The organism is Skermanella stibiiresistens SB22 (assembly GCF_000576635.1).
GTDB lineage: Bacteria > Pseudomonadota > Alphaproteobacteria > Azospirillales > Azospirillaceae > Skermanella > Skermanella stibiiresistens.
This window is the reverse complement of record NZ_AVFL01000033.1, coordinates 1-57671: the sequence shown is the minus strand read 5'-3', so window position 1 is coordinate 57671 and position 57671 is coordinate 1. Positions and strand designations below refer to the sequence as shown.

Genomic DNA, 57671 nt, shown 5'->3' with positions numbered 1-57671 from the left:
GAAGGGCGGCAACGAGGGCGTGCCCCAGGCCGCCGTCGACATGCTCTGGATGCTGGGCTTCTCGATCCTGGGCTGGGCGCTGCATGGCCCGGGCCGCGTGATCGAGCGGTTCACGGCGCTGCGCATCCGCGAGCGCTTCGTCGATGTCTTGTACCGCAAGCTGATGTCGCTGCCGATGGGCTGGCATGAGAGCCACCACACCGGCGACACGATCCAGCGGATCGGCAAGGCCGACGCGGCGCTGTTCGACTTCTCGCAGAACCAGTTCCTCTATCTCCAAAGCGTCGTCGGCTTGATTGGTCCCGTGGTCGCCCTGTGCGCGATCTCGGGCGTCACCGGTGCCGTCGCCATGGTTGGCTACGCCGCGCTGGGCGTCATTCTGTATCACCTGGACCGCGCCATGGCGCGGCTGGCCGACGACGAGAACCGGGCCGGCCGCCGCTATTCGGCCGAGCTGGTGGACAGCCTCGGCAACGTCTCCACCGTCATGACGCTGCGCCTCCAGGACGCCATGCGGGTGGCGCTGACCCGGCGGCTGCGCGAGATGTTCGCCCCGATCCGGCGGAGCGTCCTGATCAACGAGGCCAAATGGTGCACGCTCGACCTCGTCGGCAACGTCTTCCGGCTGGGGCTGGTGGCGCTCTATGTCTGGCTGCTCTGGCGCGAGGGCGCCGCGATCATGGTCGGCACCGCCGTCATGGTCTACCAGTATTCCCAGCAAATCGGCGACACCGTCGGCACCATCGCCAACCACTGGCAGGGCGTCGTCCGCGCCCATGTCGACCTCGGCGGGGCCGACGAGATCCTGGACGCGCCGAGCCGTTCCGGGCTGACCGGCGCCATCGAGCCGGATTGGCGCGCGATCGCGATCGGCGGCTTGACCTTCCGCCACCCGAACCACCGCTCGCCCACGCTGGACCCCAAGCCCACCCTGGATGATATCGCGATCGGCCTTCGCCGCGGCTCCCGCATTGCCCTGGTGGGCGAGAGCGGATCAGGCAAAAGCTCGCTCATGCGGGTGCTCAGCGGCCTCTACGACGCCGACCGGATCGGCATCGCCGTCGATGGCGTGCCGCATCCCGATCTGGCGGGGCTCGGCGCCATCTCCACCCTGATCCCGCAGGATCCGGAGATCTTCGAGAACACGGTTGCGTACAACATCACCATGGGGCTCGATTACTCGGCGGCGGAAATCCAGCGCGCCTGCGATCTCGCCTGTCTGACCCCCATCGTGGATCGCATGCCCCTGGGGTTGGACACCGTCATCGTCGAGCGCGGCGGCAACCTGTCGGGCGGCCAGAAGCAGCGGCTGGCGCTGGCGCGCGGCATCCTGGCGGCCAAGCGCAGCTCCCTGATCATGCTGGACGAGCCGACCAGCAGCCTGGACCCCGCGACCGAGGCACGCGTCTACGCCAACCTGATGGCGGAGTTCCCGGAGGCCTGCCTCGTCTCCTCGATCCACCGGCTGCACCTGCTGACGCGGTTCGACACCATCGTCTTCATGCGCGACGGCCAGATCGCCGACGCCGGAACCCTGGACGAGCTGATCGCGCGCCAGCCCCGGTTCCGCGAGATGTGGCGCGAGGTCACCCGCTCGGAGCAACGCGACGCGCTGGCCGCCGGGACCTGATCGGAAGGCGCCATCCACGGCCGGAGATTGGCCTCGGCCTGTCCCGCATCCAGGATAGGCGATCCCGGTTCATCGAGGGTCGGAGAGCGAGGGGCGAAGCCCGAGATAGACCGATGTCGTCGATCTCAGGTCCAGCGCGGAGGTCAAACGCGACAGGGTGGCGTCCAACCGCGTCAATCGGGAGTGGACATCCGCCGAAAGGCGCAGATCAAGCTCCGGAATGAGGGGTTCGCCCTCATGACCCTCGCTCTTGAAACGGTCGCGTTCCCGCTGGGCCAGCAACATGTATGTCCGCGCTCGGTCGGCCAAATAGGCGATGCCGGACCTGAACCACGGAGCACCGGCATCGGGCAGCTTCAACAATTCTCTCACCGCCTCGGGGTGCCTGCCCTCCCGGGCCAAAAACTCGATCCGGATCGCCCTGACATCGGGATATGACATGAGGTGTTCCGTGCTGTTGCCGGCCATCCAGCACCTCATGAAATCGATCTCGTTGGCGCGCAGCAGGACATAGCCCCCAAGAATGCCGCCGAGGATCGATGGCCGGTTTCCGCCGAGGAACGACTCGGCCTGATCGACGGTCCGCTTCGACATGAACCGCGCTTCCGGCGCGAAGCCAAGATCGACGTAACGGAAGAAGGCGTTGACGTCCGCCCGTCCGAAATCCAGTTCGGCCGCCGGCTGGCGATCGGGATCATGGCATAGCGTGATCGTTGTCGGCCCCGCGTGATCGACAGGTATGGCGAAATGCCGGATCTGGTCGCCCTGGGTCACCCGCAAGAGGCATGGCTGATCCTCCCGGGTGATCGTCAGCGTCGACATCCCGGCCTTCGACGAAGCCCGCGATAGGGAGGATGGTCCATTTGGATTCATCCAGTAATCCAGCCAGGAACCCTGGATGAGTTCGCACTCGGGCGGCACCTCGGACTTGTCCTGCGCATCCCTGGACAAGGGAATGACCAGAGCCGGAATGGAAAGGGAAGGAGGAACGGCGACGGCGTCGAACTCCATTGGGCTTCCTTCGCTCAAGTCCTCATCGAGGACCGAGGACAGGCTCGATAGGATGACCTCCAGGGCTTCGTCACCAACATCCGCGCCGATCTCCATCGGGGAGTCGGCCGCCGCCTGTTCCCCATCGGGAAGGGTCGCAGTGACGAGATAACTGCCGGGCGACAGGCTGATCCGCTGATCGGAGAAACCCCGCGCGCGCACGACCATGCTTCGGAGGTCGCGGATCTCCACCGGAACCGCCCCACCCTCGCCCGACGCCGATCGATCGACCCTGACCACGACGGCGCCGGTCTTTTCGGTCGTCATCGTCCACCCTCCGTCGGTCCGGCTCCAGACCCCGCCGGCGCGGTCGCCACCACGGGAGGCGTCAGAACGGACGACAGGTTATGCCGCCAAGGCACCTTGAAGCGGTTGTTGATGAAAATCAGCTTGGAATAGGGACTGACGCGGAGGCGATCGGACGTCACCCTGAGGTTATACGGCCCGGCGGTGACACCGGTCGCCCTGATCCGTTCGGTTTGCCAGGGCCGCTCGTTGAAAATGTGATTCGTCTCCTGATCGGAGATCGCGATCGCGCAGTTGTTCAGCAGCGACGTGGGCAGGATCTCGACTTCGACATCGACCCTGGGCGGCTCCGCGAGGTTGACCAGCACCGGATCCTTGACGAGGCTCGACAGGACGATGTCCTGGACGGGGCCATGCAGTGTCATATGGCGCTCCATGGCGACCTTCAGGCTGGTCGCCTTGACGGGCCAGGTGGTGCCGCCCTCGCCATCATCCTCCGGATCATCGGCCCCATTCCCCAGCCCATGCAGCAGGGCTCGCGCGAACACGGTTTCCCGGCCGCGCCAGCCGGTCGCCACCGACCCGTCCACCGTCGCGAAGTAAACCGGGGCTTCCCGCCGATCCAAGGTGTTGACCGCCACGTCGAAGACGTCGGGTGGCTGGGGATTGTGGAGGTTCTTGGCGGGATCCGGCATGTATCGGCAGCAATCGACGAAGTAGAATTGCCGGTTCGCGATCTTGGCGAATTGGGCCGAGGGCGCCATCCCATTCCGCACATTACTGAAACGCGCGCAACGGTCGAGAGCCGTCCAATCCGGTTCGAAGATGTCGGCGAACATCATGATGGCCTCTTCTGGCCCAAGTTGGATGCCGTGACCTCCGAAATAGAAGAAGGTGACGTTCTCCGGATCATCCATGGCATCCTTCCGCCAAGCGCTCGCCGCGATCTGGAAGTTGCTCCGGGTCGCCAACGGGACGTCGTTGCCGGGACCGAGATTGGCGCGAGCCGTGAGAAAGGCCCGCAACGCGGGCTCGGCCGTCAATTCCGTCTCCGATGGCGAGAGCAATAGTCGGCAAGTCTTGAGCGGCGATGCCAAGGTCGCTCCCGCCTGTTCCAGCCAATCCTTCAAGCGAAAGGCGCTGAGGGCGGGAGCTCCCAGTTTCTTCAGATCCCACGTGGCGGGATCGGGGGGATCGTCGTGGTCCGGCAGATGGTCGTATTCGCTGACCCCCACGATCAGCGCGTGAAGTCCGGGACCTTTGACGGCCGCGCGATTATCGATGATCAGCGAATTGGACATGGCGCTCGCTCCCACCCCGTTCCGACACCGGCCGGTTGATCCTCAGATACGTGAGCAGATGGCCCTGACGGCCGCGATGTCGCCGACGCTCAAGCCGGATCGCTGGCCCATCTCCGGTCCGTTCCGGCGCGGCCGAATGGTCGGTTGCCCGTTCCTGGAAAACGCGTTGGACGGATAATGCATGATCGAACCGTAATCGTAGTAGTTGAGATCGATCCCATCGGTGATGTGCTGTTCGAAGTTGTGGCTGTATCGCGGATCCATGTTCGACCACAGGATTTCGACCCAGGCGTCACGGTCGATGCGGCTTTGTTCATGCCACAGCCCGACGGTATGGCCGATCTCATGGATCAGGTTGCCCGTGGTGCAACCTGGCCCAACGATGATCTCCTGCCGACCGCCCTGGCGACCGACCGCGGAGGCGCATCCCGAGCCGGGCACGAACTCGACATAGTCGGAACCGGCCGAGTGGGGCTCCAGCCTGATCGGAGTCATCTCATGCCAGTGCTTGATGGCGTCGTACACGCGATACTGATCCCTCAGGGCCGGATGGATCCGGAATGGAATCTTCCCGTTCTTCCACCTGTAACGGTCGCCTATGATGGCGCTGCCCATCACCTCGTTTGTTTCCAACTGGCTCGGATTGGCGAGCAGATGGTCGGCGGTGGCCTTCATGTCGGCATGGGTGCCCAGGATGATGCAGCCCTCGCAGACGGCCAGCGTCTTCTTGCCCGGTTGCTGGTCCTCGTCCGTGACATGCTCGTAGTCATCGACCTCGACCGCCGCATACTGGACCGCGGTCCAGGGCTTGTCGTGTTGCGGCTTGATGAACGCTCTGTGGACCTCGCCCCCAACAAGATAGCCATGCTTGTGTTGATCAGTCATTTCCACTCTCCTTTTCGCAAACCTATGTTTGGTTATTATTGTGATGACCGCTCTTTTTCTGCTTTTTTACCCAATTTTTACTGGGTCACGGCCACTGGAATTCTCCAGGCCCAGCGCGGATCGACGCCATCCCAGGGTATCGAGACCACGTTGCGAAGATCGCCCGGCTGAGGTTCCGCGGCCGCGTCCCGCCGCACCTCGGCGCTCAGGATCAGTCTGGCGCGGGGTGGCACGGCTCCGATCGCCAAGCTGAAAGGCAAGGACGAGAGCACGCCGGCGGGTGCCGGAAACCGCGTCTCCGCCAGTTGGATGGCCGGAGCGTCCACCAGGGACACGTCGAGCAGGACGACCCTGACAAGCCAGCCCTCCAGATCGAGCGGTCCGGGCAATTCGACGACACCCATGATTTCCCGCACCCCTCCAGCCCTTCCGCTGGTCAAATCGGTCTGGCCGCGAAGACGACGCGATCGCGATCCGACTTCCGCCAAGCCCAGTTCAGGGTTTTCGCCCGTTCACCGGTGCCGCCGAGCGACCCCCAATAGACGGTCGGGTATTTGCCATACGCGGCGTCGAGCGGTCCGCTCACCACGACGGCGACATGGCCGTGACCGCGGGCCGGGTCGTGATCGGAGGACTTCAGCCCCGCGATCACGAACTCTCCCTTGTCCGCCGCGTCCTTCGCGTCGACGCCCCGTCGCAGGATCCGCCACCCGGCCGAGTGGATATCGCCGACGATCCCATCCGCGTCGCCGGTCAGGGTGATGCCGAGCTGCGCGGCGACATCCTTGACGAAACCGCTGCAATCCGCCTTGTTGGCCGGCCACTCGGCCTCGCATGCCGCGATGATGCGATTGGCGTCCCCAGGCATGACCGGCGTGGCGTCGGCATCGGAGAGCAGCCGGACCTTCTCGGTGAGGACGGCTCCGACCGCCGCGATCGCTGCGGCGCTCGCCGCCGCGGCGACGGGTGCCATGTCCGGCTGTGGGGCGTCGAACGCCGGCCGTGTCGCCGCCTCGATCTCCCCTGGTATGTAGTAGTCGGCTGGGACGGTCTTGCGGCGGCCATCGAGAAACCAGTCCATGTCGAAGTTCGGCGACTTCTTGACCAGCCCGATCAGCACCGTGAAATACCCGAAGAAACCTATGAACAAGCCAACGCCATAAGCCCCGAACAGGTCGGCCTTGGGATCGAACAAGGTCGTGACCGCGGCGCCTCCGATCACGCCGACCAGGGTCGTTATGTCACTGAGCTGGACATCACCCTTGCGGTAGCGATTGACGTAGTAGATGTACCAGCCGATCAGAACTCCGAAGGAGCCGGCGCCAAGCAACTTGATGACCATGTTCGACCCTTCCTATCCGATACTCTGGCTTCCGTCGCGGGGTCTCCGTCCCGTTTGGCCGCCCTGGGCATGGGTGACGAAAGCCCAATACCCGAGAACACCAATTCCAGCACCGGCGAGAACCATCACCGCTCCCGCCATCGGTCCGACGCCGGCTCGTTGAACCGTCGCCAGCGCCGAGGAGACGAGGCCGAACGCGAACAGCAGCGACCGCCACCCACCCCGGGCCGTGTGGACGAACCAAGCGGCGATCCACCCGATCGGAACCCCGAATGCCAAAGCGCACAGCAAGGCCGTTCCCATCCTTCGTGTCGAGCGCCGCCCAGTCCAAGCTCCCCAACCCTCAGTCGCCGCTGAAAAGCGACGTCGATTCCCGCCTGATGGCCTCCTCGTTTTCCTGAACCACCTTCAGGAGTTGGGCCATGACATCCTTCGCCGCCGCCGTTTCGAACACCGTCGCCGTGATCGTGAAGTTGCCGTCACCCCGATGGGAGACCTTGCCCTGATCATCGATCAGGACCGAACGGGGAACGGATGGGAACCAAGTGCTCGCGGCGGATTCGTCGACGCCATTCAGTCGAAGCGCGGGTTTGTCGAGGCTGAGTTGACCGAAGTTGATATTGGATGTGAAAGCCGTCTCCTTCACGGCGCGAACGTCCTTGCGTTCGTCCATCCAGACCGTTTCGATCGTCAAGATCATGTTCGAGACGAACCGCCCACCAGACCCGGTGCGCGCTTTCGTGTGGGAGTAGTTGAGGTACAAGGGAATCGCATGCACGGCGGCCGCATCCGGCGACAGTTCGAATTTCCCATAAAAATCGAAGACCGGCTCCTTGATGTCCGCCACGGACCGGCTCATTCGGAAGCACAGATAGCGCAATTCGCCATCCTCCCGGTAGAACTGTCCCGCCGCCCGGGCGCTGAAACTGGCCTCGTACATTTTCACCTCTCTTTCGATGAACGACTTCGCTTCCTTGATCGCCATGTCGGTGACCAGCGAGACGCCCAAGGCGAGGAGGGCGGCGTCGTTCTCCATTCTGGGCGCGGGCTGGCATTGCGACTTCAGAAGTTCCGCGGCCTCCGCCGGGAAGGGAAAGCTTTCATTCTCAATGAGCGTCAGTCTTGAGCTCTCATCCTTGATCCTCTCGCTTGACGCGTGGGGCGGGTAGGGAGAATCGATGGCATCGAAGCTTGAGCATGCCCCCATCAACAAAGCGGGAATGAAGCCCCATATGTATTTATATCTCATGAAACTTCCTTTTCTTCTTATATTTATAATTATTAAAAGATTACCATTGCATATCTAAGCATATTCTGGAGATATCATGCGGTCGTATTGAATTTTTTTCAAGATATTTACTTGCCAAACATGGTAAATTTGGGATTTTTCAATGTCAATACAAAACACTGGGTTTTCGTTATTTTTGATAGTAGATTGACGGGTGGTGTAATTCATGGGCATGCGGCGCGCTTTGGCGGCGGTTACCGATCCATCGCCTGCCCCCCCCTGACGCGGTTCGAAAACCGTCACCCTCACGCGCGACGGCCGCGCCCCCGACATCCTGGACGAGCCGATCGGCCGATACTCCCCTGGGCAAATGGAAGGTCCCTCCCCGCCCGCCCGCACCTTCGGATTAGGTCGTTCCTTGGAATTGAAAATATTGGTAAACAATTCTTAACTATAGAACGCGAAGTCATCACGAGCAAATTCACTCCCGGAGAAGAGATTGGCGACGATCAGGGCCAAGGGCGACGCCTCGACACTGGGGACCAGCGGCGCCGACATCCTATACGGCGGCCCGGGAGCCTCCCGGCTGTATGGCGGCGACGGCGACGATATCCTCCACTACAGCCCCATCGGCACCGGCCCCACTCCGATCGCAGCGGCACTGGCGAGCAGCGAACTGAGCGGCGGCACCGGCATCGACACGCTCCACATCCACGGCAAGACGGCGCCCACCAAGATCATCGTCACTGGCAAGGGCGAGGGCGGCATCCATTTCGAAGACACCAGCGGCGTCTCCCAGGGCGCGGGCCATTTCTCCGGCATCGAGAAACTCACCGTGACGGGCTCCGGGCCGCTCGAATTCCACGGCAGCTGGGAATTCACCGGCGGCATCGACGTGACGGGAACGGCTGGCGCCGACATCTTCCAGAGCGACAGCGCCAGCGACATCATGCGGAGCGGCGGCGGTGACGATTTCTTCTTCCTGAGCGGATACGGCGGCACCGACACGATCATCAGCGGCGCCTCCGACAGCGACATGTTCTACTTCGATGTCTTCGGCGGCGCCGACGCCAGGATCCTCGGGTTCAACGGCGCCGGGGTGGATGGCGGCGACAAGCTGTTCTTTCAGGACATGAGCCACGGCCGGCCGCTTCTCACCAGCATCGCCGAGGTCGGCGGCAGGACGCAGTTCACTGTACAAGCCGCGGGCGGAGACTACGGACCAAGCAAGGTCGTGGTCGACAAGGTGGGCTTGGTCGAAGGGGTCGACTACTTCTTCGCCTGATCCGCGCCTCGCCGCGGCGTGTCACACGATGCCGCCGGCCCCGCCGAAGCCGCGGCCGCGACTGCCGGCCCAGGAGATCGGCGCCAGGTTCAGGTGATCCTCAACCTTGCGGATGCCCGGCACGGTTTCGGCGGCGACCCTCAGGGCGTCCCGCTCGGTGTCCGTTTCCACGAATCCCCAGAGTTGCGCCACCCCTTCGGACACGACGATGTTGAGCTGCGACACGCGCGCCCAATCCCGCCCTTCCAGATTGGCCATGATCCTCTCGCGAAGCTCACGGTCGTTGGCGTTCACGGAAGCCCCGGTCTCGGGGCAGGACGCGAGCACCACGCGGAGCAGGTCGGCGCGTGAGACGATGCCGACCAGCCGCCCGTCGCGCAGCACCGGCACGCGCTTGATCCGCCGTTTCTCCAGCAACCGGACGATCTCACCGGCCGGCGTGTCCTCCATGACCGTCGTGATCTCGCGGGTCATGATGTCCTTGGCGCGGATGGCGTGGGTCTTGATGAACTCGGCCGCGTCGTTTTCCGAACCGTCGAACAGCTTGGTCCACCACGAGCGGTGCCCGTCGCTGGTCGCCGCGACCCGGTGGATGATGTCCCCCTCGCTGATGATGCCCAGCACCCGCCCGTCGCCATCGATCACCGGCACGGCGCTGATGTGCTTCGACAGCAGGCATTTCGTGATCTCGTGGATCAAGCTATCGGGACCCACCGTCTTGAGATGGGTCGTCATGATATCTTTCGCGCGCATTTTCGCCTTCCTCTCGTTTCGGTGGCCGATCCCTTCGGGGGAAGGGATCGGCCAGGCGATCAGGCCAGGAACTGGTTGAAGAGGACGTAGAGCGTCAGCAGGAACAAGCTGGCCGCTCCGGCCCAGGCCCAGGCGAACTGGAACCTGCTCGGCAGGTGTTCACGCTCGAATTCGGAGGTGAAGTTGTCCTTGATGGCCTTGATGGTCAGCCAGTACAGGATCGGCGAGAAGACCAGGGCCAGCACCGAGGCGACCTGGACGACGAAGATGGGCTCGGGCAGGCCGAAGACCACGGCGACGCCGGCGATCAGCCAGAAGACCTGCATGCCGCGGTACAGCAGCTTGCGGATCCGCGGGGTGTCCCAGTCCTTCTTGAGGCGGACGGCGCATTCCTCGAAGATGCGGGCTTGGCCATCGAAATAGGTGAAGACGGTCGAGAACAGGGCGGCCACGCCGCCGGCGATGATGACCGGGAAGATCCACGGGCCGAAGGTATCGGTGTAGATGCGGGCGATCGTGACGCCCATCTCGCTGCCACTCGGAACCAGCCCCAACGGGTTCAGCACGGCGGCGCCCACGATCAGGAAGATCATGCCCGACAGCATCGAGATGATGTAGCTGATGTTCATGTCGCGCTTGAACAGGATCAGGCTGTTCTTCATGTAGTCCGTTTCCAGATGCACAGTGTGCCCCTGGGCCCGCATCTCGTTCACCTTCACCATGCCGGCCTTCTTGTCCACGGCCCAGTTCGACTGCATGGGCGCCACTTCCAGCGTCGTGGGGAAGTAGCCGAACATGGCGCCGAACAGCAGCATGGCGCCAATCGGCGGCAGGGTCGGCAGCAGGCGCGACAGATACTCGGCCGGCGGCGGCGCCTGCAGCGCGAACGCCACGAAGCAGGAAACGGCGAAGACGATGATCAGGAGCTTGCAGATGCCCTCGACCGCCTTGTAGCTGCCGAGCCAGAGGATGGCTACGGTGCCGACCAGGATGGTGACCGCCCACATCTCGAGAGGCATGAAGGGGAAGGCCGCCCACATCAGCGCGGCGCAGCCGAGCGCGCGGCCGGCGATGCCGACGGTGTTGACGAAACCCTGGAAGATCATGAACCAGAGTGGCCAGTTGCCGACCCGATGGTACGCGTTGATGATGGTCTCGCCCTTGACCATCGTGTAGCGGTGGGCGAATTCGAAGGCGAAGTACTTGATGATGTAGGCGGCCAGGATCACCCAGAGCAGATCATAGCCGAACCGGGCACCCGCCGTCGGCGCGTGCATGATGTGGCTGGCCCCGATCCCCGTCATCGCGGCCGCGATGCCCGGACCCATGGCCCGCCACGTGTCGGCGATCCCCGTTCCCGGGGCTTTCAAGGTGATGGTTTTCGATGCGTCCCTTGGCTCTTCCTTGGTCAAGGCGGTGGCCGGGGACGGATCCCTTTTTGGATCCCGTCGAATCGCGTTCGCGGTCATTGTTTCCTCCCTGGGTTTATTTTCGTTGCGTGAAGATCGCTTCCTCCGAAGGAATGTTACGTCTCCTGGTATACACAATGCCATATGCCAACCTTACCGGGGTCGGCCACGGTCTTATCCCGCATCGTGAAATCCATTGCTGGTTGAGGACATGACCGCCCGATCCGGATGTGACGAGAGCCCTTCCCGCCTGTTGGTCCCTGGGATGGGATCACACGCGGAGGACCGACCTCATGACTGACGATACGGGATGGATCTCGATGCGCGGGCTGGCCGCCGTCGCGGGCGGCGCCGCCGCGGCCCTGCTCGCCAGCCGTCTATTGCCGCCCCTGGTGGCCCAGGCGACCGGGTCGGCGCGCGCGGCGGCCGGGACCGACGCGTTCGAGGCGCTGATCCACGACCACCGGATCATCCTCTCGCTGCTGGACCGGATGGAGCACAGCCCCAACTCGGCCGTCCTGCACCGGACCCAGCTTTTCCTGCGCCTGAAGCGCCGCCTGTCGGCACACGCCATGGCCGAGGAGGACGTGATCTATCCGCTGCTCCACGACAGGGCGCACGAGAAGTCCGACGCCCTGCACCTCTACGGCGAGCACGCCGAGATGAAGATCCTGATCCACGCCTTGGAGCGAACCCCCAAGGACGATCCCGGTTGGAGCGGCATCGCCCGCGATCTCCGGATCCTGATCGAGGGCCATGTCCACCAGGAGGAGGAGGTGGAGTTCCCCAAGTTGCGCCATCTGCTCGACCGGAAGGAAATCGTCAGGATGTCCGGCGAGGTCCAGCGCGAGAAGGCGCTCATCCTGTGAGGGTCCCGGCTGTGAGGATCACGGGCGGCGCCGACCGCTCCCAATGCCGCCATCCAGGGTGTTGAGCGGTCGGTCGCCGAGTCACCCCTACCGATGTTCGAACTTGGGTTCCGACGTCGCCCCGGCGGCGGGAACCCGCTCGTTCGGAAGAGGCGTTGGCCGACCGTTCACCGGTTCTTGCTCTCCACGGCCGGTGTCGCGTTTTTCGGCGGGACTTCCCCGTAATTCCAGGGTCCCTTCACGACTTCCCGCATGGCCGGCGCCTTTGGCTTCTCCAGAAGGCGTCCCGTCTTCAGGTCCCGCCCGCTGCGATTCCGCAATTCCTGGGCGCGCGACGCCGTCTTGTCCATGGGAACCTCCGTTCAGCGCATCATGGATCAATATAGCAACGATCAACACCAGAGCGAAGCCCAAAGCCGTCATCAGCGCCGAGAACGCCCGAGCGCGCGCCTTGAGGCGAGCCAAGTTATTGGCGCGGCTCAGCTTCGCCGAAGCGGCCATCTGGCCCATCATGGTGGCGCGGAGGTCATCGACCACGGCACGCTCGATGACCTCCACTGGATCATCGTCTCCGCCGCCTGAGGCCGTCGCCTCATCCGCCAAAGCACGATAATAGGCCGTCAAGCTGGCGGCGTAATCCAGCATCTCGGATTCCGACATGGGATATTCGAATTGTCTCTCGCGAACCGCCTTGTACAAGAACAGCAGGAGAGCCAGCAAACTCACCAGCAAACCGGCCAGCGCGCCATGGACGAGTATTCCGTAGCCAAGCTCTGGCCATGACGTCCGAGAGAAGGCTGGGAGCAGACCACGGGCGAAGCCGACGAATGTGACCAGCACGCCGATCGAGGTCGCGAAGAAGGGCAGGCTGCGGATGACATTTTCTTCTTGATCCATTTCCCGCTTGAAGCTGTCGGCGATCAATTTCTCCAGATACTCCGACGCCTTTCCCGTAGGGCCGAATGACTGTGTGTTCCGTGGCTCGGTGATCCGCTCATCCGCGCTCATGCGTCATCCTTTGGCCGAAGCGTCACTTCCCGCGTCCATAGGCGCCTTCGCGATTCTAGACAAGCACCTGATTGAAAGGGGATCATGGAAGCGGCGCCCTCCCCCTCGCTGTTCCACATTCCGCGCCCGGTTGGCCAAAATCCGCGTCACCGCGGAGGCGCGCCCGGAACCCTCGATGCCATCGGGCGCTTGGCGGCGAAGTTGATCGCCTGGAGCGGTCTTCCCCTGGCGGTCCTCTTTCCAAGCATCGGGCGAAGCGTCATCATCTCTTCGGCCACGGTTAGGTCTTCTTGGAAAGAGGATGGTTGTGATGACCAGACATGCCCAGAACGAAGCCAGGCATCCGTTTCGGGGCACGAGCGCGCGCTTTCCCGCCGTGGGGATGCTTCATGGGGATGACGAGTGATCAGGCCAGCAATTCCAAGTGACGAGGCGGATATCCGGGCTTGTGCCGAAAGCGCCTATGTCGGCTATGTCGCCGTGATCGGGCGCGAACCCGCTCCCATGGTCGCCGACTTCGCGGCGCAAATCGCCGCTGGTCAGGTTCATGTGTCCATGGGTGAAGACGATGTCATGCAAGGATTCATCGTGTTCTTCCCCCAGGAAGACTCGATGCTGCTTGAGAATGTCGCGGTATGGCCTTGGGCGTCAGGCCAGGGAGTGGGAAAAGCGTTGATCGGGTTCTGTGAGGATGAGGCGCGGCGGCTGGGTTGTCGCGCCGCGCGTCTCTATACGAATGAAAAGATGACCGACAACCTCTCGATCTACCCGAAGCTCGGCTACGTCGAGGTGGACCGACGCGCGGAAGACGGCTTCAACCGCGTTTTCTTCGAGAAACGCATAGGGTGATCAGGGCACCGAGCATCGTCATATCGGCTGATCACGATGGCATCGCTCCCGGTCCCGCGCGACGCGTCATGGCGACCCCTCGCCCTGATGGGCGACAGAGGCTAACTCCAGTCACCCCCCGGTCACGGCAATCCGCCAGCTAACGGCGACCCTGTTGGCGGTGGCGGTGGCGATGGCGGGCGCGCTCCGCCACAAGGGCCTTCAAGTCGCGGGGAATGCGCGTGCGGTCGCGCCAGCGCACGGATATCCCCGCCGCGCGGCATTCGGCCGCCAACTCGCGGCCGTTCTCGTAGCGGTGCTGGTCCAGCGGCGGCCAGCCGTCCAGCCCGCGATAGTCAAACGGGCGCCCGCCCAGGTAGTCCAGGAAGCCCTCGAAGAACCGGGGATGCAGGACAACCGGCTTGGCCATGCGCCAGGACAGCGCGCCGAGGAAGCCGTTGTTCGCCTCCCGGCCCGACCAGACATCCGCCGACCCGGACACCGTCCCGCTCATTGAAGCGTTCCCGGTTTGGGAAGCGTCCCCGAGGTGGGGAGCGTTCCCGAGCCGGGCTCCTCCAGCACCGCCAGCCTCAGCTCGTCGAGCATCCCGGCCATGGCGTCCGGGCCATGCAGGACAGTCAGGTGGTTGACGGCCTCGACCATCATCGCCCAGGCGACGACTTGCCGGGGTGGGCCGCCATCGGCCTCCTCGACCCACAGCGCGCGCACCAAATCGAACGCGCTCTCAAGTTCGTCAGGATCACCGGCGGGATCCACGCTTTCGGTCATCATCGGCCCATGAAGGATTGTCAGATCTAAATGTAACGTTATAACATATCATAACGGATTTCAATTGGAGGGAAACAGCCGATGTCCGCCATCCCCGTCACCGTGCTGACCGGCTATCTCGGCGCGGGCAAGACGACCCTGCTGAACCGCATCCTGTCGGAGTCGCACGGCAAGCGCTTCGCCGTCATCGTCAACGAGTTCGGAGAGATCGGGATCGACAACGATCTCGTCGTCGGCGCCGACGAGGAGGTGTTCGAGATGAACAACGGGTGCATCTGCTACACCGTGCGCGGCGATCTCATCCGCATCATCAACGGCCTGCTCAAGCGCAAGGACGGCTTCGACGGCATCCTGATCGAGACCACGGGCTTGGCCGATCCAGCCCCGGTGGCGCAGACATTCTTCGTCGATCCCGTCGTGTCCAAGCGCACCCGGATGGACGGCATCGTCACCGTCGCGGACGCCCGCCATCTGGCCGACCGCCTCGCCGACAGCCACGAGGCGCAGGAGCAGATCGCCTTCGCCGACGTCATCCTGCTCAACAAGATCGACCTCGTGGACGAAGCCGACATGGTGGTCCTGGAACAGCGCATCCGGTCGATGAACCCCTTCGCCCGCATCCGGCGCACCCAGCGCTGCGAGGTGGCGCTGGACGAGGTGATCGGGCTCGGCGCCTTCGACCTCGATCGCATCCTGGCGATGGAGCCCGATTTCCTGGGCGAGGACGACCACGAACACGACCAGTCCGTCACCAGCGTCTCGCTGCGGCAGGATCGGGCGCTCGATCCCGTCGCCTTCGACGGCTGGCTCCACACCCTGCTGCGCGTCCAGGGCACCGACCTGCTTCGCTACAAGGGCATCCTGTCGTTCAAGGGCAGTGATCGGCGAACCGTGATCCAGGGCGTCCACATGCTGGCCGACAGCGCAAATCTCGGTGTCTGGCCGGCGGGGCAACCCCGCGAAAGCCGCTTCGTCCTGATCGGGCGGAACCTGGACGGCGACAGGCTGCGCGCCGGCTTCGCCGCCTGCGCCGCGCCATGACCGTCACGGCCAACCCCACCGTCAGACGCGACCAAACCCAGCCGCCGCCTCGATCCCTGGAGCGCCATTTCGACACCGGGGCCCATGTCGTCTCGGTCGCGGTCAACCGCGCCGGCGGCCACGCCGCCGCGGCCCTCGGCGACGGCTCGGTCTGGCTGATCGACCTGACCGATCCCCAGGAGCCCCCGGCCATCGTCCAGGCCCACGGGGGCGTCTGCCTCGCCTTGGCGCGCGACATCGACGGCCAAGCGTTCCTCAGCGGCGGCGACGACGGCCGCCTGCGGCGGATCGTGCCGGGGCACGCCATGGAAACACTGGCCGAGGCCGCGGGACGCTGGATCGACCACGTCGACGCCTGTCCGCGCTCCCGGCTGCGCGCCCATTCCGCCGGACGGAGGGTCCACCTGCTCGACGCCTCGGGCCACGAGGCCATGCCCCCGCTGGAACATCCCAGCACCGTTGGCGGCCTCGCCTTCGCGCCCAACGGCAAGCGGCTGGCCGTCGCCCACTACGGCGGAGTCAGCCTCTGGTGGACCTCACGCCCAGGTCCACCCTCGCGGCTGGAGTGGAAGGGCTCCCACCTGGGCGTGCTCTGGCATCCCGAGGGCACCCACCTGATGACCACCCTCCAGGAATCCGGACTGCACGGCTGGCGGCTGAAGGACAAGGCCGAGATGCGGATGGACGGCTACGCGACCAAGATCCGCTCGATCGCCTGGACCAACCGTGCCCGCCACCTCGCAACGGCGGGAGCCGATTCCGTGGTGTGCTGGCCCTTCTTCGGCGGCGGACCCTGGCGGAAGCAACCCTTGCAATTGGGCGGCATCGGCGATGGTTTGATCACGGCCGTGGCGCCGCATCCCCGGGAGGCGGTGATCGCCGCCGGCCACGACGACGGCCGCCTGCTGATCGTCCCGCTCGACGGCACCAACCCGGTCACGGCCGCCGCTCCGGATGGATCGCCGGTCAGCGCCGCCGCCTGGAGCGACGACGGCCGGCACCTGCTGGCCGGCACCGAGGCTGGCCGCCTGTCGTGGTTCCCGATCCGGGCGACAAAGGGGTATCCCGCCGCGCCAAGGCCGCCCCGTCAGTAAGCCAGGCACGCCGCTCCCAGCGCGATCGCCACGCAGGAGATCATCCGGCGCGCGCTCAGCTTCTCCTTGAGAAAGATCCATCCGATCAGCGCCGCGAAGACCACGCTGGTTTCGCGCAACGCGGAAACGACGCCCATCGCGTCGTGCCGCATGGCCCAGATGACGATGCCATAGGCGAGGATCGAGACGAGGCCGCCGGCCAGCGCCATCACCGTCCGCGCCGGCGTGTATCGCGGCGGTCTTCGCCCCGTCGCGAGAAAGATCACGGGCATCGTGACGCTCCACAGCAGGAACATGGTGTTGGCGTAGGCCAGGCTGTCCCCCGACAGCCGGACTCCGATCCCATCCACGACGGTATAGGCCCCGATCAGGACGCCCGTGGTCACGGCGGCGGGCAGGAAGTCGGCCCGGACGCCCCGGCCTTGGAACGCCAGCGACAGGATGCCACCGGACACCAGCGCGATGCCGAGCGAGGACGCCGCATCGAGCGTCTCACCCGCGAAGACCGCCGCACCCAAGGCGACCAGGACCGGCGACGACCCGCGCGAGATGGGATAGGTCTGCCCCAGGTCGCCGGACCGGTAGGTTCGCACCAGGGACAGGTTGTAGGCGGTGTGGATGATCGCGGAGGCGATCACATAGGGCCAGCTCGCGGCGTTGGGCCAGGGCAGGAACAGCGACGCCACCGCCGTGACGCAGGTGACCGCGATCATCATCAGGGTCATCGACCAGAGCCGGTCACCGCCACCCCGCAGCACCGCGTTCCATCCCGCGTGCAAGAGCGCCGCGCACATCACGGCGGCGAGGACGCCCGGCGTCACGCGCCCCGCCAGATGCCGCGGCGGAAATGGGCATGGAAGATGGGGATGGTGGACAAGGGCACTGGCTCCGGCTGGGTTTGAAGGTTAGAATATCTCTCGCGGAAACCCGCTACAAACCAGTAAACCTGCCAATTTCCGTCAGGAAAACTCACGCGAATGCGCCTTGCCCTGCCCCCCCTCAATGCGCTCCGCGCCTTCGAGTCCGCCGCCCGCCTCGGCAGCTTCAAGGCCGCCGCCAGCGAGCTGTGCGTGACCCATGGCGCGATCAGCCAGCACGTCCGCCTGCTGGAGGACTGGCTGCGGGCCCCCTTGTTCGAGCGGCATAACCGGCGCGTGGTGCTGACGGCGGCGGCGCGGGCCTATCTCGCCGAGATCGGCCCGGCGCTCGACCGGGTGGCGTCCGCGACGGAGAGATACGGGTACGACACCGGCGCGGTGCTGCGGGTCAACGCGCCCGCGACCTTCGCCTTGCGCTGGCTGGTGCCGCGACTGGCGCGGTTCCAGGAACATCACCCCACCGTCAAGGTCAGGCTGGAAACCTCGAACGCGCCGCTGGAATCCCTGCGCGATCCCCACGACGTCATTATCCGGGGCGGCCCGGACACCTTCTATGGCTATGAGGCGCACCCGTTCCTGTCCGAGCATCGGCTACCCGTCTGTAGCCCCGCCCTGCTCGACCGGCTGCCGCTCCGCGCGCCCGACGACCTGCGGCGCCACACGCTGCTGCATAGCCTCAGCCTGCCCCGGCTGTGGGACGACTGGCTGGCCAAAGCGGGCGCCGCCGACCTCCGGCCCGACGCGGTGCTGGTCCTCGACCACTTCTATCTCACCCTTCAGGCGGCCGTCGACGGGCTCGGCGTCGCGATGGGACCAACCGCCCTGATGGAGGACGACCTCGCCCGCGGCCGCCTCGTCGCCCCCTTCCCCGGCCCGCTCCTACCCGCCCGGAGCTACTGCGCCTATCTGCCCGAGACGCGGGAGAAGACGGAACTCGCCGCCGTTTTCCGGTCGTGGCTGGAATGGGAAGGAAACATGCGCGCCGCGGATGGCGAGAAGCCTGTCCGCCACGAATGAAGGCTCCCGCGGTGCCGAAGATTGAGCACGGCGACCGTTTCCCATATGCTTGGATCTGCCCTCTCGTGGCGGGCGGCCTTCAGGCTGTCGACCGGCAGGGCGGCGTCAGGGCGCGCGTCTCCTAATTCTTACCTTCCGAATCGAAAAAAGCATGTTATGTTATAACATAACATATTCGTGGCTGGAGAACGGTGGCGATCTCGGATCGCGGGCGGACGCCACCACCCATTCTAGAAGGAGTTTTCCAATGCGGTATTTCCCCCAGATCCCGCGTTTCATCATCCTTCTGCTCACCGGTGTCGGCTTGGCGGTACCCGCTCTGGCGGACGGTACCCACTATCCGCTCACGGTGGAAAATTGCGGCCACACCATCACCGTCGACAAGGCGCCCCAGCGCGTCGTCTCGGTCGGCCAGGCGCAGACGGAAATCCTCTACGCGCTCGGCCTCGGCGACCGCGTGGTCGGCACGGCGGTCTGGTTCGGCCCGGTGGCGAAGCCCTATCAAACGATCGACGCCAAGGTGAGGCGGCTGGCGGACAACGATCCGAGCTTCGAGGCGGTGGTGGGTCAGGAACCCGATCTGGTCACGGCCATGTACGAGTGGCACATCGGCCCCAACGGCATCGTCGGCAAGCGCGACCAGTTCGACCAAGTGGGGGTCCCCGTCTATGTCTCGCCGACCGATTGCGTCGGCAAGGACAATTCCGGCCCGGGCGACGGCGTGCGCACGCGGATGTACTCGATGGAACTCCTCTATCGGAACATCCGGGAATACGGCCAAATCTTCGACGTGTCGGATCGAGCCGAGGCCTTGGTCACCAACCTTCAGGAACGCGAGGAGCGGGCGGTCCACTCCGTCGCCGGGATGGCGACGAGGAACGTCTCCATGGCGGTCTGGTTCTCCAGCAAGGAGATCAAGGGCGACGCCTTCATGGCCGGCAAGAACGGCGTGCCGGCCTATATCCTGTCGAAGCTGGGTGCCCGCAACGTGATCACCACCACCGAGGAATGGCCGCTGGTCGGATGGGAAACCATCGCCGCCGCCGACCCCGACGTGCTCGTGGTGGTAAAGATGGACCGGCGTCGCTTTCCCGCCGACGACATCGACTTGAAGCTCGACTTCCTGCGGACCGATCCCGTAGCCAGCAGCCTCTCCGCGGTGCGCAACGGGCGCGTCGTCACCATCGATGTCGGCGCCACCCGGCCGGGTCTCGACGCGATCAACGGCGTCGAGACCATCGCCAAGGCGATCGACACGTTCGGCCTGACCCATTGAGCCACGCCGTCCTCAGACCCAACTGGGCGGCGCGGATCGCCGTCGCCGTCCTCTCCGTCGTGGCGCTGGTCCTCGCCGTGGCGCTGGCGGTGACCGTGGGCGAGATGACGATCCCGCTGGGAACGGCCCTCAAGGCGCTGGGGAATGGCCTGTTCGACCTCGGCTTTCCGACCAGCGCGATCCAGCAGGGGGTGATCTTCCATTACCGGCTCAGCCGCGCCCTGATGGCCGCGCTCTGCGGCGGAGCACTCGCCATTTCCGGCGCGATCCTCCAGGCGCTGCTGCGCAACCCACTGGCCGAGCCCTATATCCTGGGCGTTTCCGCCGGCGCCTCGACCGGCGCCGTCTGCGTGATGATCCTCGGCCTGGGTGGCACGACCCTCGGCCTGTCGGGCGGCGCGTTCGTGGGCTCGGTCGCGGCGCTGGCGCTCGTGGCGCTCCTGGCGGCGGGCGCCGGCGGCACCAGCGACCGCGTGATCCTCGCCGGCGTCGCCGGTTCGCAACTGTTCACCGCGGCGACCTCCGCGATCGTGACGACGATGGCGAGCGCCGAGCAGGCGCGGGGCGTGATGTTCTGGCTGCTGGGCAATTTCGGTGGCGTGCGCTGGCCCGACCTGTGGGTCGCGACACCGGTGGCATTGATCGGTTTCATCATCTGCATGTCGCACGCCAAGGCGCTCGACGCCTTCGCCTTCGGCACCGACGCCGCGCGGTCGCTCGGCGTGGCGGTCGGGCGCGTCCGGTTCGTCCTCTTCGCGACGACGGCCCTGTTGACGGCCACCATGGTCGCGATCGTCGGCTCGATCGGCTTCGTCGGTCTCGTCATTCCGCACGCGGCACGCTTCCTGGTCGGTCCCGGCCACGCGCGGCTCCTGCCCGCCTGCCTCGTCATCGGCGCCGTCTTCATGATCCTGACCGACATCCTCTCCCGCGTCCTGGTACCGCAGCAGATCCTGCCGATTGGCATCGTGACGGCGCTGTTCGGCGCACCCGCCTTCGCCGCGATCCTCTACGGCGCCAAGCGGCCGGCATGACGCTCGCCACCCATGACGTCCGCTGGAGCGCCGGCGGACACCTGATCGTCGACGGCATCACCTTGTCCGTCGAACCCAACCGCATGCTCGGCCTGATCGGGCCGAACGGCTCGGGGAAATCCAGCCTGCTGCGGCTGCTGTGCCGGATGCGCAAGGTGGCGAGCGGGGTCGTGACGCTCGACGCGCGCGACATCGGCGACCTGTCGCGCCGCGATCTGGCGCGGCGCCTCGCCTTCGTGGAGCAGCAGGCGACCACCGATGTCCACCTCTCCGTCTGCGATGTCGTGCGGCTGGGCCGAACGCCGCATCGCGCGGCCTTCGCCTCGTGGACGCGGGAGGACGAGGAGGCCATCGACCACGCCCTGGAGCGGGTCGGCCTGACGGACCGTCACGACCAGCCCTGGCACACGCTGTCGGGCGGCGAGCGCCAGCGCGTCCACATCGCCCGCGCCCTGGCGCAGGAACCGCGCGAGTTGATCCTCGACGAACCGACCAATCACCTCGATATCCAGCACCAGCTCTCGACCCTCGCGCTGATCCGCCGGCTTGGCCTGACCTGTATCGTGGCGCTCCACGACCTCAATCTGGCATCGCTGTTCTGCGACCGGATCTGCGTGCTGTCGGCGGGCAAGCTGGTGGCCGCCGGCATGCCGGAAGCCGTGCTGACGCCGGACCTGATCCGGCGGGTGTTCGGCGTCGAGGTTCGCATCCACGACGGTGCCGGCGGCCGCCGGCACATCGAATACATCATCGACGGCGATCAGGGAGAGACCCCATGACACCAGCCGCCACGCCCGGCCCGGACAAGGACGACGTCCAACCCGCCATCACCGCCCATTGGAGCGCCCGCGCCCCGGAATTCGACGGCGTCGCCTCCCACGCGGCATTTCCCGGCCTTTGGCGCGACGTGCTTGAAGCCGCTTTCCAGGCGGACGGCCCCAGGGACGTCATCGACCTGGGCACCGGCACCGGCGCCTGCGCCATCGTCGCCGCCTCGCTGGGCCATCGCGTCAGGGCGTTCGACGGCTCGCCGGAAATGCTCGCCGCCGCCAGCTCCGCCGCCCATAGGGCCAGGGTCGCGATCGAGTTCGAGGTGGCGCTGATCAAGGACGTTCCGGCTCAGCCCGGTTCCGCCGACATCGTGACGATGCGCAACGTTCTGTGGACGCTCGAAGACCCCCTGGAGGCGCTGCGCGTCGCCCATCGCCTGTTGAGGCCGGATGGGCTCATCGTCGTCTCCGACGGCGTCTGGTCGGTGGCGCCCCAGTATCGCGCCACCTACGCCCCCGAGGTCGCCGCCCGCCTGCCCCTCCATGACGGCATCACCGAGGACGCGATGCGGCGCATGCTGGCCGAGGCGGGCTTCGGCGAGGCCACCGCCTGGCACCACCTCTTCCCCACGCCGCCTTACCCAGGCGACGTGCCCCTATTCGTGCTGAGCGCCGGGAAAGGCGAGGCCGGGGCGGCGACCGACGAGTGGACGATGGCGCCACACGATCTGGGGTGATGGCTTGGCGCCACCCTTCGTGTGGCGCTGGGTGGCGGAATACATCATGCCTCACGCGTCTGATCCAAGTCGACGTGACGATGACAATGCCGCAGACCGATGATCACTGAGGGCGTCAGCCCGCGTTGGAGATGGCCGCTGGGGCCTCGACCTCGACATTTTTCGAGGTGTCCAGGTTCTGGCCCATCGTAACCGGCCACTCAAGGCCCAGGGACGGGTTTTTTGTAGAGGTGGATAAGGTCGCGTAGTCTCGATGCCGAAGGCGGTGAACGCCAGGACTCCCGCGCCTCCGACGCCGTGGATCCAGAGGACGCCGTCCTCGGGTTCCAGTTCCATATCGAGGCTGATCTGGTGCAGCAGATCCTCGTCCTCACCGAGCATCTCGGCGACGCGGGCGATGGTGAAGACGGAGCTGACCGCGGTCATGTCAGGCGGCTTGTGCCCGGAGCGCCTCGGTGGCGGCCCAGTTCCAAGGCAGGAGTTCGTGCAGGCGGCTGACCAGATGGTCGCCGATGCGGTCGAGCACCGCCGCCAGGTAGGCCTCGGGATCGAGACCCGAGAGCTTGCCGTCTCGATGATCGTCATCGCGTCCGCGATCACGCCGCCGTCGGCGTCCGAGCCGGCGAAGAGATAGTTCTTCCTGCGGCATTGTCACGGGAACGGTGGCGCTCCGTGGGCGATGACAATGATATGCTTTAATGCAGCCGATCTCGTACGCCCGCCACCAGTTTCCGCCCGCCGTTATCCAGCACGCGGTTTGGCTCTATCTCCGGTTCACGCTGAGCTACCGGGACGTCGAGGATCTGCTGGCGGAGCGTGGGCTGGATGTCTCCTACGAGACGATCCGTCGCTGGGTGGGCAAGTTCGGGCCAGTGATCGCGCGGAACTTGCGGCGGCTGCGCCCCAGGCCCAGTTCACACTGGCATCTCGATGAAATGGTGGTGCGGATCAACGGCAGGCGGATGTACCTGTGGCGGGCGGTTGATGATGAGGGCGAGGTGCTGGAGATCCTGATCCAGCGCCGGCGGAACAAGGCCGCGGCTCGAAAGCTCATCCGCAAGCTGCTCCGGAAGCACGGCTTTGCTCCGACCCGGATCACGACCGACAAGCTGCGCTCCTACGGGGCCGCGTTCAAGGAAATCGGCCTGAGCGCCCATCATGAACAAGGAGTTTACGAGAACAATCAGGCCGAGGTTTCCCACCAGCCACTCCGCCGACGGGAACGGAAGATGCAACGCTTCAAGTCGCCCGGTTCCGCCCAGCGCTTCGTCTCGATGCATGCCGCCACCCACAACACCTTCAACATCCAACGCCATCTGATTTCCCGCCGAACTCTAAGCACCTTCCGGGCGCGGGCCAGGACCGACTGGAACGCTGCGGCCACTGCTGCGTGAGGGCCGCCCATGACTCAGGGCCTCAGCGAGCCTGCCTAGTTCCCGTGACAATGCCAAGGTCGACCTACGGAACTTCGACATTTTCGCACGGTCTATCCAAGTTGATATGACAATACCGACGGTAATACTCGCCAGGATTGATCTGTGCCTTCGCTCAGGATCTGGCGCGAGTCCTGACGGAACCCTTGAAAGATCCCGAGCTTCTGTTGGGCCAAGCTATGTGGCCTCTGTCGACGCCTCCGATGACGTTGCTCCGCTCAGGGCCCCCCTGAGTCGGTCCTCCTGCTCGTCGGTCAGAGACGTGCGTAGCACCGTGCCCTGGTACTTGCTGAGCTCGGGCAGCACCTTGTCGGGGTTGACCTTGCGCACCAGCACGAACAGCGCGGATGTCCCCGGCTCGATCGTCCCGCCGATCTTGCGGATGTAGTCGTCGGGGATGCCGTAATCGGTCATGTGTCCGGCCAGCGCGCCGGTACCGGCGCCGATGGCGCCTCCTAGCGCCATGCCGGCGAGAGGGTTGAGAAACAGCAGGCCGACCAGCGAGCCCCAGAGCATGCCGGAAAGTCCCGATTTGGTGCTTCCCACCGATACCAGGTTTACCGCCTGCTTCAGCCGCACTTTGCCGTCCTCATCCCGGACCACGACACACGCATCCTCGAGGTCGATGAGATATTCCCGCTGCATCGCCCGCAGTTCGTTGAGCGCGCAGTCGGCGGTATCCTTGTCCTTGAACGCGACGCAGATCAGATCAGACATCTTTGTTTCCTCACTGTGTTATGAAGAGCCCGAATCACTGTCACGCCGTTTCCTCAAGCTGGCCCCAGCGGAAGGCCGGCCACATACCAGGCAATCAGGAGCAGGGTCCAGGCAATCAAAAGGATCCCGGTGTAGGGCAGCATCAGGGAGACGATGGTGCCGATGCCCGCGTCCTTTTGATACTTCGCGGCGAAGCCCACCATGACGCCGAGATAGACGTTCAGCGGAGTTATGACGTTCATCGGCGAATCCCCGACACGATAGGCCGCCAGAACGAGGTTCGGGTCCCCGCCGAGTTGCATGAAGAGCGGAATGAACACGGGAGCCAGGATCGCCCACTTCGCGACGGCCCCGGTGATCAGAATGTCGAGCAGGGCGATGATCAGCACGAAAATGATGATGTAGCCGACCCCGTTGATCGGCGCGTTCTGCAGGAAACTGGCTAGGTTGGCGGCAAGTACGGTCGCCATGTTGGTGAAGTTGAAGAACGCGATGAACTGCGCGATCACCAGCAACAGGAAGATCAGCCCCGCAAGTCCCGAGAAGGTCTTCACGATCATGCCGATCGCCTGGGTGAGGTTCGCGATCGTGCCGGCTCCCTTGCCGTAGGCGAAGCCGACCGCAAAGAACAGCGCGCTGATCTGGATGATCAGGCCGTCCATGAAGGGGGAGCCCGACAGGATCTCGCCAGTCACCGGGCTGCGTAGCACCGAGTTCGGCGGCGCGGTCAGGAGCGCCATCACCGCCACGAACACGACCAGCGCAATGCCGGCGTTGCGCAGGCCCTTCGACTGCTCGGGCGTCATGCCCTCGGCGGGCTCGATGGGCACGCCGCCGGTATAGGGTCCCAGATGCGGTTCAACGATCTTTTCGGTGATGAGCGTGCAGAGAACGGCCATCAGAAGGCTTGAAACGATCATGAAATATAGGTTTCCGACGAGAGTCACCTCGCGCGCCGGATCTACGAGGCGTATCGCGTCGTTGGTCATTGCAGCCAGCAGCGCGTCAGTGGGGGTGACGAAGACATTGACGAGGAATACCGCCGCCACCCCGGAAAAGGCGGCGGCGAGCCCTGCCAGGGGATGCCGCCCGAGGCTGTGAAAAGCCGCGGCTCCCAGCGGGACGAGCACCAGGTATCCGGCGTCCGCCGCGATCGAGGAAACGACCCCAAGCATCACGACGATGAACGTGAAGATCGAGCGAGGCGCCACGAGGACGATCTTGCGCACCAGCGTCGCGATCAGCCCTGACTCCTCGGCGACGCCCACACCGACCATCGCGATGATGATGACGCCGACCGACCCGAAGCCCAGGAAATTGGACACGGGGGATGTGATCATGAAGCGCAGGCCTTCGGCTGACAGCAAGCTGCGCACAGCCGTCACCCGCGTCTCGATCTCGCCCGAAATTGGATCGGCCACCTGATAGGTGATCGAGGTTCCCAGAAGGCCGAAAACAGCGGACAAGACGATAACGATGGCAATCAGAATGAAGAAAATGATGCCCGGATGCGGCACCTTGTTTCCAACGCGTTCGATAGTCGTGAGAAACCGGTCCATGGCGCCCGGCTTCTTATCCCCTGCTTTCTTGGCCGGTGTCGGCGTTTGGTATTTGGGTATGCTCGACATCACCCTCCCTTTCGACGGGTTTGCCTGAACTTATCAAACAAAAGGGCTGAAGCGATATCACAGGCTAGTGTTAACTCCAATTCAGCTAGTTTTCAATAATGTAAGCCTTTCAAATTTGTCCAGTTATGGAAACGATCGCAACAGTTACAAAATATTCATTCCAGATTTCATTGTGTTGACTTGATAATTAAGTTTTATGCGTTGGGATATGAAATGTTCATAATGGCGTATCCACATTGAAGATTCGCATGGTAAGGCATGATTATCTTCTAGCATCGCATACTGCACGCATGTTAAATGACGGAGACGATCGATACATACCCGATATGGCTTCGACTCATCGGCTGGCATGGCCATGCCTTAACTATCGGCATTCACAAAATATTTGGAAGGTGGAGCCGTGAGCGATATCTGGATCGTTTTCGCCATCATCGCTGCCATCATCGTGCTGTTCATTTGGGACCGGGTCCCGGTCATCGCCGTTTGCCTGGGCGCGGCACTATCGCTCTGGGCAACCGGAATTCTGACCCTGAACCAGAGTCTGGCGGGCTTTGGCGACCCGGCGGTCATCTTCATCGCGGCACTCTTCGTCGTCAGCGCCGGGCTGGAGGTGGCCGGCGTGACGGCCTGGGCGGGACAGGTTCTGATCAGGCAGGCCGGCGACAGCCGGACGCGACTGATCCTGCTGATGATGGGCTTCGTCGGGGTTCTGAGCGCCCTGATCAGCGTGAACGGCGCGGTGGCCGCACTTCTGCCGGTCGTCGTCGTCATGGCCATCCGTCTACGCCGGTCGCCTTCCCAATTGCTGATGCCGCTGGTCTTCGGAGCCCATGCGGGCTCCCTGCTGATGCTGACCGGCAGCCCCGTCAACGTGCTTGTGGTCGAAGCCTCGGCGGATGCGGGCAGCGGCGGCTTCGGCTATTTCGAATTCGCGCTGATCGGCGTGCCGATCGTGCTCGGCTGCATCGCGATCGTGGTGCTGTTCGGTGAACGTCTGCTGCCCAGCCGCACCAGCCGATCGCTGCCGCCCGACCTGAGCCAGCACGCTACAACCCTGTTCGAACAGTATCGTCTGTCCAAGGACGTGCATCAATTGCAGGTGCCTGCGGGATCGCCCGTGATCGGAAAGACGCGCGAGACCATCGGCCTCGCGAAAAGAGGCGATCTGACCTTCGTGACGTTCAGGGACGCAAGAGGGGCCGTGACGCGGGGCGATACCATAAGGGAAGGCGATCTGCTGATCGTGCGCGGACCCGCCAACCAAGCGGCGGACGTTGCCCAGGAGTTCAGCCTTGCCTTGCGCGAAGACACCCAAGAAGAAGAGATCGCCGACCAGCTCTTCAACCGTGACGACGGGATTGCGGAAGTGCTGATCCCGCCCCGGTCGGCTCTCATCGGGCAGCGCTTTTTCCCCGGCATGGTCACCGAAAGCGGCGATTTGATCGTGTTGGCGCTTCAGCGCCAGGGCGTCGACCTGACGCCGGGCGACGCCCTGGCGGCGGGCGACACGATGCTCCTGCAAGGCACCTGGAAAGCGCTCGAAACGCGGCTCGACCAGTCCGAAGTCCTGGTGGTGAATTCGCCAGATCTGGTGCGGCGTCAAGCCGTGCCGATGGGACAGGGCGCGCGGGTGGTGATCGCGGCGCTGGCGATCATGGTGTTTCTGCTGGCCACAGGGCTTGTTCCCCCGGCCGTGGCGGGGTTGCTGGCCGCCAGCATGATTCTGATCTCGGGAGTCCTGAGCGTGGAGCAGGTATATCGCTCGATCAATTGGACGACCGTGATCCTGGTCGGCGCGATGATGCCGCTCTCGACCGCGATGGAGCAGACCGGCGCGGCGCTCCTGCTGGCCGAAAGTCTCGTGAGGCTCGTCGGGGATGCCGGACCCTATGCGCTGCTTACCGGCCTTTTCGTGTTTTCGGCAGTCCTCGGCCAAGTGATTTCCAACACCGCGACGGCACTCATCATCATTCCGATTTCGGTGGTCGCCGCACAGCAGATGGGCGTCTCGACGCAGCCGGTATTGATGTGCGTGTGCGTCGCCTGCGCTGGAGCTTTCCTGACGCCGGTCGCGACGGCGACGAACCTGATGGTCATGGAACCAGGCGCCTACAAGTTCGGCGATTACTGGAAGCTCGGCCTGCCGATGCTGATCTGGTGCTTCATCCTTGGCGTCGTCCTGGTGCCGATGATCTGGCCATTCTGAACCCCGGGTCCCGCAAGCGTCGCGGCAAATCCCTGAACAACATCAAGAAACCACAAGCAAGAAACCACAGGTAAAAACCATAGGAGGAATTCCAGCAATGTCCGATCTCGATGCAGTCCTCGCTCGTGTCGACGCCGATCTCGACGCGGCGATAGACCGCCTGTTCGCCACGCTGCGGCTGAAATCGATCTCGACCGATCCGGCCTATGCCGCCGAAACGAGGGCTTGCGCCGAATGGCACGCGGCCGATCTCGCCTCGGTCGGCTTCGACGCCAGCGTGCGCGACACGGCCGGCCACCCGATGGTCGTCGCGCATAACCGTTCAGTGGCGGGGACTTCGGTGCTGTTTTACGGGCACTATGACGTGCAGCCGGTCGATCCGCTCGAACTATGGGAACACGATCCCTTCGCGCCCTCGGTCGAAACTCGACCGGACGGCTCCCGGATGATCGTCGGGCGCGGGGCGGCGGATGACAAGGGGCAGCTGATGACTTTCGTCGAGGCCTGCCGCGCCTGGAAGGCGGTGACGGGCAAGCTGCCGATCCCGGTCACAGTCCTGCTGGAAGGCGAGGAAGAATCGGGTGGGGTGAACCTGCCGCCGTTCCTGGACGCCAACACTGATGAACTTCGCGCCGATCTGGCGCTGATCTGCGACACCAACATGTGGGACCCGCAGACGCCAGCGATCACGACCAGCCTGCGTGGACTGTGCGGCGAGGAGATCACCATCCACGCCGCCGACCGCGACCTGCATTCGGGATTCTACGGCTCGGCCGCCGCGAACCCCAACCACGTGCTGGCCCGCATCATCGCCGACCTGCGCGACGAGGAGGGCCATATCACGATACCGGGCTTCTACGACGGCGTGCCCGAACTTCCCAGGGCGCTGAAGGAAAGCTGGGCAAAACTCGATTTTTCCACGCAAGCGTTTCTGGGCGAGGTCGGGCTTTCGGTGCCGGCAGGGGAGAAGGGCCGCTCGGCGCTTGAAATGGTCTGGTCGCGGCCGACCTGCGAGGTGAACGGCATGGGCGGCGGCTATCAGGGCGCCGGCTTCAAGACGGTGATCCCGGCGCAGGCCTCGGCCAAGATTTCGTTCCGGCTGGTGTTCGACCAGGACCCGCACAAGGTACGCGCGGCGTTCCGGGAATTCGTGAAGGCTCGCGTCCCTGCCGATTGCCGGGTGGAGTTCATGGAGCACGGGTCTGGAACCGCCGCGGCCTTCGATACCGGTGCTCCGGCATTTCAGAAGACACAGGGCGCCTTGACCGCCGAATGGGGACGCGAAGCCGTCTTCGTGGGGGGCGGCGGCTCGATCCCGGTGACGACGCTGATCAAGGACAAACTCGGGATCGACGTGGTGATGGTGGGCTTTGGTCTCAGCGACGACAGGATCCACAGCCCCAACGAAAAGTATGACCTGAAGAGCTTCCACAAGGGCATTCGATCCTGGGTGCGGATCCTGGCCGCCCTATAGGCGCTGCGCTGGCGGGAAGGTCGGTTCATAAACGAAGGAGGGATTTTATGAGCATACCCATTTCGGCCGAGAAACGAATGCTGACCGCCACCGAGTTCGAAGTTGTCGAGCAGACCCACTATCCGGCGATCATGGCACTACCCAAGGAGGATTTGTCGAATATCTTGAAGCTGCTGCGGGACTATCGGAACAAGGCGCGCGACCGTTCCCGCCAGCAGCGCCGTGAGATGCGCGGAAAGTCTCCGCCGCGAGCGGCTGTCGCCGTTGGTGACAATAGCGGCACCGAGCGGAAAGGGGAAATCTTCGCGAGCGCCTTGAAACGCGTCAATCGGGAGCTTTCGCGGATCAAGAAACAGGAGAGCCAAAAAATCCAAGGTGCCCATGCCCGCCGCGCGCTTGAACTAAAACGGCGGTATCGCGTCCGCCATCACCCAAGCACGACCAGAAACGCTAATGGCCCGATGACGGTGATCGAAAATCCCAACGCGACGGTCACCGTGGATCCTCGGGAGATCGGCCGCATGTCGCAATTCATCAAAGTCGCTCAAGCCCGACGAGACTCCCGCTGATCGATCGGGAGCTGATCGATCGGGAAGTGACGATGACGCGTATTCGGCCTGCCTGCAGCATCCGGCGAGAAGCCTGTGCCTGAGCAGGATTTAACAGGGTCCATGTGGAAATTGGATGATGGCGAGGTGGGACGGCGGCGCAATGAGTCGGTTCGGGTTGCTCAGGACGGTCATGGCGCCGCCGTCCCCGCCAGCTTCGATCCCATGCCCCGACAGTAAGCGGAACTCGATCAGTAACAACGAGGAGAAGAGCCTTGACTGCATGGGTTGGCTTGATCGCCGTAGCGGTTATCCTGGGGGCCCTGAGTCACGCGAGCGCGGTTTTCGCACCGGTGGTCTTTGCCCTTTTCCTAATCGCCCTGTCGTGGCCCATGCAGCGCTGGCTTCAGCGGAGATTGCCCCGGTTGATCGCCTTGGTGATCAGTATTCTCGTCCTCTTCGTCACATTCTTCGGCTTCGCTTCGATCATCGTCTGGGGTTTCAGCCGCGTCGGCCGCTGGGCCGTCGCCAATATGGGTCTTTTCCAAGCCCTCTATGACCAAATGACGGCGGGGCTGGAGGAGCATGGGATTGCCGTCGCAGGACTCTGGGCGGATCATTTCAACGTGGGATTGTTGTTCGGTGTCATGCAGAGGGTCACGGGTCAGTTGAACACGACCTTGAGCTTCTGGGTGATCGTGCTTGTTTATGTGATACTCGGCTTGCTTGAAGTTGACAGGGCGGGAGACAGGATCAGAACTCTGTCGAACCTAAACGCAGTTCGCATGCTGATCGAAGGCGGTGCGGAAACGGCAGCGAAAGTGCGGAGATACATGGCCGTACGGACTCTCATGAGCGTGCTGACCGGACTGCTTTTCTGGATTTTCGCCTCGCTCTTCGAGTTGCCGCTTGCCCGGGAATGGGGCGTCATCGCATTCGCGCTCAATTACATTCCGATCATAGGCCCCTTCACGGCCACCCTGTTTCCGACCGTTCTGGCCATGGTCAAATTTGGAAGCTGGGAAGCCATGGCGGTGGTTTTCGCATCCCTGAACGGGATCCAGTTTCTGAGCGGGAGTTACATCGAGCCGCGCGTTTCAGGAACGGCCCTCGCGATGTCACCGTTCGTAGTCCTGTTCTCGATTTTTCTCTGGACGTACTTGTGGGGACTCTCGGGCACCTTCCTCGGCGTCCCAATCGCCTTCACGACTCTCACCTTATGTGCATATCATCCATCGACCCGCTGGCTCACGATCCTTTTTGGATCGCAGGATGTGAAATCCCATCCATCACGCATCGCCGCCGACCTCCAAGATGATCCCGCCCGGTAGCCGTGAGTTTTTATGGCTGTGAGGGGTTGGGGGCATGAGGATGAAAGTCGATGTGAGGTCGTTTCCCGGTCGTCAATCCGACATCAGCTTTTCCTCGATCCGTCCTATGAGATAGGGAAAGAATGGGTTTGACGACATGCGAAGCAGGGAGTCCATGCTGACGATCAGGGCGCCGCGTTCACCCCGTGCCGCCAATGCTCCCAGGTTGATGCCGAAATCATCCGCGGGATCGGGGTGCAAACCGTAAAGGGAGTCGGTGGTCGGGAACGGAATGGCGACATGCGAAAGCGAATAGACGTCGATCGGGTAAGACAATTCCAGATCGCGCACAGACTCTGTCGCCGCACCAGCCTCCACGACGCGTTCGACGACGTCGGGACTGTCAGGGCTGGCATTGGTGATGATCGTGGTCCTGAACCGCCGTGGCGGATCCGGCAGAATACGGGTCAGCATGGTATCGGAGGCGGAGCTCAGGAGTGGACCGAACTTGGTGTTGCGATTTACGTCGAACAGCACGAGTTCGCTGCCGTTGGCGGGCAGATGGGCATACAAGGCGGTCACGATCGCGCGCGTACTGACCGTGAAGTCCATCACCGACTGGAAGGTGATGATTGGAGGCAATTCAGCCAGGCGGTTGTCCGACGCGCGGGCAGCGATCTTCTGCTGAAGCGCCGCCGTCAGCAGGTGCGATTGGCGCGCCCCGTTGATCGGGAACGAATTGTATTTGAACGGATTGAACTCTGGCAGCACGCTCAGCCATGAGGCTTTCGCAAATGCCGGAAAAATCGCGGGCAGCCCCGCCAATCCCGCGAAACGCGCGAATGCCGTGACCCCGATCATCGGTGAAATCAGCACGATACGCTCCGGCCGCGTCAGCTGCTCATCTTCCATCGCGTCGAGCACATACATCATTGCAAGCGCGCCGCCGTTGGAAAATCCGACCAAGTGAACCGGCAGTCCAGGACCTGCCCGACGCCGAGCTTCCCTGACCGCCAATCGGGTGGCCGCCATCCAATGTTCCCACTCGATATCGGTCAATCCGGCGGGGACCGTGCCATGACCGGGCAGCCTGATGGCTATGGAGACAAAACCGTGGTCACGGTACCGCCTGGCGATATGGCGCAGGCTATAGGGGGAGTCGGTCAAGCCATGGAGAAAAACGACTGCGCCTCGGACCGGGCCGTCGGGTTCGAGCTCGTACGATCGATTCCAATCCTGAGAAAATCTCCCTGGATAGATCGGGCTGCCGTCGAAATACCGATTGACTGGTATCCGGTCTTCCGGGGGCAGTTTCTGCGTGACTTCAGCCCGCACCGTCTCGAAGAGAGCCCCTTCCGCGTCAAGGTACTCGTTCCAACCGCCGTCATCGATTTCGTCGACGCTCAGTTCAGTGGGAACGTATTTGTGCCAAGGCTCAAGCGGCTGACCACGCTGGGAATCGTATATCCGGACGACAAGCAATGCTACGGCGACCATGGCTAGCAGCGCAGCAGTCCGCTTCAACATCCTTGCGGCCCAGATTCGCATGATGCTCACCTTCTTCCGTGTATCCAGGTTCTTTGTGCTCCGGTGAAAGCGTCCTGGGAGTCTGCCCGGACCATCCACCGATTCTTGAAATTTCGTTCATCCTCACGCAAAACAATAGATCCATGGTTCAAGTTTTCGCAGCGTCACTGGTTGGTTGAAAAAGCACTTATGGATATTAGAAAAAGAGTATCATACCAAGATGGCAGACTATTTGGATACTGACCGATAAACAACTCTTTTTGTAAAGGAATTCACGGAATGATTTCATTGGAAATGATATTGTTTCACTGAGCCAAAATATCGGAATGACAGATAAAAATATAAAGTATTATTTATAGAAAACGTTGTAGACATGTTTTTTAAAAATGAAATTTAGTGGAATTCGAAATAGCGAAAAATCTACCTCATTGAATGCTTATTGTTCTGATTACCAATGGCGTAATTTGTTTCAGAAATAGCTAAATCGACCCAGTTCAAGTGTCCGTCCGGAAAGCCCCACAAGCCACTGCATTTTGTTATCGAAGTTCGTGATCATTACAAAATGATGTGCTGAAGGCCAACTTCCGAAGAGACAATAAGTTACAGTGACCCAAATTCCGCAAAGATGCGGTAAAACAGAAAAAAGGGCGCAAGTATGCTTGTTGAATATGGAAAAGAACGATGGGCTCTGCGCCTGACATGGTCCAGAGTCGCCGCGATTTTACTGTATTTTGCCCTCACATTACTCTCTGTACCAATCAAATCCGCAAATGCCCAAAAGGCAGGGGACGCCGCTCCCGCAGTGGGGGAAATGGGTTACGAGCGTTTGGCGTTCGAGGCGGCCGACACCAATTCCGATGCTGTGGTCAGCGAGGGCGAACTCGCACGGGACGCGGCGGTCGGGTTCAGCTCTCTCGACAAGGACCGCAGCGGGACTTTGACACGAAGTGAGCTTGGACCACATGACCCAGCCAGATTCTCCCTTATAGACACCAATGGTGACGGCGTTCTGACCTTCTCTGAGGTGATGAGAAACAAGGCTCGGGCGTTCGCCGCCGGCGATAAGGATGGTGACGGTGGGTTGTCCCTCAAAGAAATGGTCGATGCCGCGAGTGCCGATCAAGGAGCCGTAAGATGAGAAAGCCGCATCACGCGTCCCATGTTGGACTGAGGATCACCTTGCTTGGGCTTCTCATCGGGTTGGCGCTGGCTGGCTGCGAGAACACCGGCGGCGGAACCGCGGCGGCCGGTATAGGCACCGTAGGCGGCGCCGCCGCGGGCGCCGGCGCCAGCAGGGCAATTTTTGGCAACAGCACGAGTGGCATGCTGATCGGGGCCGCTGCCGGGGGCCTCGCTGGTAACATGACCCTGGATCGACAAGCTGAAAATCGGCGGATACAGGAGGTCGAGGCCTCACGGGACGCCAGTGCTCGACGGCAACTCGACTTCGAGCGCCAACGTGCCTTGCAGGATGAAGAAGTCCGCCGAGAGATCGAGGAGCGGCGCCTTTTCGATCAATGGCAACGCGAACGCAATGGGTGAACTTAGCCCAAAGTCGCGGGAGGTTGGCAGGAGCGGATCATGGCCGACCGAGGGCATAATCCCGCCGTTTGGACTTAACACCAACTCGGGCTGAAATGTGAGATACGACAACGTTGTGCCTCATCAACGCATCACAATCAAATTCAGCCTTATGTAATAAAGACAATCATGTTTAAGTTATTTGAAGCCCTAAGGCTGCCTACGCCTTGATCTTTCCCATTATGTGTCGGTTGAGCGCAGTGCAGTTCCTGCTCTTTCGAATCTGTGTCTTTAAAAAAGGAGAAGTCATGCGCAAATCATCCAGGCGAAAGACCATAATTTTCACCAAGCTCATGGTGGTTGCCGTCGGTCTTTGTAGTTTCTCCGGTATCAGCTTGGCGGACGAAATGACTGTCGACGGTGTGAGCATGAGCCGCGGCTTACTGCTGACGAATGACGTCAACCTCAAGAACAGAGTCAAACTGTTCAAGGAGATTTGTCTGCTCAACGGTATGGACGTCAATGAGGACATCAGTCTGGTCAGCGGCTTCGCCCTTACCAGCGGTGTCACGCTCACGAAGGGCATGACTCTACCCAACGGCGCGATGATGCCGGATGGTGAGGTGGTGGCTGGAGGCACGACTTGGCCCAAGGGATCGATCTTGCCAACCGGCATGTTTCTGCCAGGAGGCACCAAACTGCCAGCGGGAATGTCTCTGCCGCCGGGTGCCTGCCTACCTGCCGGCACAACGCTGCCCGCCGGCGCATCCCTGCCAGCGGGAACCTTCATGTACATAGGCGATGTGGCTCCACCCATGCGTGCGCCGATCGATCTGACCGTAAAGAAGGTCAAGGTGCCTTACGCCACCGCGGTTTCGATGCAGTAGGCCTTACCCGGAACCCTGGGTCATGGTCGTATATGGAGTGGTCGGCATGCGGGCGGCCACTCCTTTCCAGCGGTCTTTCCTATCCGCGGACAGTAGGAAACTCATGGGCATCCGAAAAGTTGCGATTGCCTGTCAAGGCGGTGGAACGCATGCCGCGTTCACCTGGGGTGTGCTGAGAACAATTCTGGCGACGAAGAAGCGCTGGGACGCGAATCCACAGGATGGCGACACCTTCAAGATCATCGCGGTCAGCGGCACCTCGGCTGGCGCGCTATGCGCGCTCGCGGCGTGGTACGGTTTGGCTCCCAACACATCCGATGCGGACTGCGGAACCATCGACAAGGCCATCGAACGGTTGGATTTTCTCTGGACGACCTTCGCGGCGACCACCCCAGCCGAAGCCGCCCATAACAAGATGGTCGGAGCCCTCCTGCATTGGAAGTCGCAGGGGGTGCCTTTCCCAGGTTCCAACCCTTACGACACAAAGGCCAGCCTTGGTCTAACCGGCCTGTCCCTGATGGGCGTCCGCCACGAGTACCTGGGTTATCCGGCTCTTCTGAAAGCGGTATGTCCAGACTTTGACCGAATCGACTGGTCCCGGCTGTCCAGATCCGATCTGCGGATTATCGTCGGCGCGATCGAAGTTCTCAGCGGCAACTTCGAGATTTTCGACAGCGACAAGACCCTTGAACAAATGGGTCTGCTTCCGGACGGACGAGAGATCGATCAGTACGACAGTGTCCGATGGCGGATGCGTCGCTCGATCTCGCTGGAGGGCGTGGCGGCCTCGGGAACGCTTCCCGAGGTTCTGCCGGCGCAGGTCATCAGGAACGTGACGTTTCCGACGTGCGACGATGGCAGGATCATCACCCGCACCGGATATTATTGGGATGGCCTGTATTCACGCAATCCGCCCGTGCGGGACCTGCTGGATGCCCAGACACCGGACGAGAAACCGGATGAAATCTGGATCGTCCGCATCAATCCGCAGGAATTCACCGTCCCTTCGTCGAACATCAGTCTTGAGGACATCGACGATCGGGTGAACGACCTGTCCGGAAACCTGTCCCTGAACCAGGAACTGGACACCATCATGACGATCAACCAGTGGATCAGGAAGTACGGCAACGATCACCCTCCGCTGAACACCCGGAAGATCGTCGATGTCAGGACGATCAAGATGACGTCCGAAACCGCCTGGGGACTGAAGCACACCTCCAAATTCGACCGCAGTCCCGCCCATTTCGCCAGACTTCGCGAAGAAGGTCAAATGGTTGCGCAACAGTGGTTGGCGGACTGGCGGGCGTTTGGCGCGGGCTTCAACCGCTATCCGAACGACGCCCGCTATCCTGAATCCGCCTGACCCGAATACGCCCGATCTGAATCAGCCTGGACCGGGCTTGAACCGCTGGGTCTTCGCCGGGAATCGGTATCAAAGGAGAAGACCGTGAACCAAAGACGAAGCTGGATTTGCCCGTCGAGGCGGAACGTGGGGACCATGCCAGAGCCAGTGCCGGTGCCGGCGCCCGTGGTGCTGGCGCTCGCATCGCTGATGCTGCTGACGGCATGCGGGGGGGACGAAGAAACCGTGGCCGAGGCGATCCGTCCCGTGCGGGTGGTGACGGTCGAAAAGCGTGAGGCGGGCGAGACGGTCTCGCTGACGGGGCAGATCCAGGCGCAGGAGGAAGTCAGCCTGTCGTTCCGTGTCGGCGGGCGGATGCTCGAGCGCCCGGTCAACGTCGGCGACCGGGTGGAAGCCGGACAGGTGATCGCGCGGATCGATCCCGAACCGGCACGCAACGCCCTGCAAACCGCGCGGGCCAATCTTGCCGCCGCCATGGGGCAGGCGACCAGGGTGCGCAACGATTACGACCGGCAGGAAACCCTGCTCGCCCAGGGCTGGACCACCCGCGCCCGCTATGACGAGGCTCAGGAGGCGCGGAAGTCCGCCGAGGCGCAGCTCGACTCGGCCCAGGCCCAGCTCAACATAGCGGAGGACCAGCTTGGCTATACCGAACTGGTGGCGGACGGCCCCGGTATCGTCACCGCGCGGGGTGCCGAACCCGGCGAGGTCGTCGCGGCCGGCCGCATGATCGTGCAGCTGGCGCGTCAGGGTGGACGCGACGCCGTCTTCGACGTGCCGCCCCGGCTGATCCAGAGCGCGCCCGCCGATCCCGTGATATCGGTGGCGCTGACCTCGGACGTGAACGTCCGCACGACAGGCCGCGTGCGCGAGGTATCGCCCCAGGCCGATCCCGTGACCCGTACTTTCCAGATCCGGATCGGACTGAACGATCCACCTGAAGCGATGCGGCTCGGCTCCACCGTCGTCGGGTCGATGCAGCTTGGCGGCGCCGGCGCCATCGAGATCCCCGCTTCGGCCCTGACGCAATCCAACCGCCAGCCGGCGGTCTGGATCGTCGATCGGGCGACCAGCACCGTGGCGCTGCGCAACATCGACCTGGAACGGTACGATCTGGCACGGGTCGTCGTGGCGCAAGGGCTGGAGGCTTACGACGTCGTCGTCACCGCAGGCGTGCAGGCGCTTCGGCCCGGACAGCAGGTCCGCATCCTCGGCGCCGCGCAGGGGCCGACACCGTGAGCGGCTTCAACCTGTCGGAATGGTCGGTCGGAAACCGCTCCCTGGTTATCTTCTTCATGATCGGCATCGTCGTGGCCGGGGCTATGGCGTTCCTGAAGCTGGGCCGGGCGGAGGACCCCGTCTTCACCATCCGCACGATGGTCGTACAGGCGCAGTGGCCGGGCGCCACGCTGGACGAGACGCTCAAGCAAGTGACCGAGCGGCTCGAGCGGACGCTTCAGGAGATATCCAATCTCGACAGGCTGCGCAGTTACACCATCCCCGGCACCACCGTGATCTTCGTGGATCTCGTGGGCAACGCCCAGGGCCAAGCCGTGGCCGACACCTGGTACGATGTGCGCAAGAAGGTCGCCGACATGCGCCATACCCTCCCCGCTGGCATTGTCGGACCCGGCTTCAACGATGATTTCGGCGACACGTTCGGCATCATCTATGGCTTCACCGCCGACGGATTTACCCACCGCGAACTACGCGACCATGTCGAGGAGGTCCGTTCCCGCCTGCTGCTGGTGCCGGACGTTTCGAAGATCGAAATTCTGGGCGAGCAGGACGAACGCATCTTCGTCGATTTCTCGACGGAGACGCTGGCCGGGCTCGGGGTCGATCCCAGTGCGCTGATCGCGGCGCTTCAGGCGCAGAACGTGGTGCGCCCGGCCGGCGTGCTGCGCACCAGCGAGGAAGCGATATCCCTTCAGGTTTCGGGGGCCTTCAAATCCGAACAAGACATCATCGACGTCAACTTCACGGCGGACGGCCGTTTGCTGCGCCTGCGCGATCTGGCCGAAATACGCCGTGACTATGCCGACCCGCCGCAGCCGCTCTTCCGGGTGAACGGCGAGCGGGCACTTGGGCTCGCGATCGCGATGCGCGACGGCGGCGACATCCTGGCGCTCGGCGACAACATCGCGGCCGAGATGGCGAGCATCGTCGCGGACCTGCCGCTCGGCATCAATGCCGAGTTGGTGGCCGATCAGGCGAGCACGGTGGATGAGGCGATCAACGACTTCACCACCTCCCTGTGGCAGGCGATCCTCATCGTGTTGGCCGTCAGCTTCATCGCACTCGGCGTCCGCGCCGGCGCCGTCGTCGCCATCGCGATACCGCTGACGCTGGCGATCGTCTTCCTGGTGATGGACCTGATCGACATCGACCTCCAGCGGGTTTCGCTGGGCGCGCTGATCATCGCACTGGCCTTGCTCGTGGACGATGCCATGACGACCATCGACGCGATGACTCGGCGGCTGGCGGCCGGCGACCGGATGGAGGTGGCCGCGGTCTATGCCTACAAGTCGCTGGCTTTCGCCATGCTGGCCGGCACCTTCGTGACGATCGCGGGCTTCGTTCCCATTGGCTTCGCGCAGAGCTCGGCCGGGGAATACACCTTCTCCATCTTCGCAGTCGTCGGGGTGGCGCTGATCGCCTCCTGGCTCGTCGCGATGATCTTCGCGCCGCTCCTCGGCACGATGCTGCTGCGCGCGCCCAAGGCGGCCCAAAGCACCGAGCCGGGCGTCGTGCTGCGGCTGTACCGCCGCGTGCTGACCACCGCGATCCGGGCGCGCTGGCTGACGATCGCGATCACGCTCGGCCTCTTCGTCGCCTCGGTCCTGCTGCTGGGCCTCGTTCCCCGGCAGTTCTTCCCACCATCGGATCGCGTCGAGCTTCTGGTCGATTTCCGGCTGCCGCAGAACGCGTCGATCCATGCCACGCAGAGCACGATGGAACGGTTCGATGCGCTCCTTGCCGAGGAACCCGACATCGAGCGCTGGAGCAGCTATGTCGGGCGGGGCGCCATCCGCTTCTACCTGCCGCTGAACGTGCAGTTGGCCAACCCGTTCATCGGCCAATCGGTAATCGTCACCAAAAGCATCGAGGCGCGCGAGCGGCTGCAACCCAAGTTGGAGAAGCTGCTGGCCGAGGAGTTTCCGGAGGTCGTCGGGCGCGTCTATCCGCTGGAACTCGGGCCGCCCGTGGGATGGCCGCTCCAGTACCGCGTCAGCGGCCCCGATCCCGCCGAGGTGCGCGAAATCGCACTCAAGCTGGCGCAGATCATGGCGACCGCTCCGGAGACGCGGCGGATCAATTTCGACTGGATGGAAACCGCCCGTGAATTGCGCATCCGGATCGACCAGGACGAGGCGAGACGCCTGGGCCTGAGTTCGGCGGCCATCGCCACCGTGCTGAACACCGCGATATCCGGGACCACCGTCACCCAGGTTCGCGACGGGATCTACCTGATCAACGTGCTGGCCCGCGAGGCCCGTGGGCAGACCCTTTCCGTGGAGACGCTGCGCACCCTGGAAATAACGCTGCCGAACCAGCGGACCATCCCGCTGAAGCAGTTCGCCACGTTCGAATACGCCCAGGACTTTCCGCTGGTCTGGCGGCGCAACCGGGTGCCGACGCTGACATTGCAGGCCGACGTGGCGGGGGGCGCCTTGCCCGAGACCGTCATCGACGCGTTGGCGCCCGAGATTGAAAGGCTGTCCGAGACCTTGCCAAAGGGCTACAGCATCGAGATCGGCGGCATCGCGGAGGAAAGTGCCGAGAGCAGCGCTTCGGTCTTCGCGGTGGTGCCGCTGATGGTGTTCCTGGTGCTGATCGTGCTGATGCTCCAACTCCGGAGCTTCCAGCGCCTGTTCCTCGTGCTGAGCGTGGTGCCGCTCGGGCTGATCGGCGTCGTCCTGGCGTTGCTGCTGTTCGTTCAGCCGCTCGGCTTCGTCGCCATCCTGGGTATCCTGGCCCTGGTTGGCATGATCGCGAAGAACGCGGTGATCCTGATCGAGCAGATCGAGGCGGAGCGGAAGTCGGGACGGAGCGTGACGGACGCCGTGGTCGAGGCGAGCAGTTCCCGCTTCCGCCCGATCATGCTGACGGCGGCCTCCACCGTGCTCGGGCTCATCCCGATCGCCTTCACGGTGTTCTGGGGATCGATGGCCTTCGCGATCATGGGGGGACTGCTCGTCGCCTCGATGCTGACGCTCGTCTTCCTGCCGACGCTGTATGTGACGTGGTTCAGCCGCCAGGAGAAAAACCGGGAGGTACCGCAATGAGTGGAGAGACGGCAATCGGAGAGCACGCGATGCAGGCCGAAAAAGCCGGCGGCGACATCGAGATCAGGCTGCGCAGCCTGTCGCAGATCTTCAACGACCTGGACCCGTCGCCGTTCCGCGAAGGCAGCCTCACGACGGAAGCGGTCGAGTATCTCCTCCTGAAGGCAAAGGAACTGCCGGAGAAGCAGCCTGTCCGCATCGTCATCCACCTGCCGGCCGCCGAAGCGGCGGAGCGCTCGGCGGCCAGTATCGCCGCTACCATGACCAGCCATTTCGACTGGTGCGCGAAAGTCGAGTCAAAGAAGATCAGCGAGTTGTTCAGGGCCGGCCGGCGCGCGGGACTGATTGGCTTCGCGACGCTCGCCACGTGCCTGCTGCTCGCTTGGCACGTGACGGAAAACCTGCCCGCGCGCCCGATCACGCGGATCGTCCAGGAAAGTTTCGTCATTCTGGGATGGGTCTCGATCTGGAAACCGCTCGAGATGTTCCTGTACGAGTGGATGCCTCCGGACCGCCGCCGGCGCCTTTTCCTCCGCCTCGCCGCCGCCGAAGTCGTCGTCCGCCGGTGATCTCGCGAGCCGGCATCCTCTCCGTGGCACTTTGCCTGCTCCTCGCGGCCGGCTGCGCCCAGCACCCGCCAGCGGACCAAGCCGCATCGGATGCCGCGTCACACTATGACTATCCCTTTGACAATCCGTGGACCGCGACGGTGCTTGGCACGCCGTCGCAGTTTCAAGCCCAGCTCCCGGCGGACGCCAGGATCGATCGGCGGACCCTCCGGGTTTTCGAAGGCGGCGAGGCGCCCGAAGGGTTCTGGCACAACGACCGCCTTCAATATTCGACCCTCCTTCAGGATGGCGAAGCGCCGCTGGTCTTCGTGATCGCGGGCACCGGCGCCGACGACCAGTCCCGCCACATGCTGATGCTCGGGCAAGCCCTGCATGCGGCCGGCCTGCATGTCGTCCTCCTTCCGTCGCCGACGCACGCGAACTTCATCGTCAACGCCAGTGCCACGCATCTGCCGGGCTATCCGGAATCGGACGCCGCAGACTTGCTCAACGTCATGCGTCTGGTCGACAACCGGCTGAGAGAATCATCCGTCGGCATTTCCCGATATTATCTGACCGGCTACAGCCTGGGCGGGTGGAATGCCGCCTATGTCGCGAAGCTGGATGAAGAACAGGCCGGCCACCCGAGGCAAAGCGTCGAAAGATCCGGCTTCGGATTCGAACGGGTCCTCCTGATCAATCCTCCCCTCAGCGTCTACCATTCCGTGAAGGAGATCGACGCCATGCTGGAGCGTGGCCTGCCCGACGGGATCTATGGGTTGGACGCTTTCCTGAACCGGGCGCTCGCCCGTCTGGCGGCATATCCGAGCGCCGACGCGCTGAATTTCCAGGATCCGGATTTCATGGTCGCGGCTTACCAGCGGATGCGCCCCACCGAGGACCAGCTCGCCGCCGTGATCGGGCTCGCTTTCCGGCTGGCCGCCGCCAACCTTGTTCTCACCTCCGACGTGATGACGCAGGCCGGGTACATTTTCCCCCGGAACCGCCCGTTCCTGTCCAAGACGCCCATGTCGGACTATCTGGCCGTGGCGCTTCGAACGAGCTTGCTCGACTACTTCGACGACATGCTGGCGGAGAATTATTTGCCTAGGAAACCAGGACGCTCACGGCGGGATCTGCTCGACGGGACAAGCCTCGCCACCATCGGGGAGTGGCTGTCGCACCAGGACAGGATCTGGCTGATTACGAACCAGGACGACATCATCCTGGCGCCGGGCGACCTGGACGAACTTCTTCGGCTGTTCGGCCCGCGCACCCGGATTTTTCCCAACGGGGGCCATATGGGAAACCTCCAGCACCGCGCCGTGACCGCCTTCATAACCGACTATTTCACTCGATGAGGCGCCATATGCTTCCGCGCTTCGCCGGGCCAAATCCCCTGGTTCCGATTTCCCTGGTCCTTCTGCTGGCGACCGGCGGATGCTCCGGTTCATCCGGGACCGGACAGTATGAGCCCCCCCGCAGGAGCCTGGACACGGTATCAACGGATCCCGCCCAGGCTCGCGACGTCCTGCTCGTTTCCGACCCCCTGGAGGGCGCCAACCGCCGCGTTTACAAGTTCAACGCCCAACTCGACCAGTACGTCCTCGTTCCGGTTGTCGATGCCTACCAGTTCGCCGTCCCCAGCTTCCTACGCCGCAGGGTAACGTCGTTCTTCCTGAACCTGGGCGAGATCAGCATCTTCACCAATTCGGTGCTTCAGGCGAGCCCGAGCAAGGCGACCCCGACGCTGGGCCGATTCATGATCAATTCGACCTTCGGGCTCTTCGGCCTGTTCGACGTCGCCACCGAACTCGGCATCCCCCGGCAGATCGCCGATTTCGGCCAGACGCTGGCCGTCTGGGGCGCGGACACCGGACCCTACCTCGTGCTGCCCGCCCTTGGTCCTTCCAACATGCGCGACGCGGTCGGAACAGCGGTGGATTGGGCGACGCTCTCTTTCGCCATTCCCAGTTCGATCCTGGACAAGACCGTCTATGACTACGCTCCGACCGGGTTGCAGCCGACCGACGCCCGCTATCGGATCCCTTTCCGCTATCATTCGACGGGGTCGCCTTTCGAGTACGAACTGGTCCGGTATGCGGCGACGGTCGCGCGGAAAATCGAGATCAACAGCCCGTCTCCGCTTCCCGAGTTTCCCGAGTGAGCGAGGGCGTGTCGGTCCAAACGATCTGATGACGATGTCTCGGAAGAATGCAAGCTGAGGCGAAGTTTTATGAAAGGTCGGTTTCGCTGGTGGACTGCGGCACTGCTGATCGTGGGCGCATCGAGCCCCGTGGTTTTCCAGGAGAGATCCGGGGAGAGCGAGCCCGGCTGGGTCACCCGTCAGATCCAGGACTTGCTGAGCGGCCCTGGCCGCGTCGTAACGATCGGCAGTCTCGGTTCAAGCTGGAGCCTCGATGTCGCCATCCGTGACCTTGCCATCGCCGACGACAAGGGCGTCTGGCTGAACGTCGATCAGGCGAAGCTGTATTGGGAACCGAGCGCCCTGTTCCGCCGCGAGTTCCGGATCCGCGGCCTCGACCTCGACCGCATGACGCTGGAGCGCCTACCGGAAACTTCGCCCAGTGATGAACCCTTCACCCTGCCGCGATTGCCCGACATGCCGGTGGGTCTCGACCTCCAACGCTTCTCGGTCGGGAAGCTCGATCTGGGAGCCTCCGTGCTCGACGACGAAGCCGTCAGCCTGACGATCGACGGCAGCGCCAAGCTGGGACGCGCCGGGCATGGCGTCACGGCAAACTTCAGGATCGACCGGTTGGACAAGCAGGGTAGAGCCAAGCTGGAGATGGACTATGCGCCGACCACCGAACAACTCGACCTCGATGTGATCGTTGAGGAACCGGAAGGCGGCCTGATCGCCAGGGTCGCCGGCATCCCAGGGCTGCCGCCGGTCAACGTCGCCTTGCGCGGTTCCGGGCCGCTCTCCGACTGGGACGGACGACTTGACGGCCATGCCGGCGACGTTGCCCAAATAGGAGCCGACGCCAATATCCGAGGCATCGCGACCGCCGAAGGCGGCCAGGGCTGTGGATTGACGATCCGTGGCGATGCCGCCTTCTCCCGGATGCTCGATCCGCAGGCTGCCCAGATCGTCGGCGACAGCGTGGAGTTCCAGGCCGAGGCCGCGATCGACCCGAACCGCCAGATCGCCCTGACCCCCGCCCGAGTGACGATGGCTGCCGGAACCCTGAACCTTTCCGGTGCCTACCGGTTCGACCTGCGGGAACTGGATTTCGACTACGGGGTGGAAGCGGGTCCCGACTCTTCCCTGCGGGCTCTGGCGCCCGGCCTGAGCTGGGATACCATCCGCCTGTCGGGGGAAGTTGCCGGCCTGCTCGATCAGGCCGGCTCGACCATAGCCGTAGCGCTGAATGGCGGCCTGACCAACCCGGCCATGGCCGGCGACCCACGACTGGCGCAGGTGGCTGGTCCCGAGGTCAAGATCGTCGGCAATGCCGTGATCACGCCCGGTACCGGCGAAATCCGCGTTCTTGGCCTGAGAGCGGACGCCACAGCCGGAGCCGTCACGGCTACCGCCCTCATCCACGAATGGGACAGGGCGGTCAACGTGCAGGCGTCCCTCGACGTACCGGACCTTTCCCGCCTCGCCGGCGTGGCCGGCGTCCCGCTCGAAGGCGCCGCAAGGCTCAACGCCGATCTCAGCGGCGGCAACGGGGCGATGCTGGTTCGAGCCGACCTGTCCGGCGATGTGATCGATTTGCGGACCGGCACGCCGCCGGCCGACGCACTGGCCGGCGGCAAGATGGATCTCGTTGGACTGGTCACCGTCGGCACAGATGGATCAGTAGATCTGTCCAACCTGAAGATCGACGGGCAGCACATGGCACTGACGGTATCCGGCACCCTCAAGGAGAACACCCTCAATGCCAAGTGGCGCGCCAGCCTACCGCGCCTCGCCGTCCTGGCCGGGCCACTGCAAACCCCGATAGCGGGCTCGACCGTGCTGGACGGCGCCGCCTTTGGCCCGCTCGACGCGCTGGAAGTTCGGGCCGATCTCGCCGCCCGCGACCTGCTCCTGTCCAGCCGCACCGTGCCCCGCGCCGATCTGGCGGTCCGGGCAACCCATCTGCCGGGTTCGCCGCGCGGCACCCTGACGGCCCAGGCCGTCGTTGACAAACAGCCGTTCGACGCCCGGACGGCTTTCGCGCTGGAGGGAGAAAGGCTGAACCTGACCGACATCTCGCTGGGGATGGAGCAGAACCGCATCATGGGTGCTATCCGCGTGGCGCTGGACCGCATGACCGCTTCGGGGAAACTGGGCGGCGACATGCGCGACCTCGGAGTCTTCTCCGCCTTGGCCGGCCAGACCCTGGGCGGTAACGGGCGGCTTGACGTCAAGCTGGACGACCCCAGGGGACTGCAGGCCGCGACCGCCATGGTACGGGGCCGGAACATCTCCATTGCCGGGCCGCAGGGTCCCGTCCTGACCGTCAAGCGGCTGAACCTCGACGCCGACGTCAAGGACGTGCTGGGAGCGATGCGGTTCAACGCCCAGCTTGATAGCTCCGGCGTCACCGCCGGCGGCGCCGATCTGGCGACGCTTACGGCATCCGCTTCCGGCACGCCCGCCAAGGCGCGGTTCCAGGCGCAGACGAAGGGGAAAGCCGGGTTTCCGGCCCAACCGGCGCGGATGGCTCTCTCCGGGAGCTTCGGTCAGGAAGGCGCGCTCCGGAAGCTCCGGATCGACAAGCTGGACGGCGCCTATGGCGCCCAGCCGTTCCGGCTGGTCAACCCCGCCACCGCGGCCATCGGCCCGAACCGCTACGAGGTGCGCAACCTGCTTCTCGCCAGCCGCAAAGGCCGCATCGCCCTTGATGCGGGTCTCGTCCGCGATGCTCTCGAAGGCACGGTGATCCTGACGCGGGCACCGTTGTCCCTGTTGTCCCTGGCGACCCCCGACCTGGAGTTGGGTGGGCAATTGGACGGCAAAGCAACCTTCACCGGCACCATCGCCGACCCACGCGCCGACCTGGACCTGAAGATCACCGACATGTCGCTGGAAGGCGGCGAAGCCGCCGGCCTGAGCGGGATCGACATCGACACCACGGGCCGCTGGCGGAACGGCAGGCTGGCTCTGGACGGCAACGCCAGGACGCGCAAGCGCGGCGGCATCGACATGAAGCTTCAGGCCGATGTCCCGCTGGTGCTACGCCAGGAGCCGCTTACCCTGGACCTGCCACGGAACGCCCCGATCAGCGCCGCTCTTAGCGGCGATGTCGAGCTTGTGACCTTGAACGACCTGCTAGCCACATCAGGCGACCAAGCGCAGGGGCGGCTCGACGTCGATCTTACCCTCGGCGGTTCGCTGGGCGATCCGCAGCTCGGCGGCGATGCCCGGATCGCCAACGGACGGTACGAGAACCAAGCGGCGGGCATGGTGATCAGCGGGATCACCATGCGGGTGCGCGGCGATGGCACGCGCCTGACCATCAGCCGTTTCGATGGACAAACCCCGGACGGCGGTACCGTCAAGGTCTCCGGCTCGGTGAACGTCGATCCGGCCGATGCCCAAGCCTTCGACATCAGCGTCGGCGCCAGCAACGCCCAACTCGTTCGGATCGACCTCGTCACGGCGCAGATCGACACGCTGCTGAGCCTGACCGGGCCACTTGCCAGTCCCCTGCTGCAAGGGCTGGTCACTATCGTACGCGCCGACATCCGGATACCGGAGCGGATGCCGTCCAGCGTGGTCGAGATCCAGGTAAAGGAAATCAACCGGCCGGGTGGCGACCCGGCCCCGGTGGAGCCGGCTGGGGTCGGGACGTCGCCGTTCCAGCTCCGGCTCGACCTGGCCGTCAAGGCGCGGAACCAGATCTTCGTGCGCGGCCGGGGGCTGGCAGTCGAACTGTCGTCCGACGTGACGGTCGGCGGCATGGCGGCCAAGCCGGACCTCGGCGGCGGGCTGAGGCTGGTCAACGGCTCGCTCGAACTGCTGACCCTGTGGTTCGAGTTCATCCAGGCCAATATCGATTTCGCCGACGGCGTCGGCGTCGATCCGATGCTGGACATCAGCGCCCAGGCACGGGCCGCCGACGTCACGGCGAGGGTCGGCTTGACGGGCAGGGCTTCCGCTCCCCGGATCACGCTGACCTCGACGCCGGAACTGCCGGAGGACGAGATCCTTGCGCGCGTCCTGTTCAACAAGCCGCTCGGCAACCTGAACGCGGTCGAGGCCGTCCTGATCGCCCAGTCGATCAGCCGTCTTACCGGGATCGGGGGCATTGGCGGCGGCACACCCGGTATCTTCAGCCAGATGCGCAGATCGCTGAGCCTCGACCGGCTCAGGCTGGTGGCCGACAACCAGGGCGACGGCGTATCGGGTACCGCGGTCGCCGCCGGCCGCTACATAATGCGCGACGTCTATGTCGGCGCCGAACAGCGCGTCGGCGAGGCGGGCAGCCGCGCCGTGGTGGAGATCAACCTGACCCGGAACGTGAGGATCCGCACCGATGTCGGAACCAACTCGGGCGGCAATATCACGGTGCTGTACGAGTGGGAATACTAAGGGAATGCCACGCCCCCCGGCATGCCGGTCCGCCGAAGGACCGCTCGACAACCAGGAACGAAGCCGCCCGCCTCAGCCGGCTGGAGCATCATGGCACTGGGCACCTGTGACCTTCGATCGCGACGCCGAGTTCGCCGCTTGGCGCACGTCGCAAAATGCCACTTCTGCGATCCTCGCAGTCACTGGCAGAAAGGTGGTGCGGAGCATGCCAACGGACGCATCCGGCGGCACCTGCCCCTCGCGAGCGCGGCCGGGGAACGCCCATCGGCCGCGCTGGCGAAGGTTGCCGAGCGGCTCAACACAACTCCACGCCGCCGCCTCGATCACCGCAATCCGGCCGGGGTCTCCGCCTCGAATCCCGCCGGCCTGCCGGCTCTGTTGCAGCTTTTCGCGGGTCAGTGGATTGGATAGAAGGGCGTGCTTTGGGGCGAGGGAAACGACCAAGGCCTGCTGAGTCGGAATAACCCGTCAAGAGCCTGCAGTTCAAGGTGGGAGTGATCCTGTGGGCGATACGCTGGTATCCACGGTCCCCGCTCTCGTATCGCGATCTTGAACTGATGCTTCGGGACCGCTGCGTGTTGGTCGACGGCCGGACCATCGACTTCCGGCTAAGCGCTCGGCGCGACACTGCTTCCGCCAAGCTCTTATTTCGCAGGGGCGCTGACCCGGCCAAACACGGTTGACCCGCTCACCATCACGATTGACAGCAACGCCGCCTATCCGAAGGCGGTCGCCAACATGAAGAAGGACAAGCGGCTTTGGCGTTTCTACAGCCTGCGCTAAGTCAAGTATCTGAACAACATCGTGGAACAAGATCACCAGCGAATAAAATGGCTGGTCCGCACGGGCTTGGCCTTCAAGGATTTTCGGTCCGCGTGGCGCACCCTGGTTGGTTGAGAGACTCTGGTGATGATGAGAAAAGGGCAGGGAAAAGGTGTTGGTGAGCGCAACATCGTCACCCAGGCCGCCTATGGGCACTGTCACGGAAACCGTGGCGCTCCATCAGCGACGACGATAACCTACCTGGATGCAGCGGATCTCATACGCCCGTCATAAGTTCCCGCCGACCGTCATTCGGCATGCCGTATGGCTTTATCCTCGGTTCACGCTGAGCTACCGGGATGTTGAGGACTTGCTGGCCGAGCGGGGACTGGATGTTTCGTACGAAACGGTCCGACGCTGGGTCGGCAAGTTCGGCCCGGCGATCGCGCGGAACCTCCGGCGACGGCGGTGCGAGCCCAGTGCTCGCTGGCATCTCGATGAGATGGTGGTGTGCGTTGCCGGCAAGCGGATGTACCTGTGACGGGCGGTTGATGATGAGGGCGAGGTGCTGGAGGTCCTGATCCAGCGGCGACGGAACAGGGCCGTGGCCCGAAAGCTCATCCGCGAGCCGCTCAGGAAACACGGCTTCGCGCCGACCCGGATCACGACCGATAAGCCGCGCTCCCACGGGGTCGCGCTCAAGGAGATCGGCGTGAGCGCCGACCATGAACGAGGCGTCCACCAGAACAATCGGGCCGAGGTTTCCCACCAACCACTCCGCCGACGGGAACGGAAGATGCGGCGCTTCAAGTCGCCCGGTTCCGCCCAGCGCTTCGTCTCCATGCATGCCGCCACCCACGACACTTTCAACATCCAGCGCCATCTGATTTCCCGCCGAACCTCGCGCGCCTTCCGGGCGCGGGCCATGGCCGAGGGGAATGCCGCGGTCGCCGCCTGAACCAGTCGACGGGTCCCGGCCCTCCGCGCGTCGGGTCACTTCGCGTGACAAGGCCCTCCGGAGCGGTCGTGATCATGACGGTGTCGGCGGATGGCACGACGTGTTGAGCCAGTATGCCAGAGGGAATCAAGGGGTGAATTTACTTGGACAAGCCTGTAATCCGATCAAGGGGGTGTTCCTGTTATGTGCGCCTCCCACGCCGTTTTGCCCACCAGCGTCATCAAGATTGCGGAAGAGCCGGATTCCGAAGCCGATTGACACAAAGCCGATGTGCAGCTTGCGCCAGGAGCGCCGCCTGCTGGTGTCGTACTTCTCGACCAACCACTCGCCCGGGCCACCTAGTTTCAACCCGGAACTGTCCACCATCAAGTGGATCGGCCCGCCAGTCGCGTGGGGCTGCGCCGGCGCCTTCAGGCTCTGGGCTAGCCGGCTGAGGGTGGAGAAGTTTGACATCAACAGGTTGAGGCCAAGCAGCCGCGGGATCGAACCGATCAGTCCCTCGGTCTGGCGCGGCGCCGAGCGGAACCCCGCTCGCAACATCAGACCTGTCGTGGTCGCGAGATCGGAGTAGTGCGGGTGTCCGCCCGGCGTGGTACGCGGCGCGGCTTTTTAGGCAGCAAGGCGGCGTCCGTGAACCACACGGTCCGACTGCCCCGCCGAGGCGGCGCCTCATTGTATGCTGCCCAATTCGTTACCCGCCGCTTCGGCCGCGGAATGCGGTGGCGGCGGGCAGCATTCACTTTGTGCGGCATGACAACGAGATCCGAATGGCAGGAACGGTCCCCCCTACGCCATCCCGCCCAGCCGTGCATCACGCTGACTCAAGCCGGCAGCGAACTGATGGGCGACTTGCGATACGCGTGCGCCATAGAGGCGGGCGGTCTCGAGATCGCCCACCGACATTTCACTCGGAGCGGCGTCGGCGTCGGACTGAGCCATCGGCGCGATGTACGAGCCCATCCGGTTCGGATCGTCGCGCTTAGAGGCCTTCACATTGGCGGGCTTGATGGCGAGGCTGACCCACAGGCCCCCGTGCTGCCCGGCGAGGAGCACGAAGTACTGAAGCGTGTTGAGCTTATCGCCGTTGATGCTGGCGCTGTTGGTGAAGCCGCCGAAGATCTTGTCCTTCCACTTGTCGGCGAACCACGGCTTGGAGGAGGTGTCGGCGAACTTTTTGAATTGCCAGCTCGGGCCTCCCATGTAGGTCGGCGCGCCGAAGATGATCGCGTCCGCGGTATCAAGCGCTGCCCATCCTTCATCCGTAAGATCTCCGTCCGAATCGATGGCCAGCAGCGTTCCGCCAGCGCCCTCGGCGACGGCTTCGGCCATCCGACGCGTGTGGCCATAGCCGGAGTGATAGACGACGATCGTGTTGATTGCTGGCGTGTTCATATCGGCCTCCTGGGGCGTTGTTGTTTCGACCCGAGACAGGCTCACTGATCGGGCATCTTCAGCTCCGATCTAATGTTTTCTTAAGGCGGTATAAATCCTCTCAATTAGAACGGATTGTTTCTCTTGATTCGACCAATGAGTTTGGCGTCCGGCTCTACGCCATAGCTTCTGGACGTTTTGGAAGGCGACGATGGCGCTCAAGCGGGCATCTGGCGACATGTCGCCCGGCCGGTGGGAGTCCTTCCACGCCGGCGTGATTCCTTGGCGATCATATTGAGGCGCGCGGGCTTGAACTTCCATCCAGGTACGGCGCCATCGTCGTCTCGATCCAGGACATGAGGGCGCGCACCCGCCGCGACATGTTTCGACGATGTGCCACCACGAACCAAACTTGCAGCGGCTCAGGCGGAAGATCGGGCAAGATTCGCACCATCTCGCCGCTCTCGAAATAGGGCGACATTGCCGCCAATCCCGCCTGGACAAGACCCACGCCAGCGACTCCCGCCGCGTGATAAGCTTGGACGCTGTTGACACTCAGCGCGCCCGGAAGCGCCAGCGACGAGTAACCATCCCCGTCCGGATACTCCCAGCCGAACGGCTTCGACCCCAGCGTCGGCGTGTAATGAACGGTGGCGTGGCCTTGGCTCACAAGGTCTTCGAGCGTGTGAGGCGTGCCGCGCCGGGCGAGGTAGGCGGGACTGGCCGCATTGACCATTCGCAACGCGCCTATAGGACGCGCAATTAAGGTCTCATCGACAACCGGTCCGATTCGTACGACACAGTCGAAGCCTTCCTGGACCAGATCAACGCGCCGGTCCGTGCTCGATATTTCCAGTTCGAGTTCTGGATTTGCCGCCATGAATTGCGGGATGGCAGGGATGAGGGTCGAGCGCGCAAGTTCGGTGGGTAGATCGACACGCAGCCTGCCCCGTAGCGAGGTGTGCTCGCTCGCGAACATGGAACGAAGATCTTCGGCGTCCGCGAGCAGGTCTCGGGCACGGGTGTAGAACGCACGGCCATCTTCAGTCAGTTGAACCGCGCGGGTTGTCCGATGGAGCAGCGCCGCACCGACGTCCACCTCAAGCTGGCGTACCGTGGTCGAGACGCGGCCCTTGTGAATGCCAAGGCTCTTCGCGGCTTTCGTGAAGCTCGCCATCTCGGCGACCCGAGCAAAAATCTGGAGCGCATCCAAGTCGTGCATTGTCACTACTCTGAGAAACAGTCCATTCGTTATGCGCTCTTTTATAGCAGTATCGTGAAACAGCATATCCACTCCAGAGACGACTGAGCTCTGGTCTAGGCCCGGACAGGTCCGAACAATCGCCCCGCCCTGCGGATCTGGCGCCAATAGAAGGACAGTGAGTGTGAGCAAGTTTGCTGGGCGCCAAAGGCACCGTCAACTTGATTGGCGCCTGACCTCGGTGGGGCAGCGTGCGGATGTAGGCGTGCATCTGGCCAGTGATTATGCGGCCAGTGGCGCGCCGGCGACCTCGACCCAGACGGCGAAGGCTTGGGCTCGGGCGGTGCGGTAGTCGGAGGCTGTGCGGTGGTCGCGGCGGAGGTGGAAGAGGTTGTTGATCGGGTCGTGGATGGACAGGAATCGCTGGACCTGACGGGCTGATTTGAAGCGCTTCATCCGCCGCTCGCGTCGTCGGGTCGGCTGGTGCGAATTCTCGGCCCGGTTGTTGATCACCTTGTGCTGCCGGTGCTCCACCCCCGGCATGACGTCCCGCTTGGCTGCGGCGTAAGACTTCAGCTTATCGGTTACCATCACACGGGGCGCCCAGCCCTGCTTCTTCAGCAGCTTGCGCAGCAAGCGCTTGGCCGCTTTGGCGTCGCGCCGGCTCTGGACGAGCACGTCAAGCACGAAGCCGTCCCGGTCGACCGCCCGCCACAGGTAGTGCCTCTTGCCGGCAATAGTCAGGACAACCTCGTCGAGGTGCCACTTGTCGCCTCGGCGCGGGGCCCGCCAGCGCAACTGATCCGCGATGCCGCGGCCGAACTTAAGGGTCCACTGCCGCACCGCTTCGTGGCTGACGGTGATGCCGCGGGCCGCCAGCATCTCCTCCACTTTCCGCAGGCTCAAGGGGAACCGGAAGTAGAGCCACACCGCCATCGCGATGACCTCGGCGGGGAAGCGGTAGCCGGCATAGCGGCGATCACGAGGCGTCGTCATGGTGATCTATAACCTGCCACGACCGATCCCGCCAGCTCGTCCGCCGCCAACTTGACGGTGCCCCTCGACGATACGCAAGCTCAGCGGAAGACGAAGATAAAGGCGGACCGCATAGGTGATCAATTCGGCAGGGAACTGGTAGCCGACGTGGGAAGTAGCAGGGATCGTCGTCAACTCCGTCCCATGCCCGCCAGCCACCCGCCTTCGCGAGCCCCGGCGCTCAAGTTGACGGTGCCGCCGAGGGCAATTTGCCGTTCCTCCGAATCACGATTAGGAGCGCGGTGGCATGCGATCCACATCCCGGTTGGATGTCGCCTGATCCCGCGCATCGGGAGCGCGCGCGGCATCGTGCCGCTGAAGCACAGCATCGACCGCTCCGGGGTCGATCGAAAGCGCCTGCGACAAGAGCCGATCAGCTTCGGCATCATGGCCTTGAGCCTGTTCATGCAGCCCTTGTTCAGCCAATCTCCAGGCGTGCGACGATACGGCCTTGGGATCGCCGTCCCGCATATCGTCACCCTGTATGTTGTTGTTCATGTGGACCTCCTTTGTCGGGATAACAGCCGGTCGCACCAGCTGTTGCGCGATCGCCAGCGTTGATAAGCGGGACCTATCCTTCACATGGCACTGACGTGCCAGATGCGGGAGGCCGTCCGTGTCATCATGCTACCGTATGGGCGTAGTCACATTAACTCGAAATGCGAATTGATCGCACAATGATATGTCATTCCAAGAGTTTGTTACGCAAGGATAGGCGATTTTCTGGTGTAAGGTGAGAATGAAAGCCTCAGGCGCGGGTGCCGTCGGAATTTAATGTGACAACTCCAGGCCGAGGGTCGCCTGCAAAGTTATCAACATCATGATCTGCCTTGGCGTGCCGATTAGCCGCCGGATCACCTGATCCCGGCGGGGAGGGGCGAAATTTTCCCTAATGCTGATTTCTGCACCATAGTCCGTCAACGTTCTCAACCGAATGCTCGACCTCGGAAGTCCGGTTTCCGTCCGAGCCGCCTGATGATCAAGGGACCAGGGCAGCACTCCGCTCTATGGCCTCCGTGCACCAGAGCAGCAAAGGGCGCCTCAAGTCAACTTGAAGCGCCCTTTGCGTCCGTTGCAAGTCAGATCGCGGTCAGGCTCAGTCGGGAGCTTCCGGGATCATTCCAGTCCCCGCGCGAGATCGAAGCGGTCGGCATTCATCACCTTGGTCCAGGCCGAGACGAAGTCCTTCGCGAACTTCTCCTTGGAGTCGCCGCAGGCATAGACTTCGGCGAGGGCGCGGAGTTGCGAGTGCGACCCGAAGATCAGATCGACGCGGGTTGCAGTCCATTTCAGCGACTTGGTCTCGCGGTCCAGGCCCTCGTAGACCCCCTCCGCGTTGGGGGGTTGCCACTCCGTGCCCATGTCGAGCAGGTTGACGAAGAAGTCGTTCGTCAGCGCTTCGGGTCGGGTGGTGAACACGCCGTGCCTGCTGTTTCCGGCATTGGCGCCGAGAACGCGCAGGCCGCCGACGAGGACGGTCATCTCCGGTGCCGACAGGCGCAGCAGGGCCGCCCGGTCCACCAGCGCCTCCTCGGGCTTCATGAACTGCTGCTTCTTGCTGTGGAGATAGTTGCGGAAGCCGTCGGCTCGCGGTTCGAGCGGCGCGAAGGAGTCGATGTCGGTCTGCTCCTGCGACGCGTCTGTACGCCCCGGCATGAAGGGAACCTGCACGGACAGACCGGCGTCCTTCGCGGCCTTCTCGATAGCGGCGCCACCGGCGAGAACGATCAGGTCGGCGAGCGAGATCTTCCTGCCGCCGTCGGCGGACGCGTTAAAGTCGCTCCGGATCCCCTCGAGCGTCTGCAGGACCGTTCCGAGCTGCGCCGGGTGATTGACCTCCCAGTCCTTCTGCGGGGCGAGGCGGATGCGCGCGCCGTTGGCGCCGCCGCGCTTGTCGGAGGCGCGGAAGGTCGAGGCCGAGGCCCAGGCTGCCGAGACGAGCTGCGAGACCGACAGGTCGGACTCGAGGACCTTGGCCTTGAGCGCGGCAACGTCGCCTTCATCGACCAGCGGGTGGTCGACAGCCGGGACCGGGTCCTGCCAGATCAGCGTTGCCTTCGGCACGAGCGGGCCGAGGTACCGGGCGACCGGCCCCATGTCACGATGGGTGAGCTTGAACCAGGCGCGGGCGAAGGCATCCGCGAACTGGTCCGGGTTCTCGTGGAACCGGCGGGAGATCTTCTCGTAGATCGGGTCGAAGCGCATCGACAGGTCGGTCGTCAACATGGTCGGCAGGCGCTTCTTCGACCCGTCGAAGGGGTCCGGGATCGAGGGCTCGGTGTCCTTCGCCCGCCACTGCCACGCGCCGGCCGGGCTCTTGGTCAGCTCCCACTCGTACTTGAAAAGGTTCTCGAAGTAGTAATTGCTCCACTTCGTGGGCGTCTGCGTCCAGATCACTTCCGGGCCGCCGGTGATGGCGTCGGCCCCATAGCCCGTGCCGTGTTTGCTCTTCCAGCCTAGGCCCTGATCCTCCAGCGCGCCGGCTTCCGGTTCCGGACCCATGAAGGACGGGTCGCCCGCGCCGTGCGTCTTGCCGAAGGTGTGGCCGCCGGCGATCAGCGCCACGGTCTCCTCGTCGTTCATGGCCATTCGGTAGAACGTCTCGCGGATGTCCTTGGCCGCCGCGACCGGGTCGGGCTTGCCGTTGGGCCCTTCCGGGTTGACGTAGATCAGGCCCATCTGCACCGCGCCGAGCGGCTCGGAGAGCTGGCGCTCGCCGCTGTAACGCTCGTCGCCGAGCCAGGTTCCCTCGGGACCCCAGAAGAGCTCTTCGGGCTCCCACACGTCCACGCGGCCGCCGGCGAACCCGAAGGTCCTGAAGTCCATCGATTCGAGCGCGACGTTGCCGGCCAGGACCATCAGGTCCGCCCAGGAGATCTTGCGCCCGTATTTTTGCTTGATCGGCCAGAGCAGGCGGCGCGCCTTGTCAAGGTTCGCGTTGTCCGGCCAGGAATTGAGCGGCGCGAAGCGCTGCTGGCCGGAGCCGGCGCCGCCGCGGCCGTCGGTGATGCGGTAGGTGCCCGCGCTGTGCCAAGCCATGCGGATCATGAGCCCGCCATAATGCCCGAAATCCGCGGGCCACCAGTGCTTCGAATCGGTCATCAGGGCATGCAGGTCCTTGATCACCGCATCAAGGTCGAGGGACTGGAACTCCTTCGCGTAGTCAAAATCCCTGTCCATCGGGTCGGACAGGGATGAGTTCCGATGGAGCATCTCAATATCGAGGGCTTCCGGCCACCACTCGCGGTTCCTGCGAACGCGGCTTCCGCCGGTAAACGGGCACTTGTCCGCGCCTTCTTCGAGTCTCGTGTCCATCATTTCCTCCTTCTTCCCTTATGGTTTCCTTGTGGCGAAAACTCTCGTCTCGGCATGATCATGCCGGCTTCGTGCCCCGATCGGACGCGGTTCCGGAGCGCCGGCCATGATGGGCGCGCCATCAATTCCGCTCCGGCCCGCTCCCCATCTGACAAGATAGATTAGAACGATTCCAAAAACAGGGTGTCAAGAAGTTTCGGATGTCGCCGGTTGAACCGGGCCGGATGTATCGGAGGTCATTTGGCTTTGGTCACGCCACCATGGCAACGTCCTTCGTTTGTGAAACGCGCCAGGTTTGCCGAAGGTTTCTCCTCGCCATGACCCGGCGCTGGCGTGTTGCAGGGATATGCGGGATCGCGTAAGGGACGGCCTGCTTCGATGCTCCGGACCCCGTCTTCATGCCGCATAAAGCCAACGCTGCCCGTCGCCACCACATTCCGCGACCGAAGCGACGCGTGACGAACTGGGCCGATTATGACGAGGCGCCGCGGTAGCGGGGCAGTCTGGCCGTGTGGTTCACCGATGAGTCGATCGCCGCCTGGAAAGCCGCGCCGCGCA

47 protein-coding genes and 2 pseudogenes (1 of these 49 running past the window's edge) are annotated in these 57671 nt (G+C 63.7%); 27 read left to right on the top strand and 22 right to left on the bottom strand.

Translation table 11 applies throughout. The features are described 5' to 3' along the window. A protein-coding gene (locus tag N825_RS29595; protein WP_051513524.1) for an ABC transporter ATP-binding protein crosses the window boundary here: on the top strand, positions 1-1630 show its 3' portion. It extends 206 nt beyond the left edge of the window; the window shows 1630 of its 1836 coding nt (coding positions 207-1836); its start codon lies off the left edge, out of view; its stop codon occupies positions 1628-1630. A 69-nt stretch (positions 1631-1699) separates the two neighbouring features. Here N825_RS29595 and N825_RS29590 read toward each other — a convergent pair whose 3' ends face one another. The 6 genes from N825_RS29590 to N825_RS29555 form a co-directional block, all read right to left on the bottom strand. After that, entirely contained in the window at positions 1700-2947 is a 1248-nt protein-coding gene (locus tag N825_RS29590; protein WP_037459792.1) for a hypothetical protein, read from the bottom strand. Beyond that, positions 2944-4227: a caspase family protein gene (locus tag N825_RS29585; protein ID WP_157619623.1), complete on the bottom strand. Its 1284-nt coding sequence runs from the start codon at positions 4225-4227 to the stop codon at positions 2944-2946. The genes N825_RS29590 and N825_RS29585 overlap by 4 nt, the downstream gene beginning before the upstream one ends. A gap of 42 nt (positions 4228-4269) precedes the next feature. Beyond that, positions 4270-5112, bottom strand: a complete 843-nt coding sequence (locus N825_RS29580) for a M12 family metallopeptidase (protein ID WP_051513522.1) — start codon at positions 5110-5112, stop codon at positions 4270-4272. 77 nt (positions 5113-5189) lie between these two features. Further along, a complete protein-coding gene (locus N825_RS29575) occupies positions 5190-5516 on the bottom strand; it encodes a hypothetical protein (protein WP_037459788.1) in 327 nt (108 codons plus the stop codon). A 32-nt stretch (positions 5517-5548) separates the two neighbouring features. Further along, the gene (locus N825_RS39895) at positions 5549-6454 is read right to left on the bottom strand and encodes a hypothetical protein (RefSeq protein WP_051513519.1); all 906 of its coding nucleotides are present in this window, start codon (positions 6452-6454) and stop codon (positions 5549-5551) included. 343 nt (positions 6455-6797) lie between these two features. Then, positions 6798-7703 carry a hypothetical protein gene (locus tag N825_RS29555; RefSeq protein ID WP_157619622.1) on the bottom strand — a complete coding sequence of 302 codons (906 nt, stop codon included), beginning with the start codon at positions 7701-7703 and terminating at the stop codon, positions 6798-6800. 478 nt (positions 7704-8181) lie between these two features. Between N825_RS29555 and N825_RS29550 the strand changes: the two genes are divergently transcribed. Further along, complete coding sequence (locus N825_RS29550; protein WP_037459785.1) at positions 8182-8967, top strand: hypothetical protein; 786 nt, start codon at positions 8182-8184, stop codon at positions 8965-8967. A 21-nt stretch (positions 8968-8988) separates the two neighbouring features. On the opposite strand, the gene N825_RS29545 is transcribed toward N825_RS29550, so the two are convergent. Beyond that, positions 8989-9720 (bottom strand): CBS domain-containing protein, encoded by a 732-nt coding sequence (locus N825_RS29545; protein ID WP_037459783.1) that lies wholly within the window; start codon positions 9718-9720, stop codon positions 8989-8991. Between the two features lie 59 nt (positions 9721-9779). Further along, the gene (locus N825_RS29540) at positions 9780-11090 is read right to left on the bottom strand and encodes an Nramp family divalent metal transporter (RefSeq protein ID WP_198038956.1); all 1311 of its coding nucleotides are present in this window, start codon (positions 11088-11090) and stop codon (positions 9780-9782) included. Between the two features lie 332 nt (positions 11091-11422). On the opposite strand from N825_RS29540, the gene N825_RS29535 reads away from it, so the two are divergent. Continuing rightward, positions 11423-11998: a hemerythrin domain-containing protein gene (locus N825_RS29535; protein WP_037459780.1), complete on the top strand. Its 576-nt coding sequence runs from the start codon at positions 11423-11425 to the stop codon at positions 11996-11998. Positions 11999-12085: 87 nt separating this feature from the next. Here the strand turns inward: N825_RS29535 and N825_RS29530 are convergent, their stop codons facing one another. Beyond that, positions 12086-13006, bottom strand: coding sequence for a hypothetical protein (locus tag N825_RS29530; protein ID WP_037459778.1), 921 nt, complete (start codon positions 13004-13006; stop codon positions 12086-12088). Positions 13007-13408: 402 nt separating this feature from the next. On the opposite strand from N825_RS29530, the gene N825_RS29525 reads away from it, so the two are divergent. Continuing rightward, a complete protein-coding gene (locus N825_RS29525; protein WP_037459776.1) occupies positions 13409-13855 on the top strand; it encodes a GNAT family N-acetyltransferase in 447 nt (148 codons plus the stop codon). A 139-nt stretch (positions 13856-13994) separates the two neighbouring features. On the opposite strand, the gene N825_RS29520 is transcribed toward N825_RS29525, so the two are convergent. Together N825_RS29520 and N825_RS29515 are read right to left on the bottom strand one after the other, a co-directional pair. After that, positions 13995-14348 carry a hypothetical protein gene (locus N825_RS29520; RefSeq protein WP_037459775.1) on the bottom strand — a complete coding sequence of 118 codons (354 nt, stop codon included), beginning with the start codon at positions 14346-14348 and terminating at the stop codon, positions 13995-13997. Next, the gene (locus tag N825_RS29515) at positions 14345-14623 is read right to left on the bottom strand and encodes a hypothetical protein (protein ID WP_245613270.1); all 279 of its coding nucleotides are present in this window, start codon (positions 14621-14623) and stop codon (positions 14345-14347) included. Before N825_RS29515 ends, N825_RS29520 begins: the two co-directional genes overlap by 4 nt. An 81-nt stretch (positions 14624-14704) precedes the next feature. Between N825_RS29515 and N825_RS29510 the strand changes: the two genes are divergently transcribed. Beyond that, on the top strand, positions 14705-15664 hold the full coding sequence (locus tag N825_RS29510) for a CobW family GTP-binding protein (RefSeq protein ID WP_037459772.1): 960 nt from the start codon (positions 14705-14707) through the stop codon (positions 15662-15664). Next, a complete protein-coding gene (locus tag N825_RS29505) occupies positions 15661-16758 on the top strand; it encodes a WD40 repeat domain-containing protein (RefSeq protein ID WP_051513518.1) in 1098 nt (365 codons plus the stop codon). The genes N825_RS29510 and N825_RS29505 overlap by 4 nt, the downstream gene beginning before the upstream one ends. On the opposite strand, the gene N825_RS29500 is transcribed toward N825_RS29505, so the two are convergent. Continuing rightward, the gene (locus tag N825_RS29500; protein WP_157619621.1) at positions 16752-17579 is read right to left on the bottom strand and encodes an EamA family transporter; all 828 of its coding nucleotides are present in this window, start codon (positions 17577-17579) and stop codon (positions 16752-16754) included. The two genes, N825_RS29505 and N825_RS29500, sit on opposite strands and share 7 nt — an antisense overlap. Positions 17580-17735: 156 nt before the next feature. Here N825_RS29500 and gcvA point away from each other — a divergent pair, with 156 nt between their 5' ends. From gcvA to N825_RS29475, 5 genes are all read left to right on the top strand, one after another. Further along, positions 17736-18653 carry a transcriptional regulator GcvA gene (gcvA, locus tag N825_RS29495; protein WP_037459770.1) on the top strand — a complete coding sequence of 306 codons (918 nt, stop codon included), beginning with the start codon at positions 17736-17738 and terminating at the stop codon, positions 18651-18653. 247 nt (positions 18654-18900) lie between these two features. Then, a complete protein-coding gene (locus N825_RS29490) occupies positions 18901-19929 on the top strand; it encodes an ABC transporter substrate-binding protein (RefSeq protein WP_051513516.1) in 1029 nt (342 codons plus the stop codon). Then, on the top strand, positions 19926-20963 hold the full coding sequence (locus N825_RS29485; RefSeq protein WP_037459769.1) for a FecCD family ABC transporter permease: 1038 nt from the start codon (positions 19926-19928) through the stop codon (positions 20961-20963). The genes N825_RS29490 and N825_RS29485 overlap by 4 nt, the downstream gene beginning before the upstream one ends. Continuing rightward, positions 20960-21742, top strand: a complete 783-nt coding sequence (locus tag N825_RS29480; protein ID WP_037459767.1) for an ABC transporter ATP-binding protein — start codon at positions 20960-20962, stop codon at positions 21740-21742. Before N825_RS29485 ends, N825_RS29480 begins: the two co-directional genes overlap by 4 nt. Next, a complete protein-coding gene (locus tag N825_RS29475) occupies positions 21739-22470 on the top strand; it encodes a class I SAM-dependent methyltransferase (protein ID WP_051513513.1) in 732 nt (243 codons plus the stop codon). Before N825_RS29480 ends, N825_RS29475 begins: the two co-directional genes overlap by 4 nt. Positions 22471-22897: 427 nt before the next feature. On the opposite strand, the pseudogene N825_RS38210 reads toward N825_RS29475, so the two are convergent. Beyond that, a pseudogene (locus tag N825_RS38210) lies at positions 22898-23112 on the bottom strand (transposase domain-containing protein); the annotation flags it as partial. A 56-nt stretch (positions 23113-23168) separates the two neighbouring features. Here N825_RS38210 and N825_RS29465 point away from each other — a divergent pair. Then, complete coding sequence (locus N825_RS29465; RefSeq protein WP_037459765.1) at positions 23169-23864, top strand: IS6 family transposase; 696 nt, start codon at positions 23169-23171, stop codon at positions 23862-23864. Between the two features lie 216 nt (positions 23865-24080). Here the strand turns inward: N825_RS29465 and N825_RS29460 are convergent, their stop codons facing one another. Continuing rightward, positions 24081-24620 (bottom strand): DUF1269 domain-containing protein, encoded by a 540-nt coding sequence (locus tag N825_RS29460; protein ID WP_037459762.1) that lies wholly within the window; start codon positions 24618-24620, stop codon positions 24081-24083. 53 nt (positions 24621-24673) lie between these two features. Continuing rightward, positions 24674-26248 carry an AbgT family transporter gene (locus N825_RS29455; protein ID WP_084165172.1) on the bottom strand — a complete coding sequence of 525 codons (1575 nt, stop codon included), beginning with the start codon at positions 26246-26248 and terminating at the stop codon, positions 24674-24676. A gap of 400 nt (positions 26249-26648) precedes the next feature. Here N825_RS29455 and N825_RS29450 point away from each other — a divergent pair, with 400 nt between their 5' ends. The 4 genes from N825_RS29450 (at position 26649) to N825_RS29435 (ending at position 31807) form a co-directional block, all read left to right on the top strand. Further along, a complete protein-coding gene (locus N825_RS29450; protein ID WP_037459809.1) occupies positions 26649-28454 on the top strand; it encodes an SLC13 family permease in 1806 nt (601 codons plus the stop codon). Between the two features lie 97 nt (positions 28455-28551). After that, entirely contained in the window at positions 28552-29928 is a 1377-nt protein-coding gene (locus N825_RS29445) for a M20/M25/M40 family metallo-hydrolase (protein WP_037459757.1), read from the top strand. A gap of 47 nt (positions 29929-29975) precedes the next feature. Beyond that, entirely contained in the window at positions 29976-30497 is a 522-nt protein-coding gene (locus N825_RS29440; protein ID WP_037459756.1) for a hypothetical protein, read from the top strand. Positions 30498-30751: 254 nt separating this feature from the next. Continuing rightward, complete coding sequence (locus tag N825_RS29435; protein WP_051513509.1) at positions 30752-31807, top strand: AI-2E family transporter; 1056 nt, start codon at positions 30752-30754, stop codon at positions 31805-31807. Between the two features lie 72 nt (positions 31808-31879). On the opposite strand, the gene N825_RS29430 is transcribed toward N825_RS29435, so the two are convergent. After that, positions 31880-33334: an alpha/beta hydrolase gene (locus tag N825_RS29430; RefSeq protein ID WP_037459804.1), complete on the bottom strand. Its 1455-nt coding sequence runs from the start codon at positions 33332-33334 to the stop codon at positions 31880-31882. A gap of 634 nt (positions 33335-33968) precedes the next feature. Between N825_RS29430 and N825_RS29425 the strand changes: the two genes are divergently transcribed. The 11 genes and pseudogenes from N825_RS29425 (at position 33969) to N825_RS29375 (ending at position 50191) form a co-directional block, all read left to right on the top strand. Continuing rightward, the gene (locus N825_RS29425; protein WP_084165171.1) at positions 33969-34451 is read left to right on the top strand and encodes an EF-hand domain-containing protein; all 483 of its coding nucleotides are present in this window, start codon (positions 33969-33971) and stop codon (positions 34449-34451) included. Next, entirely contained in the window at positions 34448-34855 is a 408-nt protein-coding gene (locus N825_RS39290) for a glycine zipper 2TM domain-containing protein (protein ID WP_051513504.1), read from the top strand. Before N825_RS29425 ends, N825_RS39290 begins: the two co-directional genes overlap by 4 nt. 287 nt (positions 34856-35142) lie before the next feature. Then, entirely contained in the window at positions 35143-35721 is a 579-nt protein-coding gene (locus tag N825_RS37120; RefSeq protein ID WP_211098425.1) for a hypothetical protein, read from the top strand. Positions 35722-35824: 103 nt separating this feature from the next. Next, on the top strand, positions 35825-37084 hold the full coding sequence (locus tag N825_RS29410) for a patatin-like phospholipase family protein (protein WP_037459753.1): 1260 nt from the start codon (positions 35825-35827) through the stop codon (positions 37082-37084). A 135-nt stretch (positions 37085-37219) separates the two neighbouring features. Then, the gene (locus N825_RS29405; protein ID WP_051513501.1) at positions 37220-38323 is read left to right on the top strand and encodes an efflux RND transporter periplasmic adaptor subunit; all 1104 of its coding nucleotides are present in this window, start codon (positions 37220-37222) and stop codon (positions 38321-38323) included. After that, positions 38320-41373 carry an efflux RND transporter permease subunit gene (locus N825_RS29400; protein ID WP_037459751.1) on the top strand — a complete coding sequence of 1018 codons (3054 nt, stop codon included), beginning with the start codon at positions 38320-38322 and terminating at the stop codon, positions 41371-41373. The genes N825_RS29405 and N825_RS29400 overlap by 4 nt, the downstream gene beginning before the upstream one ends. A 29-nt stretch (positions 41374-41402) precedes the next feature. After that, complete coding sequence (locus N825_RS29395) at positions 41403-41942, top strand: hypothetical protein (protein WP_051513499.1); 540 nt, start codon at positions 41403-41405, stop codon at positions 41940-41942. Continuing rightward, entirely contained in the window at positions 41939-43282 is a 1344-nt protein-coding gene (locus N825_RS29390; RefSeq protein ID WP_051513497.1) for an alpha/beta fold hydrolase family protein, read from the top strand. The genes N825_RS29395 and N825_RS29390 overlap by 4 nt, the downstream gene beginning before the upstream one ends. Positions 43283-43290: 8 nt before the next feature. Further along, complete coding sequence (locus N825_RS29385; protein ID WP_037459749.1) at positions 43291-44088, top strand: MlaA family lipoprotein; 798 nt, start codon at positions 43291-43293, stop codon at positions 44086-44088. A gap of 69 nt (positions 44089-44157) precedes the next feature. Then, a complete protein-coding gene (locus N825_RS29380) occupies positions 44158-48471 on the top strand; it encodes a translocation/assembly module TamB domain-containing protein (protein WP_084165169.1) in 4314 nt (1437 codons plus the stop codon). A 1027-nt stretch (positions 48472-49498) separates the two neighbouring features. Beyond that, positions 49499-50191, top strand: a pseudogene (locus N825_RS29375) (IS6 family transposase). Between the two features lie 126 nt (positions 50192-50317). Here the strand turns inward: N825_RS29375 and N825_RS41080 are convergent. The 6 genes from N825_RS41080 to katG form a co-directional block, all read right to left on the bottom strand. Further along, a complete protein-coding gene (locus N825_RS41080; protein ID WP_051513495.1) occupies positions 50318-50731 on the bottom strand; it encodes a transposase in 414 nt (137 codons plus the stop codon). A gap of 246 nt (positions 50732-50977) precedes the next feature. Continuing rightward, positions 50978-51583, bottom strand: coding sequence for a flavodoxin family protein (locus tag N825_RS29365; protein ID WP_037459746.1), 606 nt, complete (start codon positions 51581-51583; stop codon positions 50978-50980). Positions 51584-51851: 268 nt separating this feature from the next. Continuing rightward, positions 51852-52850, bottom strand: a complete 999-nt coding sequence (locus tag N825_RS29360) for a LysR family transcriptional regulator (protein WP_245613268.1) — start codon at positions 52848-52850, stop codon at positions 51852-51854. Positions 52851-53045: 195 nt separating this feature from the next. Beyond that, positions 53046-53759, bottom strand: coding sequence for an IS6 family transposase (locus N825_RS29355; RefSeq protein WP_037459744.1), 714 nt, complete (start codon positions 53757-53759; stop codon positions 53046-53048). 270 nt (positions 53760-54029) lie between these two features. Next, positions 54030-54296: a hypothetical protein gene (locus N825_RS39285; RefSeq protein WP_157619619.1), complete on the bottom strand. Its 267-nt coding sequence runs from the start codon at positions 54294-54296 to the stop codon at positions 54030-54032. A 618-nt stretch (positions 54297-54914) separates the two neighbouring features. Then, on the bottom strand, positions 54915-57113 hold the full coding sequence (gene katG, locus N825_RS29345) for a catalase/peroxidase HPI (protein ID WP_037459796.1): 2199 nt from the start codon (positions 57111-57113) through the stop codon (positions 54915-54917). Positions 57114-57671 lie beyond the last annotated feature (558 nt).

What these genes read in the sequence shown, in the direction of transcription:
- N825_RS29465 (WP_037459765.1), top strand. Translation starts at nt 23,169, where the DNA reads ATGCAGCCGATCTCGTACGCCCGCCACCAGTTTCCGCCCGCCGTTATC.
- N825_RS29405 (WP_051513501.1), top strand. Translation starts at nt 37,220, where the DNA reads ATGCCAGAGCCAGTGCCGGTGCCGGCGCCCGTGGTGCTGGCGCTCGCA.
- N825_RS29530 (WP_037459778.1), bottom strand. Translation starts at nt 13,006, where the DNA reads ATGAGCGCGGATGAGCGGATCACCGAGCCACGGAACACACAGTCATTC.
- N825_RS29475 (WP_051513513.1), top strand. Translation starts at nt 21,739, where the DNA reads ATGACACCAGCCGCCACGCCCGGCCCGGACAAGGACGACGTCCAACCC.
- N825_RS29585 (WP_157619623.1), bottom strand. Translation starts at nt 4,227, where the DNA reads ATGTCCAATTCGCTGATCATCGATAATCGCGCGGCCGTCAAAGGTCCC.
- N825_RS29510 (WP_037459772.1), top strand. Translation starts at nt 14,705, where the DNA reads ATGTCCGCCATCCCCGTCACCGTGCTGACCGGCTATCTCGGCGCGGGC.
- N825_RS29360 (WP_245613268.1), bottom strand. Translation starts at nt 52,850, where the DNA reads ATGCTGTTTCACGATACTGCTATAAAAGAGCGCATAACGAATGGACTG.
- N825_RS29410 (WP_037459753.1), top strand. Translation starts at nt 35,825, where the DNA reads ATGGGCATCCGAAAAGTTGCGATTGCCTGTCAAGGCGGTGGAACGCAT.
- N825_RS29580 (WP_051513522.1), bottom strand. Translation starts at nt 5,112, where the DNA reads ATGACTGATCAACACAAGCATGGCTATCTTGTTGGGGGCGAGGTCCAC.
- N825_RS29505 (WP_051513518.1), top strand. Translation starts at nt 15,661, where the DNA reads ATGACCGTCACGGCCAACCCCACCGTCAGACGCGACCAAACCCAGCCG.
- N825_RS29535 (WP_037459780.1), top strand. Translation starts at nt 11,423, where the DNA reads ATGACTGACGATACGGGATGGATCTCGATGCGCGGGCTGGCCGCCGTC.
- N825_RS29545 (WP_037459783.1), bottom strand. Translation starts at nt 9,720, where the DNA reads ATGCGCGCGAAAGATATCATGACGACCCATCTCAAGACGGTGGGTCCC.
- N825_RS29430 (WP_037459804.1), bottom strand. Translation starts at nt 33,334, where the DNA reads ATGCGAATCTGGGCCGCAAGGATGTTGAAGCGGACTGCTGCGCTGCTA.
- N825_RS41080 (WP_051513495.1), bottom strand. Translation starts at nt 50,731, where the DNA reads ATGTTGCGAGCGGGGTTCCGCTCGGCGCCGCGCCAGACCGAGGGACTG.
- gcvA (WP_037459770.1), top strand. Translation starts at nt 17,736, where the DNA reads ATGCGCCTTGCCCTGCCCCCCCTCAATGCGCTCCGCGCCTTCGAGTCC.
- N825_RS29445 (WP_037459757.1), top strand. Translation starts at nt 28,552, where the DNA reads ATGTCCGATCTCGATGCAGTCCTCGCTCGTGTCGACGCCGATCTCGAC.
- N825_RS39895 (WP_051513519.1), bottom strand. Translation starts at nt 6,454, where the DNA reads ATGGTCATCAAGTTGCTTGGCGCCGGCTCCTTCGGAGTTCTGATCGGC.
- N825_RS29365 (WP_037459746.1), bottom strand. Translation starts at nt 51,583, where the DNA reads ATGAACACGCCAGCAATCAACACGATCGTCGTCTATCACTCCGGCTAT.
- katG (WP_037459796.1), bottom strand. Translation starts at nt 57,113, where the DNA reads ATGGACACGAGACTCGAAGAAGGCGCGGACAAGTGCCCGTTTACCGGC.
- N825_RS29520 (WP_037459775.1), bottom strand. Translation starts at nt 14,348, where the DNA reads ATGAGCGGGACGGTGTCCGGGTCGGCGGATGTCTGGTCGGGCCGGGAG.
- N825_RS29555 (WP_157619622.1), bottom strand. Translation starts at nt 7,703, where the DNA reads ATGAGATATAAATACATATGGGGCTTCATTCCCGCTTTGTTGATGGGG.
- N825_RS39285 (WP_157619619.1), bottom strand. Translation starts at nt 54,296, where the DNA reads ATGAACAACAACATACAGGGTGACGATATGCGGGACGGCGATCCCAAG.
- N825_RS29460 (WP_037459762.1), bottom strand. Translation starts at nt 24,620, where the DNA reads ATGTCTGATCTGATCTGCGTCGCGTTCAAGGACAAGGATACCGCCGAC.
- N825_RS29355 (WP_037459744.1), bottom strand. Translation starts at nt 53,759, where the DNA reads ATGACGACGCCTCGTGATCGCCGCTATGCCGGCTACCGCTTCCCCGCC.
- N825_RS29395 (WP_051513499.1), top strand. Translation starts at nt 41,403, where the DNA reads ATGCAGGCCGAAAAAGCCGGCGGCGACATCGAGATCAGGCTGCGCAGC.
- N825_RS29385 (WP_037459749.1), top strand. Translation starts at nt 43,291, where the DNA reads ATGCTTCCGCGCTTCGCCGGGCCAAATCCCCTGGTTCCGATTTCCCTG.
- N825_RS29575 (WP_037459788.1), bottom strand. Translation starts at nt 5,516, where the DNA reads ATGGGTGTCGTCGAATTGCCCGGACCGCTCGATCTGGAGGGCTGGCTT.
- N825_RS29380 (WP_084165169.1), top strand. Translation starts at nt 44,158, where the DNA reads ATGAAAGGTCGGTTTCGCTGGTGGACTGCGGCACTGCTGATCGTGGGC.
- N825_RS29480 (WP_037459767.1), top strand. Translation starts at nt 20,960, where the DNA reads ATGACGCTCGCCACCCATGACGTCCGCTGGAGCGCCGGCGGACACCTG.
- N825_RS37120 (WP_211098425.1), top strand. Translation starts at nt 35,143, where the DNA reads ATGCGCAAATCATCCAGGCGAAAGACCATAATTTTCACCAAGCTCATG.
- N825_RS29590 (WP_037459792.1), bottom strand. Translation starts at nt 2,947, where the DNA reads ATGACGACCGAAAAGACCGGCGCCGTCGTGGTCAGGGTCGATCGATCG.
- N825_RS39290 (WP_051513504.1), top strand. Translation starts at nt 34,448, where the DNA reads ATGAGAAAGCCGCATCACGCGTCCCATGTTGGACTGAGGATCACCTTG.
- N825_RS29515 (WP_245613270.1), bottom strand. Translation starts at nt 14,623, where the DNA reads ATGACCGAAAGCGTGGATCCCGCCGGTGATCCTGACGAACTTGAGAGC.
- N825_RS29455 (WP_084165172.1), bottom strand. Translation starts at nt 26,248, where the DNA reads ATGTCGAGCATACCCAAATACCAAACGCCGACACCGGCCAAGAAAGCA.
- N825_RS29440 (WP_037459756.1), top strand. Translation starts at nt 29,976, where the DNA reads ATGAGCATACCCATTTCGGCCGAGAAACGAATGCTGACCGCCACCGAG.
- N825_RS29490 (WP_051513516.1), top strand. Translation starts at nt 18,901, where the DNA reads ATGCGGTATTTCCCCCAGATCCCGCGTTTCATCATCCTTCTGCTCACC.
- N825_RS29425 (WP_084165171.1), top strand. Translation starts at nt 33,969, where the DNA reads ATGCTTGTTGAATATGGAAAAGAACGATGGGCTCTGCGCCTGACATGG.